Raw genomic sequence first — 55,881 nt, 5'->3', positions numbered from 1 at the left:
TGGGAGTCGGTCCCGGCGATCCCGAATTGCTGACGCTGAAGGCCCTGCGTCTCCTGAAATCCTGCCCGACCCTGGCCTATCTGGCCGGGATGAGCGGCGAGAGCATGGCGCGCGGCATCGTGGCGGAACATCTGACCGGCCAGCAGCGCGAGATCGTCCTGCCCATGAGCTTCGATCCCGCCCCCGGCGCCGCCGATGCCGCCTATGACCAGGGCGCCCAGGCCATCGCCGAGGAACTGGCGGCGGGCCGCGACGTCGCCGTTTTGTGCGAGGGCGACCCCTTCTTCTTCGGCTCCTTCCAGTATCTCTATAACCGCCTGTCCGGGCGCTTTCCGGTACAGGTGGTGCCGGGCGTGTCCTCGGTCATGGCGGCCTCGGCCGAACTCGGCCTGCCCCTGACCGCGCGCAACGACGCTTTGGCGGTGATCCCCGCCACACGGCCCGAGGAAGAAATTGCCGGGCTGCTGGACAGCGCAGATGCCGCCGCCATCATGAAGCTGGGACGCCATCTGCCCAGGATCCTCGACCTGCTCGACCGCCTGGGCCTGTCGGAAAAGGCCCGCTATATCGAGCGCGTCGGCCTGCCCGCCCAGCGCATCCTGTCCCTGGCCGAGGCCCGCGCCTCGGGCGCCCCCTATTTCTCCATCATCCTGATCTCCAAGAGGAGCGCGGTCCCGTGACCAGCCCCGCCATCATCGTCCTGAGCGACGCCGCCCTGCCCGTCGCCCGCCGCATCCAGGCCGCCCTGCCCGCCGCCGAAATCCATGGCCTGGAAGGCCGCGTCCGGGACGTGGACCAGGGATTCGGAAAGACCAAGCGCCATCTGCGCGAGCTGTTCCAGCAGGAGCGCCCGATCATCGGCGTCTGCGCCGCCGGTATCCTGATCCGCGCGCTTGCCAAGGTGCTGGACGACAAATGGTCCGAGCCGCCGGTCGTCGCCGTGGCCCTGGACGGCTCCTCTGCCGTGCCGCTGCTGGGCGGTCATCACGGCGCCAATGAACTGGCGCGCCTGATCGCCCAGGCCACGCAGGGCTTCGCCGCCGTGACGACGGCGGGTGATCTGGCTTTCGGCGCCGCGCTGGACGAACCGCCGCCGGGCTGGCGCATCTCGAACCCGCAGACGGCCAAGACCGTGGTGTCCGCCCTGCTGGCGGGACAAAAGGTGACCCTGGACGACGAAACCGGCGCGGCGGACTGGCTGCGCGCTTCGGCCATTCCTTTCGCCGAAAGCGGCGAATACGGCATCCGCGTCACCCTGCGCGACCTCGCCGGTTCGGCGGGCGAGCTGGTGATGCATCCGCCCCGCCTGGTGCTGGGCGTGGGTTGCGAGCGCGACACGCCTGCCGAAGAACTCCTGGCCCTGGTGCGTGAGACCCTGGCGGTGCGGGGCCTGTCGCCCCAGGCCGTGGCCTGCGTCGCCTCGCTGGACCTGAAGGCCGACGAGGCCGCCGTCCATGCTTTGGCCAAAGCCCTGGACGTGCCCGCCCGTTTCTTCACCGCCGAGGAATTGGAGGCGCAGGCCCCCAGGCTCGCGACGCCGTCCGACGTCGTGTTCCGCGAGACCGGCTGCCATGGCGTCTCCGAGGGCGCCGCCCTGGCCGCTGCCGGTCCCGGTGCGGAACTCATCGTCGCCAAGGTCAAGGCCCGCCGCGCCACTTGCGCCATCGCCAAAGCCGATCACGACATCCAGCCCGCCACGGTGGGACGCGCACGCGGCAAGCTGTTCGTCGTCGGCATCGGGCCCGGCAACGACGACTGGCGCACCCCCGAAGCCAGCCGCGCCGTCGCCGAGGCCGAGGATCTGGTCGGCTACGGCCTCTATCTCGACCTGCTGGGCGAAGCTGCCGCAGGCAAGCCGCGCCATGAAAGCGCCCTGGGCGAGGAAGAGGACCGCGCCCGCATCGCCCTTGAGCTTGCCGCCCAGGGCAAGACCGTCGCCCTGGTCTGTTCCGGCGATGCCGGAATTTATGCCCTGGCGACGCTGGTGATGGAATTGCTCGACCGCGCCGACCGTCCCGACTGGAACCGCGTCGAGGTGCAGGTCTGCCCCGGCATTTCCGCCATCCAGGCCGCCGCCGCGCGGGCCGGGGCACCGATCAACCACGATTTCTGCACCATCTCGCTGTCCAACCTGCTGACACCGTGGGAGGTCATCGAGAAGCGCCTGAAAGCCGCCGCCGAGGGGGATTTCGTCGTCGCTTTCTACAATCCCGTCTCGAAACGCCGCCGCGAGCAACTGACCATCGCCCGCGACATCCTGCTGACCGGCCGCCCCGGCACCACGCCGGTCATCCTGGCGCGCAACCTGGGCCGTCCCGGCGAAAGCGTCGAAACCGTGCCGCTGGCCGAGTTGACGCCCGACATGGCCGACATGCTGACCCTGGTCCTGGTCGGCAACAGCGAGACCCGCGCCGTCAAGCGCGGCGTGCAACGCCACGTCTATACGCCGCGCGGCTATGGCGGGAAGATGAAGGTGAAAGTGAAGGGCTAGCCGCCTTCTGGCAGCCAGACCGCCCGCTCAAGACGATAGACATAGCAATCGTCGCTGCCGAACAGACGGCGCTCGACGCACCGGAACCCCAGCCGTTCATAGAAGCGGTGCGCCCCGGTGTTGCGGACGAGCGGATCGACCAGGACGGCCTTCACCGCCGGATCAGAGAAGCAGCGTTGCAAGGCGAGGCGCATCATCCGCGTCCCATGGCCGCGCCCGAGATCGGCTTCCTCGCCGATCCACAGATCGATGGCGCGCAGGCCGTCCTCCGCCGTGCCCCAATATCCCGTCTCCTCGCGGGCGGGATCGATGATCTGCATCACGCCGATGGCCCGGCCATCCGCCTCGCCGATCAGCAATTCCCGCCATGGCGGATGACGCGGCAATTCGGTTTCCCATTCCATCGCGCCGTCATCGCCCGTGGCGGCACGGACATGCGGCTTGCCGTCCCAGGAACGCAGGAGCGGCAAATCGGCAAGAGTGGCGGGGCGCAGGATCATGCGAGCGTCACGGAAGGGTCTTTTCCTTCCTGGAAAACGAGAAGTCGAACAAGAATAAAACAATAAATTGCGCGTAAATACCATATCGGTCGTCGGGAGGCGGACCTCCTTGCGGCAGCAGGACAACATCCTGCCCGGCATCATCTGCCGCAGTCTTTAGCGCAGCGCTCCCGACACCACGGGCAGGATGGCTCGCTTGGCTTCGGCATCCTCGTCCGTTCCGGCACCGACGAAGGCTTCCGGAGGCACCATCACGACATGCTCGCTGACCCCGGCGGCCTCGGGATCGCTGCCCTGGTCGATGACCTGGGCCAGGCCCCGCAACTCGTCGGGCGGAATGTCGCCGGTCATGGCGAAGACCAGCGGGCCGTTGGTCCAGTACAGCAAGCCGCGCCCGCCGGATTCATGGAAGCGGAATTGCGGTTCGCTGCGTTCCCAGCGGGCCTGGAGGAAGAGTTCGACCTGCCGTCCCTGCTTGTCGGTATAGGTCAGCTGCACCGCCGGACGGGCGGGATTACCCACCAATCCCTGGCCGACCAGCTGGAAACCGACCGCATCCAGCCGGGGCGGATTCTCGGCGGGGCGCACCCTTTCGGCCAGCCATGCCACCGGTTCCATCGTGCCGTTGCCGTTATTCGCCACCGTCGTCAGATGGGCTTGGCTGACATTGTTGCTGTTCTGCGCCAGCATGGACGCCAGATCGGGCTGGCTCTGGTGCTGGCCGGCGGCGAAACCCAGCCCGCCGGCCAGCACCATAAGCCCGAGTCCCGCCGCCACGCGCGGCATGGGATGGAAGGCGCGCGGCTGACGGGGCTTGGGATCGAGAATGGCGGTCAGCCTTGCGGGCGGCTCTTCCTGGTAGCGCCTCTCGAAAAGCTGACGGATGCCATCCTTGATGGCCAAGTCCAGCGCGACCCGGCGCGCCGCTTCGGGATTGCGCTCCAGATAGGCCTCGACGCTGCGGCGCCGGGCCGGGTCCAGATGCCCATCCACATAGGCAAGAAGATCGAGTTCTGTGATCACCTCGTCGGCGGACGTCATTTCACCCTCCGAAGGCGTGGCACGGACGGAGTGCTGGCCACGACCGCATTGCGGTCCGCCACCCCGTCGGCCGAGGCTTCTTCCCGCAGTGCATTGGACACACTGTCACGCAGGGCGGCTCTCCCCCGCGACAGACGGGACCGCACGGTCCCCATGGAAATTCCCAAGATTTCGGCGGCTTCGTCGTAGCGCAGCCCTTCCATCGCCACCAGGGTGATCACCTCGCGCTGCTCGCGCGGCAGATCGCTCAAGGCACGCGACAATTCCTTCAGCTCCATATGCGCCACCTGCCCGCCCCGCTCGCTCAGGGAAGAAGCGGTTTCCACATCTTCCAGCGGCACCGTATAGGGCGAACGCTTGGCGCTGCGCAGCGTGCTCAGATGGACGTTGTAGAGAATGCGGAAGAGCCAGGCGCGGATGTTGCTGCCGCGCCGCCAAAGCTCGTGCTTGCGCAATGCCCGTTCCAGGCAGTCCTGCACCAAGTCGTCAGCTCCCGAATCGTTGCGCAACGCCCGTGCATAGCGTCGCAGACGGGGCAACTCGCGGGCAATAAGCCACTTGGTATCGTCCATGGGGTCTGGTCTCCCTGCCATGTTCTCTGGGGCCTGCTGCTCCTGCCTGGGATTCATTGGGGCGGGCCACCTTCCGCGGCTTCTTCTCCCCCGAGGCCCCCCATGCCGCCCAGTTCGGGCGCGGCGCCGGCGACCTGCTGGGCCGGAGCGCAGAGAGCGCTGACCGTATCCACGGCCACCGGGTTGACCCGGCAGACCATCACCTCGCCGGTCTGGCGGTTGATGCGCCAGGCGGTATCACGGTCGCCCGCGACGATGTCGAATGTTCCATTCTGCTGGCCGGTCTGTTGCTGCCCAGCCTGGGGCTGCGCGGCCTGCATCTCTCCTTCCTGGGCCTGCACGGCCAAAGGAGAGGCGGCCAGCATGAACAGGCTGACGGCGAAGGTGGCGAACGCTTTCATCGGGTGTCGCTCCTTTTAATCGCGGTTCTGCCAGGAACCGGCCACATGGCGGTTCCAGAAGAGAAATGCGCACGACACCCAGTTTGTTCCGCTGTTCATAAAGCTTGTTGCGGTGCGAAAGGAGTGTTGTCCCCTGGCCTGATGGGGAAGGAGACGCTATGCTGCCGCCCAATTTCCGCTGAGTTCCCGGATTTCAGCTTTTCCAGACGGGACGACATGACCGTTCATTTCATCGGCGCCGGTCCGGGCGCCCCCGACCTGATCACCCTGCGCGGCCTCAACCTGATCCGTTCCTGCCCGGTCTGCCTCTATGCGGGCTCGCTGGTTCCGGCCGAAATCGTCGCCGCCGCCCCGGACGGGGCGCGGGTGATCGACACCGCGCCGCTGAACCTGGACGAGATCGTCGAGGAAATCCGCCAAGCCCATGCCAAGGGCCAGGATGTCGCCCGCGTCCATTCCGGCGATCCTTCCATCTATGGCGCCATCGCCGAGCAGATGCGCCGTTTGGACCAGATGGGCATTCCCTATGACGTGACGCCGGGCGTGCCCGCCTTCGCCGCCGCCGCCGCCGCCATCAACAGCGAACTCACGCTTCCCGACATCAGCCAGACCATCATCCTGACCCGCACCGCCGTGCGCGCCTCGTCCATGCCCGAAGGCGAGGATCTGGCGACCCTCGGCCGCAGCGGCGCCACGCTGGCGATCCACCTGTCGGTCAACAACCTGGCCCATGTCGTGCGGGAATTGACGCCGCTCTACGGCGAGGACTGTCCGGTGGTGGTGGCCTATCGCGCCAGTTGGCCCGACCAGATGATCCTGCGCGGCACGCTTCGCGACATCCGCGACAAGGTCAAGGCGGCCAAGCTGACCCGCACCGCCCTGATCCTGGTGGGCCGCGTGCTGGCCTCGGAGGATTTCACCGATTCCCGGCTCTATGCCGCCGATCACGACCATGTGCTGAGGCCGCGCCGGGCGGAGGGATGAGGAACGGGCGCGCTGCGCCCCTCCCTCTCAAGGACCTACCCCTTTTAATCCCGATTCTTGAGACGGTATCCGCCCCGTTCGGTGACGATCAGGCCGGGATCGCCGCCCGCCGCTTCGATCTTCTGGCGCAGGCGGTAGATATGGGTTCCCAAAGTGTGGGTGGCGATGCCTTCGCCATAGCCCCAGATATCGGCCAGAAGACGCTCGCGGGGGACGCTGCCCTTGGCCCGGCACAGCATGTCGAGGATCGCCACTTCCTTTTCGGTCAGGCGCACCACCCGGCCCTCGGCATCGGTCATTTCCTTGGCGGCGGGACGGCAATGCCAGGGGCCGACGGCGAAATCGGCCAGGGGCGGACGATCGAGAAGGGCCTTCAGCCGCGCCAGGACCTGCCCGACCCGCAGGGGCTTGGGCAGGCAATCGTCCACCTCGGCCGGGCTGGCCATATCGGGCGCGGCCAGCAGCAGGATCGCCGCCCTGGGCAGCGCCTGGCGCATTGCCTGCGCCGCCTCGCTTGTACTCATATCGGGCAGAGTGGCGTCCAGCAGAACGGCATCGCAGCCTTCGGCCAGCGCCAGCCCCTCGGCGCCGGAAGCGGCATGCCGGATCGTGAAGGGGCCGAATGCACCCAATTGCTCTGCCAGGGAATGGCGCAACAGGGCATCGTCTTCGATGATGAGAATCACTTTCGATTGGTCCATGACCACTTGATAGCATGAGCGCAGCCCAGGCTCCACGGCTCAGCATGGCTTTTTGAAATGCTGGCCCTTTTGCCGCAGCGGGAAAGCCGTTATCTTCCCCCTTTGTTTTACTAGGACCTTCGCCAATGATCAGGCCGCTTTCCGTCATCCCCGAATCCCTGCCCCCGGCGCCCGCGCCCCTGGTGGCGGTGGACCGTGCCTGCGGTGAAATACGCCGGGGCGGCATCGTGGTCCTGCGCGAGAAGATCGGCGGAAGCTGGGCGCTGGTCCTGGCTACCGAAGCCGCGACGGAAGACTCCCTGGCGCGGCTTGCCAGCCTGGCCGGCAGCGAAGCGGCCCTGGTCGTCACCACCCGCCGGGTGCGGGCCTTGGGCCAGGAACCCCCCGCCGCCGAAGCCGCCTTGCTGGAAGACCCCCGAGGCCTGAGCGTGAGCGAATTGCTGGCGGTCGCCGATCCCTGCGCGGACCTGCCCGTTCCCGCCGGACTGCATTTCGTCGCCGCCGTGCCGGGCGGGGCCGCCGAGGCGGCCATGCGCCTGGCCAAGATCGCCCGGCTGTTGCCTTCGGCTTTCGTCGCCCCCTGCGAAGGCGATGCCGCCGCCTTCGCCCGGCGCCATCACCTGCTTTGCGTCACCGCCGACGAGATCGCCGTCCATACCGCCATGGCGGCGGAAAGCCTGCGCCTGGTGGGCGAGGCGCGCGTGCCGCTGGTGGAGTCCGAGAATACCCGCATCCTGGCCTTCCGCCCCAGCGATGGCGGCGTCGAGCATCTGGCCATCGTCATCGGCGAGCCCGATCTGGACCGTCCCGTCCTGACCCGGCTGCATTCGGAATGCTTCACCGGCGACCTGCTGGGCTCGCTGCGTTGCGATTGCGGTGATCAGCTGCGCGGCGCCATTGCCGAAATCTCGCAGGCGGGAAGCGGCATCCTTCTCTATCTCGCCCAGGAAGGACGCGGTATCGGCCTGGTCAACAAGCTGCGCGCCTATCGCCTGCAGGATGCCGGTTTCGACACGCTGGACGCCAACGGCCAGCTGGGCTTCGACGATGACGAGCGGGTCTATCTTCCCGCCGCCCGCATGCTGCGCCTGCTGGGAGTCGAACAGGTGCGCCTGCTGACCAACAATCCGCTGAAGGTCCAGGCCCTGGCCCGCCACGGCATCGCCGTCAGCGAACGGGTGCCCCATGTCTTCCCGGCCAACGGCCATAACGAGCATTACCTGCGCACCAAGGCCACCCGCAGCGGCCATCTTTTCTAGGACGACCCGGCATATCCTGCCGGGTCGGACTCTTTTGCCGCCTCGGCCGGGATGAAAATCCTGCAATATCAAAGAGTTGGTTTTGGCCCGCCTCTTGCTTCCCTGCCTGGGACGGAAAAGGATTGAGCAGATGGCCGTTTCACCCACCGCCCCCATGCCCAACGGGCAGATCGAGCGCACGCCGAATACGGATGTCGGCCAGGCCCGTAACGTCACGGCCTTTGCCAACGGCAATGACTCGCCCAGCTTCTGGGACTTCCTCGACGTCATCAATCCGCTGCAGCATATCCCCATCGTCAACGGCATCTATCGCCACATCACCGGCGACGAGATCGGCGCCGGGGCGAAGATTGCCGGCGGCGTGCTGTTCGGCGGCGTCATCGGCCTGGGTGCCGCCGTGGTCAATCTTCTGGTCGAAGAGAATTCGGGCAAGGATATCGGCGGCCATGTCATGACCGCCTTTGGTGGCGGCAAGGATGACGCCCAGGAGGCCCCGGCTACCCAGCTGGCCGAGACCGGCGCCCAACCCGCCGAAGACATGCTGATGGACCTGCCGCAAGCCGATGTCGCGGTGGGCCAGCCGATGATCATGACGCCATCCGCCGAAGAAAGCGTGCCGAATGAGCGGATGCCGCCCATTCCCGGCCCCATCGCCACGCCCGGCCTGTTCGCCATGATGCAGAATGCCGACGAACCGGCCCCCCGTGCCGCTCCGCAGCCCGAAGCCGGGCCCGCGAAGCTGGCCGTGGCCCAGGAACCGGCCCTCCTTCGGCCGGTCCACGAGGCACGGTTCATGCCGGTTCCGGAACGGATCGGCCGCGCCGAGCCTCGTCCGGTTCCCCCGGCCCCCACTTACGGCCAGCCTCACCTGAACCGTCAGCCTTTCGTTGATCCCGTCGCCATCGAACGGGCCATGGCCGCCCAGGGCCTGAGCGACGCGAATCATCCCTTGCTGAATGTTGCCGCCCCTGCCGTCCAGCCGGCCGCGGCCGCCGTGCAGGAGCAGGTGCAGGAACAAGGCGACTGGTTCACCAACAACATGATCCAGGCCCTGGAACGTTACGATTCCAGCCGCCGTGGCCGCAACGATGACAGCGCCAATCCCTGAAATCCTCGTCTCGGCGGATAACCAGCTCCGGGCCGGAGAACTGACGCTGTCCTGCGTCCTGGGCAAGGGCGGTATCCGGCAGGACAAGCGCGAAGGCGATGGGGCCACGCCGGTGGGCAGCTTCCCCCTGCGCCGCGTTCTTTACCGCCCCGACCGCATCGCGCCGCCGCGCACGGCCCTGCCCGTCTTCCCGATTTCCCCCCGGGACGGCTGGTGCGACGATCCCGGCCATCCCGACTACAACCGTCCCGTCACCTTGCCGCACCCCGCCCGGCACGAGACATTATGGCGCGAGGATCACGTCTACGACCTGATCGTCATCCTGGGCCATAACGATGATCCGCCGGTCCCCGGGGCCGGCAGCGCCATCTTCATGCATCTCGCCCGCCCGGGCCGCGAACCCACCGAAGGCTGCGTCGCCCTCGACCTGCCCGACCTGCTGCGCCTGCTGGAACTCTGCGGACCCGAAACACGGATCACCGTGAAGGGCTGATCTTCCAGGCTTGATCGGAGAGGGATTTCATTGGGTTTTTAAAAGACACAGATAAACACAGATAAACACAGATAAACACAGATAAACACAGATAAACACAGATAATATTAATATGTTGTAGAGATAATAAGTTTCAAAAAAATAAATTAAAACATATTATCTGTGTCCATCTGTGTTTATCCTATTTCATCTGTGTATTATAATAATAATTCTTCTCCCAAAAAACCTTGGTTCCTTTTTCCGGAAACCGTCATCCCCGCGAAAGCGGGGATCCATGGACTCCCGCTTTCGCGGGAGTGACGGGGAAAAAGGATCTGCCGGCGGCCTGATGGTTTCCACCTCAAAAGGCCAAGGCACCGGGAAGACGGTTTCCGCATCCCGCTTTACCGGTAATCCCGTCCGCCGAAGACCGCCGTTCCCACGCGGACATGGGTCGCGCCGCAGGCCACGGCCTGTTCATAATCACCGCTCATTCCCATGCTCAGTACCTCCAGCCCATGGCGGGCGGCGATGTCGCGCAGCAGGGTGAAATGAGGAACGGGATCTTCCTCGGCGGGCGGAATGCACATCAGCCCGATGACGGGCAGAGCCCAGGTTTCGCGGCAGGAGCGGATGAAGGCATCGGCCTCTTCGGGCAGGATTCCGGCCTTTTGCGGCTCGGCGCCGGTATTGACCTGGATCAGGCAGGCGGGACGGCGGCCGGTCGTCGCCATCTGCCGGGCCAGGGCCTCGGCCAGGCGCGGACGGTCGAGGGTTTCGATGACATCGAAGAGGGCCACCGCCTCCTTGACCTTGTTGGTCTGCAAGGGGCCGATCAGGTGCAATTCCACCCCGGGGAAGGCGTCGCACAAGGCGGGCCATTTGCCCTGGGCTTCCTGCACCCTGTTCTCACCGAAGACCCGCTGGCCTGCTTCCAGCGCCGGGCGGATATGTTCGGCCGGCCAAGTCTTGCTGACAGCCACGAGGCTGACCGAATCGGCCGGGCGCCCGGCATCCCTGGCCGCTTGGGCGAGGCGCGAGCGGACCTCGGCAAGATTGGCGGCGACGGGATTCTGCGGACTCTCTGCCATGGGGTTTGCCTATGCTAGGGTGCGGGTATGACGCAAAAACTAGCAGAGGCCGCGCTTCGCCTCAATTCACGCTACCGCCGCCGTCACAAGGACTGCGGGTCCTTGCCCGCGATCATCCTGATGACCGATGCGGAAAGGCTACCTTGCCCGGAACAGGCCGTCGCCCACCTGCCGCCCGGCTCCTGGGTGATCCTGCGTCATTACGATGCTCCGGAACGGCGGAGCCTGGGCCGGGCACTGGCGCGGCTATGCCGGGAGAAACGGTTGTTCCTTCTGGTTGCCGGCGATGTGCGGCTTGCCGCCGAGCTCCGTGCCGACGGATTGCACCTGCCGGAGAAGATGGCGCGAGGCGCGGCTGCAAAAGCCCTGGCATGGCGGCGGTCGCGCAAGGCCCTGCTCAGTATTGCGGCCCATTCCCTGCCCGCCTTGCGCCGTGCCGCCGCGCTTCATGCCGATGCCGCGACCTTGTCGCCCGTTTTTCCCACCGCCAGCCATCCCGGCGCCCTCGGCCTGGGCGTCCGCCGCTGTGCGAGCCTGTGCCGTTCCGGTGGGATCCCGGTCTATGCCCTTGGCGGTATTCGGCACAAGAATGTCAAGCATTTGACCCGCATCGACCTCGCCGGCCTGGCCACCGTCGGCGGGTTGTCTAATTAGACGTCATTTTTGGCCCAGAAGTTGCGTATCGAACCTTGCCAACCGTCCTATAGGGGTCTTCCCAGGTGGTTGCGCATAAGAAATAGGCAATTCTTCTTGGAAGGTTCAAAAACGATGCGCAACTTTTCAGCTATCATTGCGGCAGGAACTCTCGCCGTTTCGCTGTTGCCCCTGAGCGCCCAAGCGCAGGAGGGAACCGGACCCTTTGGCGGCACCCTGTCCGCCGAGATCGGCGTGACCACCGATTACGTGTTCCGCGGTATCAGCCAGACCGACGGCGACCCGGCCCTGCAGGGCGGCGTGGAATATGCCTTCCCCGTCGGGAACATGGAAATCTATGCCGGCGTCTGGGGCAGCTCGATCAATTTCGGCGGTGACGGAGACGGCAGCCTGGAATTCGATTACCTGGCCGGCCTGCGCGGCAGCCATGCCGGACTGGACTGGGATGCCGGCATCATCCACTACACCTATCCCGGCTCGTCCAGCAGCCTGGACTATGATTTCACCGAATTCGCCCTGTCCGGCGCCTATGACCTGGGCTTCGTCGTTCCCGGCGCGGGAATCGCCTACAGCCCCGATTTCTTCGGCGGTACCGGCGATGCCTGGTATTACTACGCCACCCTGGAAGTGCCGGTGCCGCTGCCCGCGCTGGAAGCCTATGAACTGGGTGTCTATGGCCGCTTCGGCCGCCAGACGATCAAGGATGGCGACGATTACAATGAATGGCTGATCGGCATCGGCGGCAGCCTCTACGGCCTGGGCCTTGCCCTGGAATACACCGATACCGACATCTCGGGCGACGACCTCGCCGACGACCGCTTCGTCTTCACCGTCTCGGCTGCCTTCTGATAAACGGCAAACAGCGAAGGGCCCCGCAGCCCTTCAAAAGCTGAAAAAGAACCGGCCTCTTTTCATCAAGAGGCCGGTATTCTTTTAAGCCTATGAGATAATCACCAAGACACAAAGACACCAAGGCTTGATCTTCTACATAAAAGCGAAACCAGGAGGCCGAATCCGGCTTCTTGGTGCCTCCATGTCTTGGTGGTCTCTCAATCTATCCACAAACGAAAAAGGGCGCAGCTTGCGCTGCGCCCTTTCCATTCCGAGTGGAAATCCGATTAGAAGCGGATGTCCAGACCGGTGACGATGGCCCAACCTTCGTTCTGAGCACCGCCAGCACCAGCTTCTTCCCAATCAGCATGGATGAAGGAGGTACGCGAGGTGATGCCCGGGCCCATGGCGTAGGAACCGGCCAGTTCCCAGACCTTGCCGCGGTCGTCACTACCACCACCCAGATCAACACGGGAGTCGAGGTAAGCAGCGCTCACGCCGAACGGACCCATGGCGTAGCCGACACCCAGATCCCAGGACGTGATGTCGATGTTGGTGCCAGCCGGGGCATCACGCTCGGCCACATCCACATAGGAACCACCGAAGGTGAAACCGGCATAGGTCAGCTGAGTACCAACCTGCCAGCCACGCAGACCGGGAGTCGTGACGCCAGCAGTAGTCCGGCCGCCGTCGAACTGACCATAGCCGGCATCAGCCTTGATGCCGAAGCCAGCGAATTCACCGGCATAGACGGCACCGACTTCCCAAGCGTTGTGACCGGTGGTCTTATCCTGAACGATATTCTGGCTTTCGTTGCCGCCACCGGGCAGACGGATAGCATTCGGAGTGAAACCAGCAAAAGCCTGGAAACCACCGAAGGAGGGGGTCATGTACTGGACCTTACCGCCCTTACCCGAATCCCAGGAGGTACGGCCAGCCAGAATGGCGGCGTCACCGGCGGGCAGAATGATTTCGTGGGCGTCGTTGAAGCCATAGCCGACGGTCGGGGCGCGGTTGTGGCCCTTATGGGCGAAGTTCTGCACCTGACCGATTTCGAGACGGCCCAGGCCCTGGCTGGCCACGAAGGCAAAGGCTTCATCACCATTACGGTTCGCGGTGCTACGGTCGGCTTCCATCTCGAAACGCACGCCAACCTGCAGACCGTTATCCAGAGTGGTCGCACCCGAGAAGAAGATCTCGGTGTCGGACTTCTGGAAAGTCTCGTTGATATTCTCGGCGTCCTGGTCGGCATAACCGAACCACTGCTTGGTGAAGCCACCAACGGAGAGCTTGATCGGCTCGGCGGCGGAAGCGGCGCCGGCGGCCATGGCGACGACCAGAGCGGTCGAAGCGAAGAGAACCTTCTTCATTTGGTTATCCTTTCGTTGGTGTGCCCCTCCTTTGGTGGGGAGCACTATCCCAAATCTTGCGAACGACCCAGAGATTGCCGTGACTCCTCCCCAGGGTCAACGGACTCGAAGGGATGATCGTTGTAAAAACCGCGCACTGTTGCATCGAAGACACAGCCGCCTCGCGCGCGAGCGCGATCATTGTCCTTAACAAGGCAGCCCGGATCGTTTAATCATGGCCGCCATATATCTTTAGGGCCTCCTGATTCTGGCGGGATGCCTGTGGCAGCGTGGAGTAGCGTATGAAAGGCTTCGAACGTGGCGTCCGCCTGGCCCTGGGGGCCGTCGCGGCGCTGACGGTGGCGGCTTGCGGCGTACAGACCCAGCCGGTGCAATGGCCGGGCGAGGAAAACTACGGCCCCGACCGAGAAACCGTCTGGGGCGATGGCGGCGCCTTCGGCGTGTTCGGCAATCAACAGCGGCGCGCGCAAGACCAGGCGGCGGCCGGCATCGGCGTCAACAGCTTCCTGTGGCGCGCCTCGCTCGATACCATGGGATTCATGCCGCTGGCTTCGGCCGATCCTTTCGGCGGGGTCATCCTGACCGACTGGTACGCCCCGGCCGAAAGCCCCGGCGAACGCTTCAAGGCCAGCGTCTTCATCCTGGGCCGCGACCTGCGCGCCGACGGCGTGCGCGTCTCGGTCTTCCGTCAGGTACGCGATCCTTCGGGCCAATGGATGGATGCCCCGGTCGATCCCGCCATGGCCACCGACCTGGAAAACGCCATCCTGACCCGCGCGCGCCAGCTACGCAGCGACGGGACCAATTAAGCAGAAGAAAAAGTTCGCAGGGCGCTGCCCTGCACCCGCAAAGGGCCTTGGGCTCTTTGATCCCTGAAATTCACGAGGTCCAGGAGGCAAGCCTCCTGGCGGGTCTGGGCAAAGCCCAGGAAAGTTACCTTTTTATTGACCTGGGAACCGCACGAAATGTCGCGCATCGAGGACCGTTACAACGTCAAGGAAACCGAGGCCAAGTGGCAGCAGGTATGGGAGCAGCAGGATTGCTTCCGCACCCGCGACGAGGATGCTCGGCCCAAATACTATGTCCTCGAGATGTTCCCCTATCCCTCGGGCCGCATCCATATGGGGCATGTGCGCAACTACACGCTGGGCGATGTGGTCGCGCGCTACAAGCGGGCGCGCGGATTCAACGTGCTTCATCCCATGGGCTGGGACGCCTTCGGCCTGCCCGCCGAGAACGCCGCCATCCAGAACAATGTCCATCCCGCCAAATGGACGCGCGAGAACATCGCCGCCATGCGCGAGCAGCTCAAGACCATGGGCCTGTCCTATGACTGGAGCCGCGAAATCGCCACCTGCGAGCCGGATTATTACCGGCACGAACAGAAGATGTTCCTCGACTTCCTCAAGGCCGGCCTAGTCTACCGCAAGGAAAGCTGGGTCAACTGGGACCCGGTCGAGAACACCGTTCTGGCCAACGAACAGGTCATCGACGGCCGGGGCTGGCGCTCGGGCGCCCTGGTCGAGAAGCGCCAGCTGTCGCAATGGTTCCTGAAGATCACCGACTTCGCCCAGGACCTGCTGGACGGCCTGTCCACCCTGGAGCGCTGGCCCGAACGCGTGCGCCTGATGCAGGAGAATTGGATCGGCCGCTCCGAGGGCCTGCGCCTGTTCTTCGAGATCAAGGGCCGCGACGACCGCCTGGAAGTCTACACCACCCGCCCCGACACCCTGTTCGGCGCGTCCTTCTGCGCCATTGCGCCCAATCACCCGCTGGCCGCCGAATTGGCCGGGACGAATGCCGCCCTGACCGAATTCATCGCCGAATGCAACCGCATCGGCACCTCGGAAGCGGCCATCGAGACGGCCGAGAAGAAAGGCTTCGATACCGGCCTGCGCATCCGTCATCCGCTGGCCGAGGATGCGGAACTGCCGCTTTATGTGGCCAACTTCGTGCTGATGGATTACGGCACCGGCGCCATCTTCGGCTGCCCCGCCCATGACCAGCGCGACCTGGATTTCGCCCGCAAATACGACCTGCCGGTCCGCCCCGTCGTCGCCCCCGACGCCGAGAACGTGCCGGAGATCGGCAACGAAGCCTTCACCGGCGACGGCATCCTGGTCAATTCCGGCTTCCTGAACGGCAAATCCGTGGCCGAGGCCAAGGCCGCCATGATCGACCATATCGAAGGCCTGGGTATCGGCAGCCGCGCTGTCAACTGGCGCCTGCGCGACTGGGGCGTGTCGCGCCAGCGCTATTGGGGCTGCCCCATCCCCATCATCCATTGCGACGACTGCGGTATCGTTCCGGTTCCGGAACAAGACCTGCCGGTGGTCCTGCCCGAGGATGTCAGCTTCGACAAGCCGGGCAACCCGCTGGACCATCACCCGACCTGGAAGCATGTCTCTTGCCCCAAATGCGGCAAGGCCGCCCGGCGCGAGACCGATACCTTCGACACCTTCTTCGAATCCTCCTGGTATTTCGCCCGCTTCACCTCGCCGGTCGAAGACAAGGGCTTCACCCAGGAGGCGGCCAACAAATGGCTGCCGGTGGACCAGTATATCGGCGGCATCGAACATGCCGTGCTGCATCTGCTCTATTCGCGTTTCTTCACCCGCGCCCTGAAGCGCTGCGGCTATCTGAACGTGGAGGAGCCCTTCGCCGGCCTGCTCACCCAGGGCATGATCTGCCACGAGACCTACAAGGACCAGGACGGGAAATGGCTCTTCCCCGATGAGGTCACCCGCGATGCGGAGGGCCACCCGGTCCATGCCGCCAGCGGCCAGCCGGTGACCATCGGCCGCTCGGAGAAGATGAGCAAGTCGAAGAAGAATGTGGTCGATCCGGCCCATATCATCGACACCTACGGCGCCGATACCGCGCGCCTGTTCATGCTCTCCGACAGCCCGCCGGAACGCGATCTGGACTGGACCGAGGCCGGCATCGACGGTGCCTGGCGCTATGTCAACCGCCTGTGGCGCATGGTCGCCCAACCGTCCCTGGAACTGCCGCCGGTCGGCAGCGTCCAGCCCGCCAGCTTGGGCAAGGCCGCGGATAAGGTCCATCGCCTGTCGCACAAGGCCACCGTCGCCGTCGCCGAAGACCTGGAGCGTTTCCACTTCAACAAGGCCGTGGCGCGCATCCGCGAACTGACCAACGCCCTGGGCGAACTGCCCCAGGACGAGGACGGTGCCGCCTGGGTGCTGCGCGAGGGCCTGGAAACGGTGGTGCGCCTGATCGGCCCGATGATGCCGCATCTCGCGGAAGAACTCTGGTCCATGCTCGGTCACCAGACCCTGCTGGCTCAGACTCCCTGGCCCGAAGCCGATCCCGCCCTGCTGGTCGAGGACAGCGTCACCATTGCCGTCCAGGTGAACGGCAAGCTGCGCGGCACCATCGACCTGCCCAAGGACGTGGATCAGAAAACCGCCCAGGACGCCGCTCTCGCCTTGCCGGCGGTGCAGTCGGTGATCGAAGGCAAAACCCTACGCAAGGTGGTCGTCGTGCCCAATCGGATCGTGAATGTGGTGGTTTAAAGCCATAGCGGCCGCATCCGGCCTGATGCTTCTTGCCGGCTGCGGCTTCCAGCCGCTCTATGCCGAACGCTCTCAGCCGGTCGAGGTCTCGGCTGAGATGGCGCGCATTGCCGTGGCGCCCATCGCCGATCGCGCAGGGCAGCAGTTGCAGAACCTGCTGGCCGAGCGCCTTAATTCCGCCGCCCGGACTGGACCGGCGGAATATGTGCTGCAAGTTTCGCTGACGGAAGAAGAGACGGAGCTTCTGACGGCCCGTGACGCCACGGCGACGCGCAGCCGCATTGCCGTCCGCGCCAGCTATATCCTGCTGCGCGACGGCCTGGAGCTGGACCGTCAGGTCATCGAGAATGCCGGCACCTATAACTGGGTGCAGTCGAACCAGTTCTCGACGGTGATCGCCGCCCGCGATGCCCGCTCCCGCGCCTTGCAGCAGATCGCCGAGGAAATCCGCATCCGCCTCGGCCTCTATTTCCTTCGTCAGGCCGAACAGCAGCAGCAACAGCCTTCCTCGTGACGTAAAGGCCGCAGGCCGTGAAAATCGCCGCCAACAAGGCCGAGTCCTTTCTCCGCAATCCCGATCCTTCGGCCCGTGCGATCCTCGTCTACGGGCCGGATACGGGCCTGGTGCGGGAAAGGATCGACCAGATGGCGAAGTCCGTCTGCCCCGACCTGTCCGATCCTTTCCGCGTCGCCGACCTGACCCCCGCCATCCTGCGTGACGATCCCGCCCGTCTGGCCGATGAAGCCGCCGCCCTGGCGCTTACCGGCGGACGCCGGGTGGTGCGGGTGCGGGAAGCCGCGGACAGCCTGACGGCCCTGTTCAAGGGCTTCCTGGCCGATCCGGCCGGCGATGCCCTGATCCTGGTGGAAGCCGGGGAATTGGGGCCGCGTTCCACCCTGCGCAAGCTGTTCGAGGAAGCGGCCAATGCCGCCGCCCTGCCCAGCTATGCCGACGAGGGCAGCAGCCTGGACGGCGTCATCCGTGAAACGCTGAAGCGCCACGGCTTGACCATCGACCCCGATGCCCAGTCCTTCCTGGCCGATCACCTGGGCGGCGACCGCCGCCTCACGCGCGCCGAGCTGGAGAAACTGGCGCTCTACATGGGTGGGCCCGGCACGGTCACGCTGGCCGATGCCGCCGCCTGTATCGGCGACACGGCCGCCTTCGGCATGGAAGATGTCGCCATGGCCGCCGCCGAAGGCGACCAGAAGACCCTCCAGCGCCTGCTCGACCGCCTCGCCCTGGAAGGCACCTCCCCCATCGCCATCCTGCGCACGGTGACCCGGCACTTCCTGCGCCTGCATCTCGCCGCCGGTCATATGGCCAAGGGCAAGACCAGCGACCAGGCGCTGGCCAGCCTGAAACCGCCGCCGATCTTCAAGGTCGCGCCGCGCATGAAGGGACAGCTTCAGCGCTGGCCCGCCGAACGCCTGTCCACGGCCCTCGGCCTTCTCCTCAATGCCGAAATGGAATGCAAGACCACCGGCCTGCCCGCGGAAGCCCTGTGCGGACGCGTGCTGATGCAGATCGCCCGCGTGGCGGCGGCAGCAGGACAGCGGCGGTAGAGGTTCTTGGGTTCCGCCCAAACCCGCCAGGAGGCTCGGCCTCCTGGACCTCGTTTACTGCAAAGAGAGTAAGAAATTAGCCTCACCCTGAGGAGCCGCCTTGGCGGCGTCTCGAAGGGCGAGACGGGCCAAAAAGCTCTCTATTCCATATCCAGGTCGGCAGCCAGATCCTCGTCCGACAGCTCCCCGTCCTCCAGCAGGTCCTCGCCGGATTCCTTGGCCGTCACATGGCCCTGGCTGAGGCGTTTCAGGATGCTGTCGAGTTGTTCCAGGCTGCCGTAATGGATGGTTAATTCGCCGCCCTTGCCCTGGAACTTGATATCGACCTTGGTGCCCAGAAGATTGGTCAAATCGCGTTCCAGCGCCGCCGTATCCGGGTCCTTCTCCGCCGATTTGCGGGGACGGGATTTGCCGGGGCCCTTCTGCACCAGCTTTTCGGTCTGGCGCACGTTCAGGCCCTTGGCAACCACGTGGCGGGCCAGGGTGACGGCATCCTGGCTGGTCAGAAGCGCACGGGCATGACCGGCGCTGAGCTGGCCGCTTTCCACCATTTCCTTGACCGGATCGGGCAAAGCCAGCAGGCGCATGGTATTGGCGACATGGGAGCGGCTCTTGCCGACGGCACGCGCCAAATCTTCCTGGCTATGTTCGAATTCGGTCTGCAGGCGGCGGTAGCCTTCCGCTTCCTCAATGGCCGACAGGTCCTGACGCTGCAGGTTCTCGACCAGGGCCACCTCGGCGGCTTCGCGGTCCGTCAGGTCCTTGATGAGGACCGGCACCTGATGAAGCTGCGCCCGCTGAGCGGCCCGCCAGCGGCGTTCACCGGCAATGATCTCGTATTTCGCGGGATCGGCGGGATCACGCCGCACCAGGATGGGCTGGATGATCCCCTTGTCGCGGATCGATTCCACCAGGTCGGCAATGCGATCCTCGTCGAAGCGCATGCGAGGCTGGAACTTGCCGGGGCGCAGCAGCTCGATCGGCAAGGTCTGGGTCGCTTTTTCGCCCTCTTCCGACGGCGCGGAGGCCATATCAGCGGCAACGGCTGTCGGCTCCGGATCACCGAACAGGGCCGACAGGCCCCGGCCCAGGCGGCGCTTTCCGTCTTCGCTGCTCATACCTGCATGACCCCTTCCCGCTTCAGCACCTCCGTCGCGAGGTGGATATAGGCTTCAGACCCCGCGCATTTCAGGTCGTATATCAGCACCGGCTTGCCATGGGACGGCGCTTCCGAGATGCGGACATTGCGCGGAATGACGGTCTTGTAGACCTTGTCGCCGAAAAATTCACGCACATCGGCGGCCACCATGGTGGACAGGCTGTTGCGCTTGTCGAACATGGTCAGGACGATGCCCTGCAATTCCAACGAAGGATTGTAGCGCTTCTTCACCAATTCGATGGTGCGCACCAATTGGCTAACCCCTTCCAGGGCGAAGAATTCGCATTGCAGCGGCACCATCACCGCCTGCGCCGCCACCAGGGCGTTGAGCGTCAGCAGGCCCAAGGCCGGCGGGCAATCGATCAGGATGAAATCGAAATGACCGCAATGCCCGGTCAAGGCATCACGCAGCCGGCTCTCGCGGTTCTTGATATCCACCAGTTCCAGCTCGGCCCCCAGCAGGTCGACCCCTGCCGGCACCAGCGAGAGGCGCGGGATATCGGTCTCCATCACCGCGCCTTCCAAGGTCGCTTCGCCGATCAGCAGATGATAGGAGCCGACGCGGCGTGCGTCGTTGGGAATGCCCATGCCGGTGCTGGCATTGCCCTGAGGATCCAGGTCGATAACCAGAACTTTCTTGCGAGCTGCCGCCAGCGCCGTGGCGAGGTTGATGGTGGTCGTGGTCTTGCCCACCCCACCCTTCTGGTTGGCAATCGCGAGAATGCGTGGCTTCGCCGGCGCGATTGCGATTGGCTCAGGCACGAGAAACCTCTTTCAAGCGGAGAATAAGACCGGAAGGATCCGTCACGCTGGGAATCCGTTGCACCGTCATCTTCCAATCTTTAGCCGCCTGGGTCAATTCTTCCTCGCTGTTTCTGCCTTTCAGGAACAAGCATTCCGTGTCGTCCTTGAAAAGCGACTGCGCGAGTTTCAGAAGATCGGCCACCGGCGCCAAGGCCCGGGCGGTGATGCAATCAGCTTGAAGGCCTTGGACCTGCTCGATCCGCTTGTTGTGGATGGTGACTTTGGTGTCCGTCAAACGTGCCACTTCGCGCAGGAAGGCGCATTTCCTGGCATCGCTTTCCAGCAGATGGACATCGGGCACCCCCATCACCGCCAGGACCAGTCCGGGGAATCCCGCCCCGCTGCCGAGATCGGCCAAAGTCTCTGTCCCTTCCGGCAGAAGCTGATAGAGCTGCGCGGAATCGAGGATATGACGACGCCAGAGATCGGGCAGAGTCGCCGGTCCCACAAGATTGATCTTGGGCTGCCATTTCTCCAGCGTCTCGGCATAGAGACGCAGCTTGTCCAGCGTTTCACGTGAAACGCCGATCTGCGCCTGAACCTCTTCGGGCGTCATTCCCCCTCCCCTGTTTCACGTGAAACGTCATCTCGGGCTGACTAGCCGAACCTTGTTCGTCACTCCCGCGGAAGCGGGAGCCCATGACACGCAAAGAAGAAGCATCGTCTTTATGGATTCCCGCATACGCGGGAATGACGAATAAAGCATAGATTTGGCGAATAAACCCTTACTCGGCCGCGTCCATATCGCGCCGCTTGATATGCCCCAACAGCGCTGTCAGCGCCGCCGGTGTCACCCCCGGTATCCGCGACGCGGCGCCCAAGGTGGCAGGGCGTGCTGCCGACAGCTTCGCGCGGACTTCGTTGGACAGTCCGCCCACGGCGGCATAATCCAGGTCGTCCGGCAAGGCCAGGGCTTCGTCGCGGCGGAAGGCACGGATATCGGCTTCCTGCCGTTCCAGGTAACCGGCATAGCGCCCTTCGATTTCCACCTGTTCCAGCACGTCGGCGCGCAGCCCGCCGATCTCAGGCCAGATGGATGTCAGTTGCTCGACACTCATATTGGGATAGGACAGCAGGTCGAAGGCGGACCGGACCACGCCGTCCAGGTTCACGGTCAGGCCGTGCTTGCGCAATTGATTGGGCGAAGCACGCAGGGAACGCATCAGCGCCCTCCCCTGCTCCAGCGCCTCGGCCTTGGCGGTGAAGGCCTGGACCCGCTCCGCCGAGGCACAGCCCAGGGCGATGGCCTTGGGCGTCAGGCGCAAATCGGCATTGTCCGAGCGCAGCAGCAGCCGGTATTCGGCGCGCGAGGTGAACATGCGGTAAGGCTCGCTGGTCCCCAGCGTCACCAGGTCGTCGATCATCACGCCGATATAGGCATCGGCCCGGTCCAGCACGAAGGGCGCCGAGCCCGAAACCTTCAGGGCGGCATTCAGACCCGCCACCAGCCCCTGTGCGCCCGCTTCCTCGTAACCGGTGGTGCCGTTGATCTGGCCGGCGAAGAAGAGATTCGGGACGCGGCGGGTTTCCAGCGTGGGGTGAAGCTCGCGCGGATCGACGAAATCATATTCGATGGCATAGCCGGGCCGCATCATCACGGCCTTTTCCAGCCCCGGAATAGTCTTCAGCATCTCGAGCTGGACCTCCTTGGGCAGCGAGGTGGAGATGCCGTTGGGATAGACGGTATGGTCGTCCAGGCCTTCGGGTTCGAGGAAGATCTGATGGCCGTTGCGCTCGCCGAACCGCACCACCTTGTCCTCGATGGAGGGGCAATAGCGCGGCCCGACGCTTTCGATCTGGCCCGAATACATCGGCGCACGGTGCAGATTGGCGCGGATGATTTCATGCGTGGCCGGGGTGGTGCCGGTGATCCCGCATTCCACCTGCGGCGTGGTGATGCTGCGCGTCAGATAGGAGAACGGAACCGGCGGCTCGTCGCCCGGCTGCATGTCCAGGCTGGCCCAGTCGATGGTCCGGCCATCCAGTCGCGCCGGCGTGCCGGTCTTCAGACGGCCCAGCGGAAATCCCATGCGAGCGAGCGCCGCCGACAATCCCACCGAGGGCTTGTCGCCCCAGCGCCCCGCGCTTTCCGTATGCTCGCCGATATGGATCAGCCCGCGCAGGAAGGTACCGGTGGTCAGGACCACGGCCCCGCAGGCGATCTCCTCGCCCGCCGCCGTCGTGACCGCCCTCACCCGCCCTTCGGCATCGGTCAGGATATCCTCGGCGGTGGCTTCCCGGATCTCCAGGTTTTCCTGCTCGGCCAGGATAGCCTGCATGGCCTGGCGATAGAGCTTGCGGTCCGCCTGGGCGCGCGGCCCCTGCACCGCCGGGCCCTTGCTGCGGTTGAGGATGCGGAACTGGATGCCGCCGCGGTCGATGGCCCGGCCCATCACGCCATCCAGGGCATCAATCTCACGCACCAACTGCCCCTTCGCCAAGCCGCCGATGGCCGGGTTGCAGGACATCTCGCCGATGGTTTCGATGCGCTGGGTCAGAAGCAGAGTCCGCGCCCCTTGCCGGGCCGAAGCCGAAGCGGCCTCGCAGCCGGCATGGCCGCCGCCGATCACGATCACGTCATACATGGTCTTTGTCATTTTCCATGGCTGTTTCACGTGAAACAGCGCCAGTCATTTGCCGATGCAGAATTCGCGGAAGATTACGTCAAGAAGCTCTTCCACATCCACCCTGCCGGTGATGCGCCCGATGGCCCGCGCCGCCAGACGTAAATCCTCGCCCGCCAATTCCGGCATGGGCGCCTGCCTTGCCCGCTCCAGCGCCGCCAGGCATTCCTCCAGCGCCGAACGGTGCCGCGCCCTGGTCAGGACCGGCGCCGCCGAGACATCGAGCAAACGCGCCACCGTCTCCGTCAGCACCAGCAGGAAAGGATCGAGCCCCTCCCCCGTCCGCGCCGAAAGCAGGAAGCTGCGTCCCTCGGGTAGATCGGCGGGCAGCCCGCCCGTCACCAGATCGGCCTTGTTGACCACCACCAGGGCCTTGTTGTCAACCAGTTCCAACGTATGGGGGTCAAGTCGCGGCAATTGCGATCCGTCGAAAACGGCGATGACCAGATCGGCCTTCTCCGCCCGCGCCCGCGCGCGGCGGATGCCTTCGCTCTCGATCTCTTCCTCCGTCTCGCGCAGCCCCGCCGTGTCGGCCAGGACGACGGGGAAGCCGCCCAGGTCGAGATGCACCTCGATCACATCCCGCGTGGTGCCCGCCGTGGCCGAAACGATCGCCGCCTCGCGCCGGGCCAGACGGTTCAGCAGGCTCGACTTGCCGGCATTGGGCGCCCCCAGGATGGCGACTTCCAGACCGTCGCGCAGCCTTTCGCCGCGATGACCGTCGGCCAGATGGGTGCTGATTTCCCCGGCCAGATCGCCCAAGACCTTGTCGACCTGCGCGTTCAGTTCCTCGGGCAGGCCTTCCTCGGGAAAGTCGATCACCGCCTCGAAATGCGCCAGGGCGCGGACCAGGCGGGTCCGCCAGTCCTCGACGAGACGCGACAAGGCGCCATCCATCTGACGCAAGGCCTGGCGCCGCTGCGCCGAGGTCTCGGCATCGACCAGATCGGCCACCGCCTCGGCCTCGGTCAGATCCATCTTGTTGTTGAGAAAGGCGCGGCGGGAGAATTCCCCCGGCTCGGCGGGGCGCAGGCCCTGGTCCAGCAATTCCTCGGACACCGCCGCCAGGACCGCCCTGCCCCCATGCAGGTGCAGTTCCACCACATCCTCGCCGGTGAAGCTGCGCGGCGCGGGGAACCACAGGGCCAAACCGTCATCCATCAGCTCGCCCGCACTCGATGTCAGGCGCACGCGCTGGGCATAGCGCGGCTTGGGCAAGGCTTGGCCGGACAGGCGCTGCAGGACCTCCCCCGACCGGTCGCCGGACAGGCGCAGCACGGCCACACCAGCGCGCCCCGGGGCGCTGGCCAGGGCGAAAATGGTGTCGCCAGCCATTTGACCTCAGCCCTTCTTCGGGCCGTCTTCGGGACGCAGCATCAGCCGCTCCACCCGCTTGCCCTCGATCAGATGGGTCTGCAGGATCTCGTCCACGTCTTCGTCGCTGTGATAGCTGTACCAGATGCCTTCGGGATAGATGACCATCACCGGCCCCAATTCGCAGCGGTCCAGGCAACCGGCGGCATTGATGCGCACATCCTCGCCCAGGCCCAGTTCCTTGCTGCGTGCCTTGAGATAGTTGCGCAGCCCTTCCGATCCCCGCGCCGCGCAGGATCCGCGCTTATGGCCATCGGGACGGCGGTTGGTGCAGGCAAAGACGTGGATGCGGAAGTAAGGCGCCGGGTCGGCCATGGTCGTCTCTATTCCTTCTTACCGGCCTTGCCGGTGTTGTTCATGAATTGGGCCCAGAACATCTTCTGCATCTGCTCGAAGCCCTGGACGGAAGCGGGCAGCCATGTCTTGAGCATGGCCTCGGGTTCCATCGCCGCCAGATTGGCCGCCATGCGTTCCTGGATCTGCGCCAGAAGCGCATCCTGCATGGGCTTGACATCCGGAAGACCGAGAAAGGCCCGGGCCTCCTCGGGGGTGCAATCGATATCGACGGAAATCTTCATGGTCACTCCCAGTCGCAGATGAGCTTCTTGCAGGAAAGGCCCTTCGTCCCAAACTAAGCCTTCAGTCTGGTCTGCGCAACGACGGGGGCAAATATGCCAAACGCCAATATGCTGAAGAACGAGACGTCGCCCTATCTGCTGCAGCATCAGGACAATCCGGTCCATTGGCAGGCCTGGAGCGAGGAAGCGCTGAACGAGGCACGCGCGCAGAACAAGCCGGTGCTGCTGTCGGTCGGCTATGCCGCCTGCCATTGGTGTCATGTCATGGCCCATGAATCCTTCGAGGACCCGGCCACCGCCGAAGTGATGAACAAGCACTTCGTCAATATCAAGGTGGACCGCGAGGAACGCCCTGACCTCGACACCATCTACCAGACCGCTTTGGCGATGATGGGACAGCAAGGCGGATGGCCGCTGACCATGTTCCTGACTCCGGACGGCAAGCCCTTCTGGGGCGGCACCTATTTCCCGCCGGACGAACGCTATGGCCGCCCCAGCTTCCGCGATGTGCTGGCCAGCGTGTCCGAGATCTATCACAAGGAACCGCACAAGGTTGACCAGAACGTCCAGGCCCTGACCGAGGCCTTTGAAAGCCAGTCCCGCCCAAGCGAGACCATGAGCTTCGACTTCCAGCTTCTCGACAATGCCTCGCGCGAGCTGGTGCGCTTCATCGATCCGGAATGGGGCGGATTGCAGGGCGCGCCGAAATTCCCGCAGCCGACCCTGTTCGAATTCATGTGGCGCGGCTACAAGCGCACGGGCGACGAGGCGGTACGCGAAGCCGTGCGTCTGACGCTGGACCGCATGAGCGAAGGCGGCATCTACGACCATCTCGGCGGCGGCTATTGCCGCTATTCCACCGACGAGCAATGGCTGGTGCCGCATTTCGAGAAGATGCTCTACGACAACGCCCAAATGGTCGAGCTGCTGACCCTGGTCTGGCGCACCGAACCCTCCGACCTTTATCGCCGCCGCGTCGCCGAGACCTGCGAATGGGTGCTGCGCGAGATGATGGCCGAACACGGCGCCTTCGCCGCCACCCTGGATGCCGACAGCGACGGCGAGGAAGGCAAGTTCTATGTCTGGACCGAGGACGAGGTGGATTCCCTGCTCGATCCCGACGACGCCCGGCTGTTCAAGGTCTGTTACGATTTCCGCCCCGGCGGCAATTGGGAAGGCAAGACCATCCTCAACCGCAATATCGGCCAGGAATACCAGGACCGGCAGGTCGAGGAACGCTTGGCCCGCTGCCGCGAGATCCTGTTCCGCGAGCGCGAATTGCGCACTCATCCGGGCCGCGACGACAAGATCCTGGCCGATTGGAACGGCATGATGATCGCCGCCCTCGCCAATGCCGGATTCGTCTTCCGGCATCCGGCCTGGATCGCCGCGGCCGAACAGGCCTTCGCCGCCATCCGCGACCATATGAGCCTGGAAGGCGGACGCCTGGGCCATTCCTACCGTCAGGGAAGGCTGCAACAGGCCGCCATGCTCGAGGATTACGCCCAGATGGCCCGCGCCGCCGTCACCCTCTACGAGGTCACCGGCCAGACTTCCTATCTCGATCAGGCCGAGGCCTGGGTGGAGACGGCCAACAGGCATTACTGGGACAAGGAAGGCAGCGGCTATTTCATGAGCGCCGACGATGCCCCCGACGTCATCATCCGCGCCAAACCCGCCATGGATGCCGCCGTACCGTCGGGAAATGGCGTGATGGCCGAAGTCCTGGCCAAGCTGTGGCTGATCACCGGCAAGAACGTCTATCGCGATTATGCCGAAGCCACCATCGCCACCTTCTCCGGCAGGCTGCGCGACAATTTCGCCAACATGACCAGCCTGCTCAACGCCTATGAATATCTGCACCGTGCCATCCAGGTAGTGCTGGTCGGCGAACCGGACAGCCAGGACCTGCACGAGATGGACCGCGCCGTCATCGAAAGCGGCCTGACCACCTATGTCCTGTCCCATGTGAAGCCCGGCACCGCCCTGCCCGAAGGCCATCCCGCCCACGGCAAGACCGTCGGCGGCCCCGTCGCCTATGTCTGCGAAGGCTTCACCTGCCAAGCCCCGGTCCATACCGGCGAGGAATTGCGCAACGTCCTGAGGCGGGATTACTGAGGCCCGTCTCGAAGGATGATTCAACGGCTATGACAATCGGAAAGTCCCCCGACTCGAGTCAGGTTCAGCCTTTTCCGTCTCGCTGATTTTACCTTAGACTGGGCCGCATCATGACCTGGCTCAGCATGCACAGCCCCATGGGGCAGATCACCATCGCCGAAGAAGACGGCTTCCTCGTCTCGCTCGACTGGGGCGCCGCGCCACCGGGGGGAGAGGAAACGCCCCTGCTGGCCCGGGCGCGCGAGCAGCTCGACGAATATTTCGACGGCAAGCGCCAAGACTTCGACCTGCCCCTGCGGCCCCACGGCACTGCCTTCCAGAAACGGGTCTGGGAAGCCCTGACGGCCATCCCCTACGGCAGGACGCGGAGCTATGGCGAGTTGGCGACCGAATTGGGTTCCTCGCCCCGCGCCATCGGCGGCGCCTGCGGCCGCAACCCTCTTCCCATCATCATTCCCTGTCACCGGGTGCTGGGCATGGGCGGCGCCCTGGGCGGCTATTCGGCCATGGACGGCGTCGAGGCCAAACGCTACCTGCTGGGTCTGGAAGGCTGCGAGCTTCCGCTTTCCCTCAAGAAAAAGACGGCATAATACCCAAACAACATCGGAGGATTCCGTGACCAAGGCGATCCGCGTTCATCGGCATGGCGGGCCGGAAGAGTTGCGCTGGGAAGAGGTCGAGCTCGGCCAGCCCGGCCCGGGCGAGGCATTGGTGCGCCATACCGCCATCGGCCTCAACTTCATCGACGTCTATCACCGCACCGGCCTTTATTCCGTCCCCTCCCTGCCCTTCATCCCCGGCCTGGAAGGCGCCGGCGTGGTGGAAGCCGTCGGCGAGGGCGTCACCGAGGTCAAGCCGGGCGACCGGGTGGCCTATGCCGCAGTGCCCATGGGCGCCTATGCCGAAGCCCGCCTGATGCCCGCCCATCGCCTGCTGGTCCTGCCCGAGACCGTCTCCGACCAGCAGGCCCCCGCCATGATGCTGCAGGGCATGACGGTGCAATATCTGCTGCGCCGGACCTTCCGCGTGCAGGCCGGCCAGACCATCCTGATCCATGCCGCCGCCGGCGGCGTCGGGCTGATCCTCTGCCAATGGGCCAAGCATCTGGGCGCCACCGTCATCGGCACCGTGGGCAGCGCGGAAAAGGCCGAACTGGCGAAGGCCCATGGCTGTGACCATCCCATTCTCTATCGCGAGGAAGACTTCGTCGCCCGCGTCAAGGACATCACCGGCGGCCAGGGTGTCCCGGTGGTCTACGACTCGGTGGGCAAGGATACCTTCATGAAGTCGCTGGATTGCCTCCAGCCTTTGGGCATGATGGTCAGCTTCGGCCAGTCCTCGGGCTCGGTCGGCGCCTTCGACCCTGGCATTCTCTCGGCCAAGGGCTCCCTCTTCCTCACCCGCCCGGTGTTGATGACCTACACCGCCAAGCGTGAAGACCTGGTGTCCACGGCCCAGGACCTGTTCGACGTGGTCGGCAAGGGCGCGGTGAAGATCGAGGTCAACCAGACCTATGCGCTGAAAGATGCCGAACAGGCCCACCGCGACCTGGAAGGCCGCAAGACCACCGGCTCGACGGTGCTGCTGCCGTAACTGAAAGAGGCAAGGCGGAGCCCGAAGAAAATTTCATGGGCTCCGCCCAAACCCGCTGGGGCCTTGGGCCCCAGATCCCGGACTTTGCCTTTGGCCCGCACCACCCTTCGAGACGCCGCTTCGCGGCTCCTCAGGGTGAGGCTACTTCATTGTTTCCTCTCAATAAGACAGACCTCATGCTGAGGAGCCGCGAAGCGGCGTCTCGAAGCATGCACACCCGCTCCAAAAGGAAAGGGGTCCAAGGGCCCGAAGCCCTTGGCCGGTCTGAAATATTTCCTGATGGACGCTCCTCCTACAGCATCCCGCCGCTGGGGGCTCCGCCAGGGCCTGCGGCACCGTCCTCGACGCGGTCTTCCGGGCATTCATAGCCCAGGTCCTGCAAGGACGAGATCAGGTATTCGGCCAGGAGCGGATGGTCGATGATGCGTTGCGGAGCGATCCCCTCCCCCACTTCGTCATTGGCGCGGCTTTGCGCGTCCTCGAATTCGGTGACGTCGAAATCACCGCGCCCGACCCAGAGCATGGCCAGCAGGTCGGCCTGTTCGTCGGGCGGCAATTCCTCGATCAGGTCCACTAGGATCTGATAGGTCGGATCGCCGCTATATTCCTGCATCGGACTGAGCGGGCTGTCGTCGCCGCTGCCGCCGACGGGTGAATCATCGTCGATCGGCTGCGCCTTGCCGCCCAGTTCCTGGGCGTGCTGGATGATTTCGCAGACCTTGTCCACGGTGATGTTGAGATCGGCCACGTCAATCCTCCCTCGCTGCTAAGGGGGACAACAGCCCCGGCGGCAAAGGAGTTCCCGCAAAAGCGAAGGCCGCCCTCCTAGAGCAGTATGCGTCGCGTGTGATGCATACTGCGACCTGCGGCCGTTGAGGCCGCGGCCAAGCGCGCGGAGGCGCGCGCCCGGCGAGGGCAAATATAGAAACTGAAAGCGTGATGCAGATTTACTGCATCACGCTGTAGCGAAGCGGCGGCCTTTTTCGAGGCTCGATTTCTAGCTGTTCATCGCGTCGAAGAAATCGGCGTTGTTCTTCGACTGCTTCAGCTTGTCGACCAGGAATTCCATGGCGTCGGTCACGCCCATGGGCATCAGCACGCGACGCAGCACCCACATCTTCGACAGAACACCCTTGTCCACCAGCAATTCCTCCTTGCGGGTGCCCGAGCGGGTGATGTCGATGGCGGGGAAGGTACGCTTGTCCGAAAGCTTGCGGTCGAGGATGATTTCCGAATTGCCGGTGCCCTTGAACTCTTCGAAGATCACTTCGTCCATGCGCGATCCGGTATCGATCAGCGCGGTCGCGATGATGGTCAGCGAGCCGCCTTCCTCGATATTGCGGGCGGCGCCGAAGAAGCGCTTGGGGCGCTGCAGGGCGTTGGCGTCCACGCCGCCGGTCAGCACCTTGCCCGAGCTGGGCACGACGGTGTTGTAGGCGCGGGCCAGGCGGGTGATGGAATCCAGCAGGATCACCACGTCGCGCTTGTGCTCGACCAGGCGCTTGGCCTTCTCGATGACCATTTCCGCGACCTGCACATGGCGGGCAGCCGGTTCGTCGAAGGTCGAGGAGATGACCTCGCCATGGACCGAGCGGGCCATGTCGGTGACTTCCTCGGGGCGTTCGTCGATCAGCAGGACGATCAGATAGACTTCAGGCTGGTTCTGCGCGATGGCATGGGCGATGTTCTGCAGCATCACCGTCTTGCCGGTGCGCGGCGGCGCCACGATCAGGCCGCGCTGTCCCTTGCCCAGCGGCGCGACCAGGTCGATCACGCGGGTGGTCATGCCCTTGCTGGTCGGATCTTCCAGTTCCAGCTTCAGGCGTTCGTCGGGATAGAGCGGCGTCAGGTTGTCGAAATTGATGCGGTGGCGCACATTTTCCGGCGGCTCGAAATTGATCGTATTGACCTTGAGCAGCGCGAAATAGCGTTCCCCGTCCTTGGGGGCGCGGATCTGCCCCTCGACGGTATCGCCGGTGCGCAGGCCGAAGCGGCGGACCTGGCTGGGCGAGACATAGATGTCGTCGGGGCCGGGCAGGTAATTCGCCTCGGGCGAACGCAGAAAACCGAAGCCGTCCTGAAGGATTTCCAGCACGCCGTCGCCGTAGATCGGCGTGTCGTTCTCCGCCAATTGCTTCAGGATCGCGAACATCATGTCCTGCTTGCGCAGGGTGCTGGCGTTCTCGATCTGCAACTCTTCCGCGAAGGCCAGCAAGTCGGCCGGGGTTTTCCGTTTGAGCTCCTGAAGGTGCATGGAGTTTTCCGATGGATGTAAGACTGGCGGAGGGGAAAATCAGGAACTGGTTCTTCTAGGATACAGAAGAACCCGGCGACGGTGCTCAAGCGGAGACCTCTCCCCTTATACGGGAAAAGTCATCGGCTGATCCGCTGTTCCGGAACGGGTGTGGAAACCCTGGAATGATTGGTTTCCAGCTTTAGCCAAAGAGAATCGGGCTGTCAAACGAGAAATAGGGGTTATGCCGCCCCTTTCGGCCAAAAATTCGACTCAGAAGGGACGGACGATGACCATGATAACGATCAGGATCATCAAGACAGTCGGTACTTCGTTCGCAAAGCGGTAGAATTTCTGGGAATTCTTGTTCCTGTCTTCGGCGAAAGCGGCACGCCAGCGCCCCATCATTACATGGGTTGCGGTCAGGATCAGGACAAAGAAGATTTTCGCATGCAGCCAACCCTGCCCCTGCAACAGGCCGGGATTGAGGAAGACCATCGTCAGGCCGAAGATCCAGGCCGCCATCATCGCCGGGTTCATGATGGCGCGGTGCAGCCTTCGTTCCATGACCTTCAGCTTTTCCGACATCTCGGAACCGGGTTTGGCCTCGCAGTGATAGACGAACAGGCGCGGCAGATAGAGCAGAGCCGCCATCCAGGCGATGATGCTGATGACGTGCAGCGCCTTGATCCACAGATAGGTCACCTGGATTCTCCGCTTGCCGGCTGCGCATTGGGACAGCCGCCGAATTGAGACGGACACAGCCGTCCGCCTGCCTGTGAACAGGGATCGCAGGAAGAACCGTCGGCTTTCCCGACCAGATCTGCCAAGGCCCGGATGAAGGCCGGATGGCTGCCCAGCGCCGGAACCCGCAGATAGGCCGGAATGCCCACCTCATGGGCCAGTTCGCCGTATTCGATGTCCAGTTCCACCAGCGTCTCCGAATGCTCGGAAACGAAGGCGATGGGCACCACCACCACCGGCACCTTGTCCTGCCCCGCCCTCTTCAGCTCGGCCTCGGTCGAAGGCCCGATCCATTCCAGCGGCCCCACCCGGCTCTGATAGCAGACGGCCCAGTCCAGATCCGGACGGTTCAGGGCCGATACCACGGCCGCGGAGGATTGCTCAACCTGCCATTGATAAGGATCGCCCGCGGCAATCACCTTCTTGGGCAGGCCATGGGCGGAAAAAAGCAGGCGTGGACGGCCATGGGCCGCTGCTTCGTCCAATTTGGGGGCTATGAGGGCCGCGAAGGCCTCGATCATGCCCGGGGCGGTGGGGTAGCAGCAGATGGTGCGAGTCGGCACCTCCAGCCCCGCCGCAGCGGCTTTTTGCCGCCATAGGCCGATGGAGGACTTGCTGGTCGTGGTGGAATATTGCGGATAAAGCGGCAACAGCACCACTTGGTCCGGCTTCCAGGCCTTGACCGCCGCCACCGTCTCCTCGGTCATCGGATGCCAATAGCGCATGGCGATGAAGACTTTCGTCTCCCCGTCCATCGCCTCTTCAAGGGCTTTTGCCTGTTCTTGCGTCAGTTCCAGAAGAGGCGATTTTCCGCCGATGCGGCCATAGATCTCGCGGGCCACGGGGGCTCGCCGTGCCGATATCAGCTTGGCGAGCAAATACCGGACGGGCGTGGGCACCCCGATGATGCAAGGGTCGTTGAACAGGTTGAACAGGAACGGTTTCACCGCTTCGGGCGAATCGGGGCCGCCGAGATTGAAGAAAACGATCGCTGTCCGGCTCATGCTGTTCAAGCCTTGAAGTTTCTGACCCGTTCGACCAGGCGTGCCACGTTTTCAGGTGGCGTGGACGGCAGGATTCCATGGCCGAGATTGAAGATGAACGGCCCATTGCCAAGAATTTCGAGAATCCGGTCGATGGCTTGGTCCATGGCTTCGCCGCCGGTGATCAGCATGATCGGATCGAGATTGCCCTGCACGGTGCATTTCGGCTGCAGAACCTTGGCGGCCCAGGCCAAAGGCATGGTCGTATCCAGGCTGACACCATCCACGCCGGTTTCATCGACGAAACGCTCGTAGAGCAATCCGGCTCCCCTGGGGAAGCCGATCACGGGGATTCCGGGTCGTTCCCGATGGATACGTTCGGTCAGTTGCGCCGCAGGCTTTATGCACCAGCGGGCGAACTGGTCTTCGGGAAGGATTCCGGCCCAGGAATCGAAGATCTGCACGGCTTCGGCACCGGCATCGATCTGGGAGATCAGGTAATCGCCGGTATTCTGGACCAGCAGGTCGATGATGGCTTCGAACAGCTTGGGCTGGCCGTAGGCCATTTTTTTTGTCTCGGCGTAATCCTTCGATCCGCTGCCTTCGACCATATAGGTGGCGACGGTCCAGGGGGCACCGGCGAAGCCGATCAGCGCCGTCTTTTCGGGAATCGAAGCTTTCAAGCCACGCACGGTTTCGTAGACCGGGGCGAGATGGTCGTGGAGTTTCGCCGAGGAAAGAGCCTTCAGACCGGATTCGTCGCGGATCGGCGGCAGACGTGGGCCTTCACCGGCGGTGAAACTGACCTTCTGCCCCAGGGCGTCGGGTACGACTAGGATGTCCGAAAACAGGATCGCGGCGTCGAAATTGTAGCGCCGCAAGGGCTGCAAGGTCACTTCGACAGCCATTTCCGGATTATAGCAGAGGTCGAGAAATCCGCCGGCTTCACCGCGTGTGGCGCGATATTCGGGAAGATAGCGACCGGCCTGGCGCATCAGCCAAACGGGTGGTGGCATGACTTTCTCGCCCTTCAGGGCGCGCAGAAAGGGCTTGTCGGACACGGAGAACCTCTGGGTGTTGGTTGGTCCCTCAATACAGGTTTTAGAAAAGTATGAAAAGGGTGGTGGTGGATAGTGGGTCCCTGTGGATAAAGGGGATCAGGCCTTGTCCACAGGTTTTTCAGACTCCGGGCCATTCTTTCCGGCGCTTTCCCCGCCTCGGTGGATAAGTTGGGGAAAATAGGGATAAGTTATTGACAGGAAAGGGCTCCTCCTGTGGTTAAGTGGTGCGGGAATCTCCGGTATATCCACAAATGGCCCCCGATTCCCCCGATTCCATTCCCGAAGTGCCGAATCTTTTCAACAGACTCGTGACTCTGTCCACGACTCGCTGGTTTGCCGGGAGCGAAAAATGCAGAATGGCGCCAAAGGGCGGGTTGTCCCCGATTCCACCCGCTTTCCACAGGCCGCAAGCGCCATTCCAATGGCCGAGGGAATCCGAGGTAATGAAGAGCTTTCACCTGCATCTCGTCTCCGACGCGACCGGCGAAACCCTGTCTTCCGTCGCCCGCGCCTGCTTGGTGCTGTTCGAAGGCCATCATGCCGTGCAGCATCTGTGGTGGCTGGTGCGCACTCCCGGTCAAGCCAGCCGCGTGATCGAAGGCATCGAGGCCAATCCCGGCATCGTGCTGTTCACCATCGTCGATCCCGCCGTGCGCAATCTGCTGGAAGACGCTTGCCGGCGGCTGATGGTGCCCTGCATTCCGGTGCTCGACCCGGTGCTGTTCGCCCTGTCGAACTATCTGAACGCGCCTTTCCATGCCCTGCCCGGCCGCCAGCACGAGATGGATGCGGAATATTTCCGCCGTATCGACGCCATGCATTTCACCCTGGCCCATGACGACGGCCAGTTGATCGAGGATTTCGACGAGGCCGATGTGATCCTGGTGGGCGTGTCGCGCACCTCGAAGACGCCGACGGCGATGTATCTGGCCAATCGCGGCCTGAAGGCGGCCAATTATCCGCTGGTGCCCGGCGTGCCCCTGCCCCAGGAAATCCTCGACGCCAAGAAGCCGCTGATCGTCGGCCTGACCAAGGATCCGCGCAGCCTGACCGACATCCGCCGCAACCGCCTGGCCTTCCTCAATCAGGATACGGAAAGCGACTATGCCGATTACGAAAAGGTGCGCGAGGAAGTGAACCAGGCGCGCAAGCTCTATACCCGCTACAACTGGCCGGTCATCGACGTCACAAGGCGTTCGATCGAGGAAGCCTCGGCGGCCATCCTGCAACTCTATATCCGCCGCAATGGCAGCGGCGGCAGGGATTGACCATGATCGTTCTCGCCTCCAGCAGCCGTACAAGGCTGGACATGCTCAAAGCTGCCGGCATCGATGCCGAACCCTTGGCGCCGAATGTGGACGAGGCCATGGTCAAGGATGCCCTGCGCGGCGAGGGCGCCAGCGCCGCCGAGGCGGCGGAGGCCCTGGCCGATCTCAAGGCCCAGCGCATCGCCATGCGCCTCGGCCCGGATCCGCTGGTGCTGGCCGCCGACCAGATTCTCGACCTCAACGGCGTATGGTTCGACAAGCCCGCCGATATCGACCATGCCCGCGCCCATCTGCGCGCCCTGCGCGGCAAGTCCCATGAACTGGTCAGCGTCGCCGTCGCCTGGCGCGGCGGCCAGCGCATCTGGCATCATGTCGGACGCGCCAAGCTGACCATGCGCCCCATGACGGACGAGTTCATCGACTGGTATCTCGATCGGGTCGGCGAGGCCGCCTTGTGGTCGGTGGGCGCCTATCAGGTCGAAGGGCTGGGCGCGCAGCTTTTCTCGCGCATCGACGGCGATCACTTCACCATCCTCGGCCTGCCTCTGTTGCAGGTCCTGGACATGCTCAGGCTTCAGGGAATTCTGCGGACATGATCATCACCGCCAAGGCCAGGCTGGCCGGTGTCATGGGCTGGCCGATCGGCCATTCCCGGTCCCCCCGGCTGCATAATTACTGGCTGCAGCATTTCGGCATCGACGGCGCCTATGTGCCGCTGGCCGTCGCGCCCGAGGATTTCGAGACGGTGCTGCGCGCCCTGCCGCGCATGGGATTCGCCGGGACCAATGTGACCGTGCCGCATAAGGAGGCGGCGATGGCGGCGGTCGATGTACTGCACCCGCTGGCGAAGCGGATCGGCGCGGTCAACACCATCGTCACCCTGCCCGACGGACGCCTGGAAGGCCGCAACACCGACGGCTTCGGCTTTCTGGAAAATCTGCGGCAGGCCGGAACCGTCTGGCGGCCCGCATCGGGCCCGGCGGTGGTGCTCGGCGCGGGCGGCGCCGCCCGCGCCGTTTGCGTCGCCTTGCAGGATGCGGGCTGTCCCGAGATCCGCCTGACCAACCGTTCGCGCGCCCGTGCCGAAACCTTGGCGGCCGAACTCGGCGGCGGCGTGACGGTGGTGGATTGGGACAGGCGCGCGGACGCGCTGGACGGCGCGGCCCTGCTGGTCAACACCACCAGCCTGGGGATGAGCGGCCAGCCGCCGCTGGAGATCGACCTCTCCGCCCTGCCCGGTTCGGCCCTGGTCAACGATATCGTCTATGTGCCGCTGGAAACCGATCTGCTGGCCCGCGCCCGGGCGCGGGGCAATCCGGTGGTGGACGGCCTGGGCATGCTGCTGCATCAAGCCCGGCCCGGCTTCGAGGCCTGGTTCGGTGTCTTGCCGGAGGTCACCCCGGAAGTGCGGGATTTCGTTTTGGAGACGGTTTCGGGCTGATTCGCAGGGCTCCGCCCTGCACCCGCCAAGGGCCTTGGCCCTTGGAACCCGTTCCTGGACTTCAGGGAAAAGATGAACAAAATGAATGGGATCAAAGGGGCTGAGCCCCTTTGCGGGTCTGGGCGGAGCCCAGAAAATCCGCCGTTCTGGGTCTCAAGCCGATGATCATCCTCGGCCTTACCGGCTCGATCGGTATGGGCAAGTCCACGGCGGCCCGGCAATTGCGGTCGCTGGGCCTGCCCGTCCATGACGCCGACGCCACGGTCCATCGCCTACTGGGCAAGGGCGGCGCGGCGGTGCCCGCCATCGATACCGCCTTCCCCGGCGTGGTGCGCGAGGGCGCGGTGGACCGGCAGGAATTGGGCAGGCGCGTCTTCGGCGACCCGCCCGCCTTGCGCCGCTTGGAGAAAATCCTTCATCCCATGGTGCGCGAGGCTGAACGACGCTTTCTTGCCCGCTGCGCCCGCCGGGGCGTGCCGATGGTGGTGCTGGACGTGCCGCTGCTGTTCGAGACCGGCGGCGAGAAACGCTGCGATGCCGTCATCGTCGTCACCGCGCCGCGCTTCCTGCAAACCCAGCGGGTGATGCGCCGCCCGGGCATGACGCTGGAAAAGCTGGACAGCATCCGTGCCAAGCAGATGCCGGATGGCGAAAAGCGCCGCCGCGCCGATTTCGTGGTGAATACCGGCCTGGGCTATGCCCAGAGCTTGCGCCAGCTGCGCCGCATCGTCCAGATTATGTCAAAGACCAAGGGGCGCGCCTGGCCGCCCCGCTTCCTCCAGAAACGGTAGTGCATGCGCGAGATCGTCCTCGATACGGAAACCACCGGCTTCGACCCCAAGGCGGGTCATCGCATCGTCGAAATCGGCTGCGTGGAGCTGATCAACCATCTGCCCACCGGCAGGGTCTTCCATAAATACTGCAATCCCGAACGCGACATGCCGGAAGAGGCCTTCAAGGTCCACGGCCTGTCCATCGAGTTTCTGTCCAAGCATCCGGTCTTCGCCGAGGTGGTGGACGAGTTCCTGGACTTCCTCGGCGATGCCAAGCTGGTCATCCATAATGCCGAGTTCGACATGCGCTTCATCAATGCCGAACTGGGCTGGCTGAACCGTCCGCCGATCCCGATGGACCGCGCCATCGATACCGTGACCATGGCACGGCGTAAATATCCCGGCGCCCAGGCCAGCCTGGACGCCCTGTGCCGCCGCTTCGAGATCGACAATTCCCAGCGCACCTATCACGGCGCCCTGCTCGATTCCGAGCTTCTGGCCGAAGTCTATCTGGAGCTGATCGGCGGCCGCCAGCCGGGGCTGGAATTGGCCACCAGCCGCAGCCGGACCGCCGCTTCCGTCACCGTCAAGCGCGAAGCCCGCCCGCCGCGTCCCCATGCCGCGACGGCCGAGGAACTGGAAGCCCATGCGGCCTTCATCGCCAAGCTGAAGAATCCGCTCTGGCTGGCCGAGGAATAAGTTGGTGGATCGTCACCCCCGCGCAAGCGGGGGTCCATGTGTGGGCTTCTGAAGATGCGAACCGCTCAATACTGATGCTGCGGCAGCATGGATTCCCACTTTCGCGGGAATGACGGTGAAAACAGGAGCGCTTTTAAAAAGAGGTTGAACGCTCGTTCATGCTTCGAGACGCCGCTTCGCGGCTCCTCAGCATGAGGTTTGTCTTATTGAGAGGAAATAAGAAATTAGCCTCGTCCTGAGGAGCCGCGAAGCGGCGTCTCGAAGGGCGGGCGGGCCTCAAGCTACCGCGCGGCCTGCTGGTTCAGCAGGGTCCGCAGGCATTGGCCCAGGGGCGGCGGGGTATGGGTCGGGTGGCGGACGGCGGCATGGGCGACCTGGATTTCGCCGTCATCTTCATAGAAGAACAGGTCGAGGATGCAGGTCTCGCCGTGATACTGCCAGATCTGGGCGGGCGCATCGCGGCGGAGCAATTGCGGCTCGCCGAGCACGCTCACGATCTCGGCCGCGGACAGGCCTTGCAGGCGGCCGGGCTGTTCCGCCAGCAGGCGGTGCAGGGCGCCGGCCGGCTGGGCGGGGACGGCGGATTGCTGGGGCTGCGTGCCTTCCCGCGCCGGGGCGGAGGGGAGGCTTGTCACCGGCGCGGCGTCTTCTCCCTCTTCCCCCGTCTGGATTTCGGGAGCGGCGCAGGCGGCAAGCCCCAGGGCCAGGCACAGGGCCCATGGGGCGATCCATCGGGCGTGCATGGCCTGCGCCTTGTCCCGGTTCAGGATTGGTCGCTGCCGCCGCCGAGCGTGCGGGCGCCCTTGGCCTGCTGGGCCAAGGTCTCGACGGTGCCGTTGATCTCGCCACCGGCTTCGACGATCAGGCGGGCATAGCGGATCGTGCCCTGGAGGCGGCCGGTCGGACGCACGGTCAGCACCTTGTGGACGGTGAGATTGCCCTCGAAGACGCCGGCGATGTCGGCTTCTTCCACATCGACCGTGCCGCGATAGGTGCCGGTTTCCGAAACCTCGATGGCGACGGCATCGCTCAGATCGGCTTCGACCGAACCTTCGACCACCAGCTTTTCACAGGCCGAGATATTGCCGTTGAGCGAGATGTCTCGTCCGACGATCAGCTTCTTGCCTTCGCTCGCGCTGCTGGGTTCGCTACGGCGCGGGCCGGCTCCCGGGATCATGTCGGTGCCGCGGCGCGGAATGTCCGGACGCAGGGGCGGAACGGAAGGCTTGGTGGGCATGGGAGGTACTGTCCTTGCTACGGATTTCGGCTGGCTGGTGCTCAATTCGTTGACTTCGGCTTCCAGATCGGGCTGGGGAGCGTCTGGATTAGCCTGATCCTGTCCGGGTTTCTTGCGCCGAAACATATGGTGACGATCCCTTGTTCTATGCCAGCGCTCCGATCGAAACGCGGGAATGGGTAAAGATGAAGGAGGGGATTATACAAGCCTCTCCCGTCGCCGCAACGCCTCGAAAATATGGAGCATGAAGGCAGTTGCAACGACCGGCGCCACCAGGTTGACCAATGGCAGGGTCAGTAGAAACGTAATGATGGCCCCGCATATCCAAAGATATCCCCGATGAGCCAGCCGCAGGCTGCGGGCCTGGCCGGGATCGAGGCGCCGCAGGGCCACGACCTCGAAATATTCCCGTCCCAGAAGATAGCCGTTCAGTCCGTACAGGACCATGACATTGACGACGGGAATGAAGTAAAGCGGCAGGACCAGCAGGTTCAAGGCGATGCCCAGGGCGGCCAGCCGCAGGCCTGCGCCGATCCCTTCGGCCAGGGATTGGTCGCGGACCGGGGGCAGGTCCGGGTAATGGCGGTTCTCGGCGGCGCGCGCCACATCGTCGAGCAGCAGCCCGGCCACCGCCGTGACGACGGAGGGAAACAGGAACAGGCTGAGGACGAAGACCGCCAGCACGCCCAGGATGTCGGTCGTCAGGTCGAGCCAGCCGATCTGGAAAAAGGCCGTCGAGGAAAGCAGCCAGTAAAGGCCCGCCGTCAACAAGACCTGGACCAGAAGCGCGACGGCGATGCCGATCCAGATGATGCGGCGGCAGCGCGGGTCGGAAAGCTGGGCGAACCCACGGAAAAGCGCGGTGAACATGATCCTCCTGCGGCACGCCGAAAGGCGATTTTCAAGGGACGGGCGGACGCGAAAGGTTCAGGAAGTAGAAGAACCGCCTGATTTGCGTTGTTTGTGAGAACTCCACCGTTATACTGCGCCGCGAAAGCGCGCAAGGCCTCATCCCCGGGAGAATATGCAATGACCGAGACGCGGTTCCACGTCACAGGCATTGGTAATGCCATCGTCGACGTGTTGTCTCATGCCGATGATGCGCTGCTGGCCGAGCTTGGCCTGGACAAGGGCATCATGACGCTGGTCGACAGCGAACAGGCACAGAAGATCTACTCCCGCATGGGGCCCGCGATCGAATGTTCGGGCGGCTCCGCCGCCAACACCATCGCCGGTATCGCCTCGCTGGGCGGCAAGGCCGCCTATATCGGCAAGGTCGCCGACGACCAGTTGGGCGAGGTCTTCCGCCACGACATCCGCGCCGCCGGCGTGACCTTCGAGACTTCTCCCGGCGGGGACGGCGCGCCGACCGCCCGTTGCCTCATCCTCGTCACCCCCGACGCCCAGCGCACCATGCAGACTTTCCTGGGTGCCTGTGTGGAATTGGGGCCGGAAGATATCGACGAGGAACTGGTGGCGGCCTCGAGCGTTACCTATCTGGAAGGCTATCTGTGGGACCCGCCGCAGGCCAAGGAGGCGTTCCTCAAGGCCGCCCGGGTGTCGCATGACGCCGGACGCATGGTGTCGCTGTCGCTGTCCGACCCCTTTTGCGTGGACCGCCACCGCGACTCTTTCCTTGAGTTGGTGAACGAGCATGTGGACATTCTCTTTGCCAACGAGGCCGAGCTGAAGGCCCTGTATCGTACCGACGATTTCGACGCGGCTTTGCGCCTGGTGCGCGGCCATGCCCAGGTCACCGCCGTGACGCGCGGGGAAAAGGGCAGCGTGATCATCGCCGGGGACGACGTGCATGTGGTGAGCGCCGAGCATGTGCCGGCGATCATCGATACGACCGGAGCCGGCGACCTTTATGCCGCCGGTTTCCTCTACGGCTACACCCATGGCCGGGCTTTGCCCGAATGTGGACGCCTGGGCGGCATCGCCGCCGCCGAGATCATCAGCCATTTCGGGGCCCGTCCCGAGACGGACCTGATCGAGTTGATCTCGGCCAAAGTGTAAGCCGACGGACGTTCCAATCCTCCCTTTCGAATTCATACAGAGACACCATGGACCTTCGTAACATCGCAATCATCGCGCACGTCGACCACGGCAAGACCACCCTTGTCGACGCCATGCTGCGCCAGAGCGGCACCTTCCGCGAAAACCAGCAGGTCGCCGAGCGCGTCATGGACTCCAATGACCTGGAGCGCGAGCGCGGCATCACCATCCTGGCCAAGTGCACCTCGGTGGACTGGAAGGGAACCCGCATCAACATCGTCGACACCCCCGGCCACGCCGATTTCGGCGGCGAAGTGGAACGCATCCTGTCGATGGTCGATGGCGTGGTGGTGCTGGTGGACGCGGCCGAAGGGCCGATGCCGCAGACCAAGTTCGTCACCGGCAAGGCGCTGGCGCTGGGCCTGCGCCCCATCGTCGTGATCAACAAGGTGGACCGTGGCGACGCCCGTCCCCATGAGGTTCATGACGAGGTCTTCGATCTGTTCGCCGCCTTGGACGCCAATGACGAGCAGCTCGACTTCCCCACCATGTTCGCCGTCGGCCGCGACGGCTGGGCCGATGACAGCCTGGAAGGCCCGCGCAAGGACCTGACGGCGCTGTTCGAGCTGATCATGCGCCATGTGCCGCCGCCGAAGCGCGACGTCGAGGCCCCCTTCTCGATGCTGGCCACCACGCTGGAAGCCGACCCCTATCTGGGCCGCATCCTGACCGGCCGCATCCATACCGGCAAGATCAAGGTCAACCAGGCGATCAAGGCCCTGTCGCGCGAAGGCGAGCTGATCGAGCAGTTCCGCGCCCAGAAGATCCTGGCCTTCCGCGGCGTCGAGCGCGTGGCCCTGGAAGAGGCCGAGGCCGGGGACATCGTCGCCATCTCGGGCATGACCAAGCCGACCGTGGCCGATACCCTCTGCGCCCTGGAAGTGACCGAGCCGCTGAAGGCCCAGCCGATCGACCCGCCGACGCTGGCCATGACCTTCTCGGTCAACGACAGCCCGCTGGCCGGCACCGAGGGCGACAAGGTCACCTCGCGCGTGATCCAGGCCCGCCTGATGCGCGAAACCGAAAGCAATGTCGCCATCCGCGTCCGCATGACCGAGGGCAATGACGCCTTCGAAGTGTCGGGCCGTGGCGAATTGCAGCTGGGCGTGCTGATCGAGACGATGCGCCGCGAGGGCTTCGAGCTGTCGATCTCGCGTCCGCGCGTGCTGTTCAAGACCGACGAGAACGGCCAACGCCTGGAGCCGATCGAGGAAGTCTTCGTCGACGTGGACGAGGAATATTCCGGCGTGGTGGTCGAGAAGATGACCCTGCGCAAGGCTGAACTGACCGGCATGCGTCCCTCGGGCGGCGGCAAGGTGCGCCTGACCTTCCTGGCCCCCTCGCGTGGCCTGATCGGCTATCACGGCGAGTTCCTGACCGACACCCGCGGCACCGGCCTGATGAACCGCATGTTCCACGACTACGCCCCCTACAAGGGCCCGATCGAGGGCCGCCGCAACGGCGTGCTGATCTCGAACGGCACCGGCGAGGCCGTGGCCTACGCCCTGTGGAACCTGGAAGATCGCGGCCCGATGTTCATCCACCCGCAGACCAAGGTCTATGAGGGCATGATCATCGGCGAGCATTCGCGCGGCAACGACCTGGAAGTCAACGTGCTGAAGGGCAAGCAGCTGACCAACGTCCGCGCCTCGGGCAAGGACGAGGCGGTCAAGCTGACCCCGCCGCGCCGCATGAGCCTGGAACAGGCCATCGCCTATATCGAGGATGACGAGCTGGTGGAAGTGACGCCCAAGTCCATCCGCCTGCGCAAGCAGATCCTCGACCCGAACGAGCGCAAGAAGGCTTCCCGCGCCGCCAAGGCGAGCTGAGGAGGCTCCTGTCTCTTCGTCATTCCCGCGAAAGCGGGAATCCATCAAGCCGCAAGATGGACCCCCGCTTTCGCGGGGGTGACGGGTGGGAAGAATCCGCCTTAACGGGATATTGACGGAGAGGGGGTCAGTATGGCCCCCTCTTTTTATTATGAGCCCTGCCATGCAGTCCTGGCGCGATACCCTGGCCGTCTATCTGGACCGGCGCATCCTGGCGGTGCTGGTCCTCGGCTTCTCCAGCGGGCTGCCGGCGCCGCTGATCTTCGGTAATCTGTCGATCTGGCTGCGCGATGTCGGCGTCAGCCGCACCGATATCGGCCTGTTCGCCCTGGTGGCGACGCCCTATGCCATCAACTTCCTGTGGGCGCCGCTGATCGACCGCATGAAGCTGCCCTGGCTGACCAAGCGCTTCGGGCGGCGGCGGGGCTGGATCCTGCTGACCCAGGCGGTGCTGCTGGGGGCGGTGCTGGTGATGAGCCGGACCGATCCGGCAACCGACCTCTTCGTCGTCGCCATGGCCGCTTTGTTCGTCTCCACCGCCTCGGCGACCCAGGATATCGTCATTGACGCCTACCGCATCGACGTGCTGGACCCGCAAAGCTATGGCGCGGGTTCGGCGGCGGCGATCTGGGGCTGGCATCTGGGCGGCACGCTGGTCGGCGGTGCGGGCGGGCTGTATCTCGCCCAAGCCTATGGCTGGAATGTCGCCTATCTGATCCTGGCCTTCGCCGTGCTGATCGGCATGGTCGCCGTGCTGATGAGCCGCGAGCCGCAGGCCCGGCCCTCCGCCGAGACCGTGGCCGCAGAGCGCGAGGCGGTCCAGGCCATCCGCCGCCTGCCCTTCCTGAAAGGCGGCCTGGCCGAGGCCGCCGCCTGGGTCTACGGCGCCGCCGTGGCGCCCTTCCTCGACTTCATGAAGCGGCGCGGCTGGGTGCTGATCCTGCTGTTCATCTTCATCTTCAAGCTGGGCGACGCCCTGCTGGGTCGCATGTCCGGCGTGTTCTACCGCGAGATGGGCTTCGGCCTGACCGAGATCGCCGATGTCTCCAAGGTCTACGGCATGGCGGCCAATGCCGCCGGGGTCGTGCTGGGCGGGCTGCTGGTGGCGCGGCTGGGGTTGATGCGGTCCCTCTTCGCCGCCGGTTTCGCCGCCGCCGTGACCAACCTGACCTATTCCTGGCTGGCGGTGGCCGGCAAGGACATGACGGTCTTCACCCTGGCGGTGGTCTCGGACAACTTCACCGGCGGCTTGGTGACCGTGGCCTTCGTGGCCTATCTGTCCAGCCTGTGCAACGTCGCCTATACCGCCACCCAATACGCCCTGCTGGCCTCGCTGGGCAATCTGGCGCGCATCTGGTTCTCGGCCTCGGCGGGCTACATGGTGGACAGCCTGGACGGCAATTGGTCGCTGTTCTTCATGATGACCGCAATCATCGCCCTGGCCGGGCTGCCGCTGCTGTGGATCATCATGAAGCTGTTCCCCGACAAGCCCTCCCAGGCGCGCCCGGCACCGGCGGAGTAGCCGGGGGAAGGAAGCAAGTCCGCCCTACTCCACCCGGCAGGCTTCGTCGAAGTCCAGGCGCGGATTGCGCGGATGGGAGGTGGGGCCGGCGGGATAGCCGAGAGTGCAGATGAAATTCGACACGATGCGGCCTTCGGGAAAGAAAGTCGCATCGACCTTGTCGTTGTCGAAGCCGCTCATGGGACCGCAGGCCAGGCCGAGGGCGCGGGCGGCGAGCATGAAATAGGCGGCTTGCAGGGTGGAATTGCGAAAGGCGGTGGCGCGGATCACCGCCTCGTTGCCGACGAACCAGGACCGGGCATCGGCCTGCGGGAACAGGCGCGGCAGGTTCTCGTAGAATTCCAGGTCCTGGGCGAAGATGGCGGTGACCGGCGCGGCCATGGTCTTGTCGACATTGCCCGCCGACAGCGCCGGGCGCAGCTTCTCCTTGGCTTCCGGCGAGCGGACGAAGACGATGCGCAAGGGTTGGCAATTGGCGCTGGTCGGCCCCAGCCGGGCCAGGTCCCAGACCGCCTTCAGCACCGCGTCGGTGACAGGCGTGTCGGCGAAGGGGACATGGCTACGCGCCTCGCGGAAGAGGATGTTCCGGCCGGCTTCGTCCAGCTGGGGCATGATGATTACATTCCGGCGACCATGTCGCCCGCGACCAGGGTGGAGCCAAGCGAGGCCATCTCGTAGGCGCGCAGGTCGTTGCTGCGCATGATGGACCTCAGATTGGTTATATAGTCCTCGCCGCGCTCGGAATAAGCCAGCAGCGTGCCCGCCAGGGCATATCCGTCGAGCGGCTGGTCCTTGCTGCGCATGGCGGCGCGCATGCGGCGGAAGTCGTTATAGGCGCGATGGGTGTTCAGGTTGTGGGCATAGCCGCGCACGGCGGTCATCAGATCGTCGAAGGCGCGGATGCGGACGCCGCCGCCCAAGGGCTCCAGCCCGTTTTCCTCTTTCCAGGTGACCTGGCCGAACAGCGCGTTGCCCTCGCGGGCGAAGCGCGAGGTGCCCCAGCCGCTTTCCTCGACCGCCTGGGCCAGGGCCAGCGACGGCGGAATCTCATCGACGCGGCGCAGCAGGACCGGGATCGAGGCGTTCTGCACGCCATAGCGTTCGGCGATGGAGGCCAGCCATGCGCGCTCGCTGGCAGTCAGGGGCAGGCCTTCGTTGCGCCGGGCCTGGAGGTCGAGAAGCCGTTCCCGGTCGGCGGCGATCTCTTCGTTCACCGCCAGGACGAGGGGCAGCAGGATGCGCAGGAAGACTTCCTTGCGCATCTGGATATCGTTCAATCCGTTGAGGTCGTGCGGGACCGCGGACAGGAAGACGCGCGGCACCTCGGCACTGCCCTCGCTCACGGCGTCAAGGCGGTAGCCCATGGTCTCGAAGGCTTCGTGCAGGCGCTCGGCATGGCGCCGGTCGGCCTCGGGCAGATACAGCACATGGGCTTCGGCCTGCGCCGAAAGGGATGCGGCTTCGGGCATGTCGGCCTCGACCATGACCGGCGCGTCCGCCCTTTGGGGGAGCGTGATCTTCGGCGAGATGCCGGACACTCCCAGACTCATCGAGCCCACGACACAGAGGCCGAGGACACCGAGCGAGAGCCGCTCGAACCACCCCTGAGGGGAAGTTCCTTCGTTCATCGTTACGGTTCCTTCAGTTGCCCTATCCACTGGTGTAAAGCACCTAGCAGGCAGCTCAATCAAAACGCCAGACCATAACGAGATGACACATCCCCGACAAGCGAAACAGATGATCGAAAGTGTTAGTCACTCATTCAAATAGATAGTTTGTCACGGAAAAATGTGAAGAATCTTGGCGATTCCGTATATGTGACTTTTTGGTGGCGCGGCTGGATTTGTGCAGGATTCCTGCGGATTTAGAAGCTTTGCGGACAAAAAGAAAACGGGGGCCGATGGCCCCCGTCATAGCACCTAAAGCAAGGTGGTCCCGAACGGCGGATTTAGTCCACCGCCTGCACCGCCACCACTTCCGGAACGTAGTATTTCAGCATGTTCTCGATGCCGTGCTTCAGCGTCGCGGTCGAGCTGGGGCAGCCCGAGCAGGCACCCTGCATATGCAGGTAGACCACGCCGTCCTCGAAGCCGCGGAACAGGATGTCGCCGCCATCCTGGGCAACGGCGGGACGCACGCGGGTATCGAGCAATTCCTTGATTTGGACGACGAGTTCGCTGTCGTCGCCGGCGGAATGGCCGCTGGTGGATTCGCCTTCGATGACGGGCTGGCCGGAGCTGTAATGGTCCATGATGGCCGACAGGATCTGCGGCTTCAGGATCTGCCAGTCCTGCGCGTCGTTCTTGGCGATAGTGATGAAGTCGCCGCCCAGGAACACGCCTTCGACGCCATCCACCTGGAACAGGCGCTTGGCCAGAGGCGAGCGCACGGCCGCTTCGGCATCAGCGAAATCGGCGGTGCCTTGCGTCATCACTTCGCGACCAGGAAGGAACTTCAAGGTGCTCGGATTGGGCGTGGCTTCGGTCTGGATGAACATTGGTCGACTCCCTCGGGTCTGCGGACCTTCCGCAGTGCAATTCCAAGGGTTTAAATGGGGCAACCAAGCGCATTAGTCAAGTATTTTTGCCCGCACCGGCTGTCTTGGTCATCCCAGTTCGCCAATGTCGTCGTCGCTTAACGTACCGGGAACGATGGTGATGGGAATACGCAACTTATTGACATATTTGCCGGTCAGGGCCGAAACCAGGGGACCGGGCCCATCCGGTCCGGTGCCCGCACCCAGCACCAGGATCGAGATGCTGGGCTCCTCCTCGATCAGGGTGAGCAATTCGTCGCGGGTCAGGCCCTCGCGCACATAGAGGATGGGCAATTGCCCCGAGACATCGTTGACCTCGGCGGCCAGGCGCTGGAGCAATTGCTCGGCCTCTTCGCGGGCTTCCTCGCTCATCAATTCGCCGATCATGGCGAAATGCTGGAACTCGGCCGGTTCGATCACCCGCAGCAGGGCCACGCGGCCGCCCGTATTGCGGGCGCGCAGGCAGGCATAGCGCAGGGCGGCCTGCATTTCCTCGGTCTCGTCCACCACCACCAGGAAGGTGCGCCCGCTCGGAGGTCTGGGCTCGGTCATGATGTCTTAGCCTTTCTTGAAAGCCACCGCCGCCAGCCAGCCGGAGGCCACGGCCAGCAGGATGGCGATCAGGCCGTAAGCCGCCGATTGCTGATGTGCGAAGTCGTACACATCGGCGCCCAGGCCGATCTTGCTGATGATCAGCGGCGTGGTCTGGGCGCTGACCACCTGGCCGTCGCGCAGCAGATAGACCTCGACGCTATAGGTTCCCACCGGCACGTTGGCCGGGAAATAGACGGTGCTGCGGAACAGCCGGTTGCCCAGCACATCGATCGGCTGCACCTCGGCGTTGAACAATCCTTCCTTCTGTTTCAGGCGGATCAGCGCGTCGTGATATTCCTGCGGTTCCGCGCCGCTGTCGGTGCGCTCGATGGTGAAATCGAGATTGGCCAGCCCGATCTGGTGGCGCTGCAGCACCGAGGGCGAAGCCACCGTCTCCAGCGGCGCGGTCGAGGCGACGCGGTAGAAGGACGGCACGTTGCCCACCCTGATCTGGCTGCGGGTCACCCAGATGCCGCTGATTCGCGCCAGGCGGCGGACCACCGGTTCGTGGGTGGGGCCGCGCACCACCATGACGATGTCGCCCGGCTCGTCCACCGCGCCGAAAAGCAGGACCTCGGTGCCCGCGAAGCCGGTGGTGATGGGCACCAGATGGCGCGACAGGTCGGCCACCAGGGGTTCCTGCGTCTGCGCCGGTCCCGACATCACCAGACCGAGCCCAACCAGGAGAAGGATGCGGGACAGAAGCCTGTGCAGCGCGTCGAACATTCCCTGTCTCCTCATCATCCCATTCCCAAGGAGAAGAGGTCGTCGGGCGTCAGGATCAACTCGAAGAACAGATTGATGCAAACGCCAAGGACGATCAAGGCCAGCAGGATGCGCAACTGCTCGCCGCGCAGCCGCATTCCGGCGCGGGCGCCGAACTGGGCGCCGACCACCCCGCCGATCAGCAGAAGCAGCGCCAGCACCACGTCGACGGTCTGGTTGACGGTGGCCTGCAGGAAGGTGGTGTTGGCGGTGACGAAGATGATCTGGAACAGCGAGGTCCCGACCACTACCGAAGTCGGCATGCCCAGCAGATAGATCATTGCCGGCACCATCACGAAGCCGCCGCCGACCCCCATGATGGCGGTCAGGATGCCCACCAGCAGGCCGATGCAGAAAGGCAGGATGGCGCTGATATAGAGCTTCGAGCGGCGGAAGCGCATCTTCAGCGGCAGGCCGTGGATCCAGGTATGCTGGTGCAGTTTCCGCCGGGCCCCCCCGGCACCGAGCTTGCGGTCCTTGCGCAGGCGCTGGACGCTTTCGATCAGCATCAGCCCGCCGATGATGCCGAGGAAGATCACATAGGACAGCCGGATCGCCAGGTCGATCTGGCCCAGACCGGCCAGCAGCCGGAACAGGAAGACCCCCAGCGTCGAGCCGACAAGGCCGCCGACCACCAGCAGCAGGCCCATCTTGAGGTCGACATTGCCGCGCCGCCAATGCGCCATCACGCCCGAGACAGAGGAGGCGACGATCTGGTTGGCGCCCGTCCCCACCGCCACGGCGGGCGGAATGCCGATGAAGATCAGCAGGGGCGTCATCAGGAAGCCGCCGCCGACCCCGAACAGCCCCGACATGAATCCGATGGCGCCCCCCATGCCGAGGATGAGGAAGACATTCACCGACATTTCGGCGATGGGAAGATATATCTGCACCGGCCCCTCTTCACGAATGCGGATCAGCAGAGCTGGGGCAGTAGTTGTGGCCCGCCTGTCCGTCTGAGGCAAGAGGGCTTTCGCCGGAGGAGGAAAGGCGGCTTAGGGCGGCGCAGAGCCCCGGCAGACCCTTTCCTTCTCGTCATCCCCGCGAAAGCGGGAATCTCTGGAGGCACAATGCCCTGTATCTAGTGGTCCGGATCTTTCCAAGCCCCAAGATGTCCACCCCGCTTTCGCGGGGGTGACGATCTGGTGCGGAGGGGACCGGCCTCGTCAGCGGCCGGGAGGGCTCAGGGCCGCAGGAAGCCGACGATCTCCTTGATCTCCTGCATGATGGGCGCGGCGATTTCATCGGCGCGTCGGCCGCCCTCGCGCAGGATCGCGTCCACATGGGCCGGGTCGGCCAGCAGGCGCTTCATTTCCTGATTGATCGGCCCCATCACGGAGACGGCAAGATCGGTCAGGGCCTGCTTGAATTCCGAGAAGGTCCTGCCGCCGAACTCGGCCAGCACGTCGGCCTTGCCCTTGTCGGACAGGGCGGCGTAGATGCCGACCAGATTGGCCGCCTCGGGACGGCCCTCCAGGCCTTCGACGGATTCGGGCAGCGGCTCGGGATCGGTCTTGGCCTTGCGGAATTTCAGCGCGATGGCGTCGGCGTCATCGGTCATGTTGATGCGCGAATATTCCGACTCGTCGGACTTGCTCATCTTCTTGGTGCCGTCGCGCAGGGACATGACGCGGGTGGCCGCGCCGAAGATCATCGGCTCGGGCTGGGGGAAGAAGTCGACGCCATAGTCGTTGTTGAACTTCTGGGCGATGTCGCGGGCCAGTTCCAGATGCTGCTTCTGGTCCTCGCCCACCGGCACATGGGTCGCCTTGTAGGCCAGGATGTCAGCGGCCATCAGGTTGGGATAGGCATAGAGGCCGACCGAGGCGTTCTCGCGGTTCTTACCGGCCTTTTCCTTGAACTGGGTCATGCGGTTCAGCCAGCCGATGCGGGCGACGCAATTGAACACCCAGGCCAGTTCGGCATGGGCGCTGACCTGGCTTTGGTTGAAGAGGATGTTCTTCACCGGGTCCACCCCGGCGGCCAGCATGCCCGCGGCGACTTCGCGGGTCTTCTGGCGCAGTTCGGCCGGGTCCTGCCAGACGGTGATGGCGTGCATGTCCACCATGCAGAAGATGCATTGATAGTCGCCCTGCAACCGCACCCAGTTGCGAATCGCCCCCAGATAGTTGCCCAGATGCAGGTTTCCGGAGGGCTGGACGCCTGAGAAGATGCGGTTCATGAAAGCCTCTTTACATGGCATGAATCTAGAAAGGGACGTATCCCACCGTTCTCGGATGCGGTCAAGATTTCGCCCGTCGGCGCAGCATCGCCTTGACCTCGGACAGGCGGGCGGCGCCGGTCAGGATGACGGCCAAGGCATAGACGGCGATGCCCAGGCCGATCAGCAGGGCGACGGCAGGAATCAGCTGGGCCTGTCCTTCCAGGTTGGGCGCCAGGACATGCCAAGCCACCGCCAGGACCCCGCCCATCACCAGCGTGGCGAGCAGGATGCGCGGGATGCGCCCCTTCAGCCGGGAATCCAGGCGGAAGAAATCCTGTCGCCGCAGCAGCCAGGCCAGCACCGCCACGTTGACCCAGGCGGCGATGGCGGTGGACAGCGCCATGCCGACATGCGCCAGCGGCCCCATCAGGATCAGGTTCAGCACCACGTTCACCACCATCGCTAGCCCGGCCACCTTGACGGGCGTCTTGGTGTCCTCGCGGGCGAAGAAGGCCGGTGCCAGCACCTTGACCAGGACATAGGCGGGCAGGCCCAGGGCGAAGGCCTGCAGCGCCGCCGCTGTGGCTATCGTGTCCTCGGGGCCGAAGGCGCCGCGCTCGAACAGCACGCGGATCACCGGCTCGGCGATGGCGACCAGGGCGGCGGCGGAAGGCAGCGTCAGCAGCAGGGCGAATTCCATGCAGCGGTTCTGGCTTTCCCGCGCCGCCGTCAGGTCGCCCGCCCGGATCTGGCGCGACAGCAGCGGCAGCAGCACGGTGCCGATGGCGATGCCGACCACGCCCAGCGGCAGTTGGTTCACCCGGTCGGCGTAATTGAGATAGGAGACCGCCCCGTTGGCGACCAGCGAGGCGATGACGGTATTGATCAGGAGATTGACCTGATAGACCCCCGCCCCCACCGCGCCGGGCACGATGCGTTTCAGCAGCGTCTTGACCTCGGGCGACAGGCGCGGCCAGCGCAGCTTCAAGGGGAATCCCGCGCGGCGCACCGAATGGACCAGCCACAGGAACTGCACCACCCCGGCGGCGAAGGTGCCCCAGGCCATGGCATGGCCTGCGGTCGGTGTATAGGGCACCAGCAGCCACAGCCCGGCCATGGAGGTCAGGTTCAGCAGCACCGGGGTCGCCGCCGGGGCGGCGAAATGGCCCAGCGAATTCAGCACTCCGCTTTGCAGCGACACCAGCGAGATGAACAGCAGATAGGGAAAGGTGATGCGCGACAGCTCGGTCGCCAGCTCCATCTTGCCCGGCACCTGGTCGAAGCCTGGGGCCAGCACATACATGGCCCAGGGCATGATGATCATCATCACGGCGACGAAGAAGGACAGCGCCAGGGCCAGCACGGCGAAGCAATCCTCGGCGAAGCGCTTGGCCGAGGCCTCGCCCTCGGCCTCGTGCTTGCCCGCGAAAAGCGGCACGAAGGCGGCATTGAAGGCGCCTTCGGCGAACAGGCTGCGGAACAGGTTGGGAAAGCGGAAGGCGACGAAGAAGGCATCGGCGACCGCCCCGGCTCCCAGGAAGGCCGCGATCATCATCTCGCGCGCCAGGCCGGTGATGCGGCTCAGGATCGTGAAGCCGCCGACGGTGGCGATAGAACGGAAAAGAGCCATGGGTCAGATATGCTCGGCCTTGGAAGGAAGAAGCGGGAATGCCTGGGCGCGGGTCATCCTTCGAGACGGCCCTTCGGGCCTCCTCAGGATGAGGGCGAAATCTTTGGAAGATTAGCCTCATCTTGAGGAGCCGCGAAGCGGCGTCTCGAAAGGTGGGCGGGCCAAAAGCCCCGCAAGCCCTCATTGCGCTGCTGCCGCCGCTCCGCTGCCGCGCTGGCGTTTGTCGGCGGGATCGGCCAGCGCCGCGAGCAGACCCTCGCGGACCTGGCGCAGCTTGTTCTCGTGCTCGATCTTCATGCCGAAGATGTCCTTCACATAGAAGACGTCGACCACGCGCTCGCCATAGGTCGAGATATGGGCCGAGCCGATCTGCAGGCCCAGCCGGGTCATGGCGGCGGTGACGTCGTGCAGCAGGCCGGGCCGGTCGCGGCCGTTGAGCTCGATGACCGTATGGGTGGTGCTGGCCTTGTTGTCGATCAGCACGCGGGGGCTGACCTTGAAGACATGGGCGCGGGCGGGCAGGCTGGACTTGCGCCCCTCCAGTTCCTTGGCCGGACGCAGCCGCCCGGACAGGGCCCGTTCGATGGTGGTGGACAGCTTGGCCAGGCGCGACGGGCTGTCGAAGGCACCGCCCTCGGCATCCTGGATCAGGAAGGTGTCGAGCGCCATGCCATTGGTCATGGTCACGACCTTGGCATCGACGATGGTGGCGCCGCTGATGGCCATGGCACCGGCGATCTGCGAGAACAGGCCGGGATGGTCGCCGGTATAGATCGTCAGCTCGGTGACGCAGAGGCCCGAATCGACCCGGGTGTCGATGGTCAGCGGCGCGCGATGGCGCTCCGCCTCGTTGATCATCCGGGCATGGCGTTCCAGCGAGTCCGGGTCGAAGCTCATCCAATAGCTGGGATAGCCCCGGGACAGATGTTCCTCGATCTCCTTCGCGTCCCATTTCAGCGCCTCCAGGCGCTGGCGCAGCAGGTTCTGGGCCTTCTCGACCCGGGCCTCGCGCCGGTCGGTGGCCATGCCGCCCGACATCATGTCCTCGGCGCGGTAGTAGAGCTCGCGCAGCAGGCCCGCCTTCCATCCGTTCCACACATTGGGGCCGACGGCGCGGATATCGGCTACCGTCAGGACCAGCAGCAGGCGCAGGCGTTCGGGCGACTGCACCACCTTGACGAAATCGGCGATGGTCTTGGGATCGTCGATGTCGCGCTTGAAGGCGGTGTTGGACATCAGCAGGTGATGGAGCACCAGCCAGGAGACGGTTTCCGTCTCCTCGTCGGTCAGGCCCAGGCGCGGCCCCAGCTTCAGCGCCACCTCGGCGCCCAGTTCGGAATGGTCGCCGCCCCGCCCCTTGGCGATGTCGTGCAGCAGCACCGACAGATAGAGCACCCGGCGCGACAGCACCTTGCCCACCACGTCCGACGCCGCCGGGGCCTCGGAGCGCAACAGCCCTTCCTCGATCTTGTGCAGGATGCCGATGGCGCGGATGGTGTGCTCGTCCACCGTATAGACATGGTACATGTCGTATTGCATCTGCGCCACGACACGGCCGAAATCGGGGATGAAGCGGCCCAGCACGCCCGCCTCGTTCATGTGGCGCAAGGCCACTTCCGGATCCTTGCGCGAGGTCAGCATCTCCATGAACAGGCGGTTGGCTTCCTCGTTCTGGCGCAGGCGGTTGTTGATCTGCTTCAGGGTCTGGGTGACCAGCGACAAAGCGTGGGGGTGAATGTCCAGGTCGTGTTCCAGGGCGGTATGGAACAGCCGGATCAGGGCCACCGGGTCCTTCTTGAACTGGGTATCCTCGGTCACGTTCAGGCGGTTGCCGTCGATGCGGAAACCGTCGATCTGGCTGCGGCGCAGGAATTTCAGGGCCGCGAGGCTGAGCTTGGGCTTGCGCTTCTGCTGTTCCTCCAGCACCGCGCAGAAGATGCGGGTCAGGTCGCCCACATCCTTGGCGATCAGGAAGTAATGCTTCATGAAGCGTTCGACGCCGCGCGTGCCGGCATGGTCGGTATAGTTCATGCGCCGCCCGATCTCGGGCTGGACGTCGAAGGTCAGGCGGTCTTCCGCGCGGCCCGCCAGGTAATGCAGGTGGCACCGCACCGTCCACAGCCAGTCCTGGGCCTTGGCGAAGCGCTGGGCGGCGTCCTGGCTGATGATCCCCTGCTCTACCAGGTCGCCCACCTTGTCGACCTGGTAGAGATATTTCGCCATCCAGTACAAGGTGTGCAGGTCGCGCAGGCCGCCCTTGCCTTCCTTGATGTTGGGTTCCAGCACATAGCGGGAATCGGTCAGCTTCTCATGCCGGGCGTCGCGCTCGGCCAGCTTGGCCTCGACGAAATCGACGCCGCTGCCGGCGATCACCTCGTCCCGGAAGCGGCGGCGCAATTCGGTATAGAGTGCCTTGTCGCCCCATAGATAGCGGGATTCCAGCAAGGCGGTGCGGATGGTCAGGTCGCTGCGGGCTTGCCGGATGCATTCGTCCACCGAGCGCGTCGAATGCCCCACCTTCAGCCCCATGTCCCACATCATGTAGAGCATGTATTCGACGATCTGTTCCGAATAGGGCGTGCGCTTGTAGGGCAGCAGGAACAGAAGGTCGATGTCGGAGAACGGCGCCATCTCGGCGCGTCCGTAGCCGCCGACGGCGACGATCGACAGGAACTCGCCTGTGGTCTTGACCCCCTGGTGGAATTCGTGTTCGACCGCGAAGTCGTGGATGATGCGCACCAGTTGGTCGATCAGGAAGCAATGCTCGCGCACGCTTTGCGAGCCGGTGCCGTGCTGGTCTTCGAAGCGGCGGCGGATCTCGGCGAAACCGCCGGTATGGGCTTCTTTCAGGATGTCGAGGATGCTGCCGCGCCGCTTGTGCTTGGGCACATCCTGGGCCGCCACCTCGTTCAGCTTCCGGATGACCGCCAGGCGATCGATGATGGCGCGCTGCTTGCGGATATGGCCCATGAATGCTCCCCAGACTAAAGTCTGGGCATTATATGAAACTGCCTCCGTTTTGTCGCCAGCGGTTTGGGATGAGACCGGGGAAGATTCGCAGGAAGCCCTTCCCCCTTCCCCGGCCCCTGTTGCGTCACGCCGCGCGGATCTGGGTCAGGAAACGCTCGACTTCCTGGCCGAGCCGCTTCGATTGATGGGAGAGGCCGCTGGCGGCGCCGAGAAGGCGGGTGCTGGCCTCGCCGGTTTCCTCGGCGGCGGTGCGGACGCCGCCGATGTTGCGAGTCACCTCATGGGTGCCCTGGGCAGCCTGTTCGGCGCTGCTGGCGATTTCGCGGGTCGAGGCATTTTGCTGCTCGACGGCTGCTGCGATATTGGCCGAGACGCTGGCGACCTGCTGGATCACGTTGGAAATCTGACCGATGGCGCCGACGGCTTCTTGCGTCGCCTGCTGGACGGCGGCGATCTGGGTCGAGATATCGCCCGTGGCCCGCGCCGTGGCATTGGCCAGCGATTTTACTTCGTTGGCGACGACGGCGAAGCCCTTGCCCGCCTCGCC

At 64.5% G+C, this 55,881-nt stretch carries 55 protein-coding genes (2 of these 55 only partly in view); 23 read left to right on the top strand and 32 right to left on the bottom strand.

Annotated features, from left to right (window positions below):
• Together cobI and cobJ are read left to right on the top strand one after the other, a co-directional pair.
• Positions 1-680, top strand: partial view of a precorrin-2 C(20)-methyltransferase gene (cobI, locus tag EPD66_RS14410; protein WP_142849210.1) — the 3' portion only. It extends 22 nt beyond the left edge of the window; 680 of the gene's 702 nt are visible here — the last part of the coding sequence; its start codon lies off the left edge, out of view; its stop codon occupies positions 678-680.
• Complete coding sequence (gene cobJ / locus EPD66_RS14405) at positions 677-2,491, top strand: precorrin-3B C(17)-methyltransferase (protein ID WP_142849209.1); 1,815 nt, start codon at positions 677-679, stop codon at positions 2,489-2,491. Before cobI ends, cobJ begins: the two co-directional genes overlap by 4 nt.
• Here cobJ and EPD66_RS14400 read toward each other — a convergent pair.
• From EPD66_RS14400 to EPD66_RS14385, 4 genes are all read right to left on the bottom strand, one after another.
• On the bottom strand, positions 2,488-2,991 hold the full coding sequence (locus tag EPD66_RS14400) for a GNAT family N-acetyltransferase (RefSeq protein WP_142849208.1): 504 nt from the start codon (positions 2,989-2,991) through the stop codon (positions 2,488-2,490). The two genes, cobJ and EPD66_RS14400, sit on opposite strands and share 4 nt — an antisense overlap.
• Positions 2,992-3,147: 156 nt before the next feature.
• The gene (locus EPD66_RS14395; protein ID WP_142849207.1) at positions 3,148-4,032 is read right to left on the bottom strand and encodes an anti-sigma factor; all 885 of its coding nucleotides are present in this window, start codon (positions 4,030-4,032) and stop codon (positions 3,148-3,150) included.
• Entirely contained in the window at positions 4,029-4,604 is a 576-nt protein-coding gene (locus EPD66_RS14390) for an RNA polymerase sigma factor (RefSeq protein ID WP_142849206.1), read from the bottom strand. The genes EPD66_RS14395 and EPD66_RS14390 overlap by 4 nt, the downstream gene beginning before the upstream one ends.
• A gap of 53 nt (positions 4,605-4,657) precedes the next feature.
• Complete coding sequence (locus EPD66_RS14385) at positions 4,658-5,005, bottom strand: hypothetical protein (RefSeq protein WP_142849205.1); 348 nt, start codon at positions 5,003-5,005, stop codon at positions 4,658-4,660.
• A gap of 216 nt (positions 5,006-5,221) precedes the next feature.
• Between EPD66_RS14385 and cobM the strand changes: the two genes are divergently transcribed.
• Entirely contained in the window at positions 5,222-5,989 is a 768-nt protein-coding gene (gene cobM, locus EPD66_RS14380; protein ID WP_142849204.1) for a precorrin-4 C(11)-methyltransferase, read from the top strand.
• 44 nt (positions 5,990-6,033) lie between these two features.
• On the opposite strand, the gene EPD66_RS14375 is transcribed toward cobM, so the two are convergent.
• Complete coding sequence (locus EPD66_RS14375) at positions 6,034-6,690, bottom strand: response regulator transcription factor (protein ID WP_142849203.1); 657 nt, start codon at positions 6,688-6,690, stop codon at positions 6,034-6,036.
• A 125-nt stretch (positions 6,691-6,815) separates the two neighbouring features.
• Between EPD66_RS14375 and ribA the strand changes: the two genes are divergently transcribed.
• The 3 genes from ribA (at position 6,816) to EPD66_RS14360 (ending at position 9,550) form a co-directional block, all read left to right on the top strand.
• Positions 6,816-7,949, top strand: coding sequence for a GTP cyclohydrolase II (gene ribA, locus EPD66_RS14370; protein ID WP_142849202.1), 1,134 nt, complete (start codon positions 6,816-6,818; stop codon positions 7,947-7,949).
• Between the two features lie 130 nt (positions 7,950-8,079).
• On the top strand, positions 8,080-9,057 hold the full coding sequence (locus EPD66_RS14365; protein WP_142849201.1) for a hypothetical protein: 978 nt from the start codon (positions 8,080-8,082) through the stop codon (positions 9,055-9,057).
• A complete protein-coding gene (locus EPD66_RS14360) occupies positions 9,038-9,550 on the top strand; it encodes a L,D-transpeptidase (protein WP_142849200.1) in 513 nt (170 codons plus the stop codon). Before EPD66_RS14365 ends, EPD66_RS14360 begins: the two co-directional genes overlap by 20 nt.
• Before the next feature lie 383 nt (positions 9,551-9,933).
• Here EPD66_RS14360 and EPD66_RS14355 read toward each other — a convergent pair whose 3' ends face one another.
• Positions 9,934-10,620: a YggS family pyridoxal phosphate-dependent enzyme gene (locus EPD66_RS14355; RefSeq protein WP_142849199.1), complete on the bottom strand. Its 687-nt coding sequence runs from the start codon at positions 10,618-10,620 to the stop codon at positions 9,934-9,936.
• Between the two features lie 27 nt (positions 10,621-10,647).
• Here EPD66_RS14355 and EPD66_RS14350 point away from each other — a divergent pair, with 27 nt between their 5' ends.
• Both EPD66_RS14350 and EPD66_RS14345 read left to right on the top strand, forming a co-directional pair.
• Complete coding sequence (locus EPD66_RS14350; RefSeq protein ID WP_142849198.1) at positions 10,648-11,274, top strand: thiamine phosphate synthase; 627 nt, start codon at positions 10,648-10,650, stop codon at positions 11,272-11,274.
• Between the two features lie 114 nt (positions 11,275-11,388).
• Positions 11,389-12,123 carry a TorF family putative porin gene (locus tag EPD66_RS14345; RefSeq protein ID WP_142849197.1) on the top strand — a complete coding sequence of 245 codons (735 nt, stop codon included), beginning with the start codon at positions 11,389-11,391 and terminating at the stop codon, positions 12,121-12,123.
• Between the two features lie 269 nt (positions 12,124-12,392).
• Here EPD66_RS14345 and EPD66_RS14340 read toward each other — a convergent pair whose 3' ends face one another.
• The gene (locus EPD66_RS14340; protein ID WP_142849196.1) at positions 12,393-13,475 is read right to left on the bottom strand and encodes a porin; all 1,083 of its coding nucleotides are present in this window, start codon (positions 13,473-13,475) and stop codon (positions 12,393-12,395) included.
• A 281-nt stretch (positions 13,476-13,756) separates the two neighbouring features.
• Here EPD66_RS14340 and EPD66_RS14335 point away from each other — a divergent pair, with 281 nt between their 5' ends.
• From EPD66_RS14335 to holA, 4 genes are all read left to right on the top strand, one after another.
• Entirely contained in the window at positions 13,757-14,284 is a 528-nt protein-coding gene (locus EPD66_RS14335; protein WP_142849195.1) for a DUF3576 domain-containing protein, read from the top strand.
• Positions 14,285-14,440: 156 nt separating this feature from the next.
• Positions 14,441-17,011 (top strand): leucine--tRNA ligase, encoded by a 2,571-nt coding sequence (leuS, locus tag EPD66_RS14330; RefSeq protein ID WP_142849194.1) that lies wholly within the window; start codon positions 14,441-14,443, stop codon positions 17,009-17,011.
• On the top strand, positions 16,998-17,525 hold the full coding sequence (lptE, locus tag EPD66_RS14325) for an LPS assembly lipoprotein LptE (protein WP_142849193.1): 528 nt from the start codon (positions 16,998-17,000) through the stop codon (positions 17,523-17,525). Before leuS ends, lptE begins: the two co-directional genes overlap by 14 nt.
• A gap of 17 nt (positions 17,526-17,542) precedes the next feature.
• The gene (holA, locus tag EPD66_RS14320) at positions 17,543-18,577 is read left to right on the top strand and encodes a DNA polymerase III subunit delta (protein ID WP_142849192.1); all 1,035 of its coding nucleotides are present in this window, start codon (positions 17,543-17,545) and stop codon (positions 18,575-18,577) included.
• Between the two features lie 140 nt (positions 18,578-18,717).
• On the opposite strand, the gene EPD66_RS14315 is transcribed toward holA, so the two are convergent.
• From EPD66_RS14315 to EPD66_RS14285, 7 genes are all read right to left on the bottom strand, one after another.
• Positions 18,718-19,695, bottom strand: coding sequence for a ParB/RepB/Spo0J family partition protein (locus EPD66_RS14315; protein ID WP_142849191.1), 978 nt, complete (start codon positions 19,693-19,695; stop codon positions 18,718-18,720).
• Positions 19,692-20,498 carry a ParA family protein gene (locus tag EPD66_RS14310; RefSeq protein WP_255448502.1) on the bottom strand — a complete coding sequence of 269 codons (807 nt, stop codon included), beginning with the start codon at positions 20,496-20,498 and terminating at the stop codon, positions 19,692-19,694. The genes EPD66_RS14315 and EPD66_RS14310 overlap by 4 nt, the downstream gene beginning before the upstream one ends.
• On the bottom strand, positions 20,491-21,096 hold the full coding sequence (gene rsmG / locus EPD66_RS14305; RefSeq protein WP_142849190.1) for a 16S rRNA (guanine(527)-N(7))-methyltransferase RsmG: 606 nt from the start codon (positions 21,094-21,096) through the stop codon (positions 20,491-20,493). The genes EPD66_RS14310 and rsmG overlap by 8 nt, the downstream gene beginning before the upstream one ends.
• 169 nt (positions 21,097-21,265) lie before the next feature.
• On the bottom strand, positions 21,266-23,137 hold the full coding sequence (mnmG, locus tag EPD66_RS14300; protein ID WP_142849189.1) for a tRNA uridine-5-carboxymethylaminomethyl(34) synthesis enzyme MnmG: 1,872 nt from the start codon (positions 23,135-23,137) through the stop codon (positions 21,266-21,268).
• 33 nt (positions 23,138-23,170) lie between these two features.
• Positions 23,171-24,499 carry a tRNA uridine-5-carboxymethylaminomethyl(34) synthesis GTPase MnmE gene (gene mnmE / locus EPD66_RS14295; RefSeq protein ID WP_142849188.1) on the bottom strand — a complete coding sequence of 443 codons (1,329 nt, stop codon included), beginning with the start codon at positions 24,497-24,499 and terminating at the stop codon, positions 23,171-23,173.
• A 6-nt stretch (positions 24,500-24,505) separates the two neighbouring features.
• Positions 24,506-24,853: a ferredoxin gene (locus tag EPD66_RS14290; protein WP_142849187.1), complete on the bottom strand. Its 348-nt coding sequence runs from the start codon at positions 24,851-24,853 to the stop codon at positions 24,506-24,508.
• Between the two features lie 8 nt (positions 24,854-24,861).
• The gene (locus tag EPD66_RS14285) at positions 24,862-25,116 is read right to left on the bottom strand and encodes a DUF6489 family protein (protein ID WP_142849186.1); all 255 of its coding nucleotides are present in this window, start codon (positions 25,114-25,116) and stop codon (positions 24,862-24,864) included.
• 93 nt (positions 25,117-25,209) lie between these two features.
• On the opposite strand from EPD66_RS14285, the gene EPD66_RS14280 reads away from it, so the two are divergent.
• The 3 genes from EPD66_RS14280 to EPD66_RS14270 all read left to right on the top strand — a co-directional run bounded on the left by EPD66_RS14280 (position 25,210) and on the right by EPD66_RS14270 (position 28,827).
• Entirely contained in the window at positions 25,210-27,234 is a 2,025-nt protein-coding gene (locus EPD66_RS14280; protein ID WP_142849185.1) for a thioredoxin domain-containing protein, read from the top strand.
• 110 nt (positions 27,235-27,344) lie between these two features.
• Entirely contained in the window at positions 27,345-27,824 is a 480-nt protein-coding gene (locus EPD66_RS14275; protein ID WP_142849184.1) for a methylated-DNA--[protein]-cysteine S-methyltransferase, read from the top strand.
• A gap of 25 nt (positions 27,825-27,849) precedes the next feature.
• Positions 27,850-28,827, top strand: coding sequence for a quinone oxidoreductase (locus EPD66_RS14270; protein ID WP_142849183.1), 978 nt, complete (start codon positions 27,850-27,852; stop codon positions 28,825-28,827).
• Between the two features lie 292 nt (positions 28,828-29,119).
• Here the strand turns inward: EPD66_RS14270 and EPD66_RS14265 are convergent, their stop codons facing one another.
• The 5 genes from EPD66_RS14265 to hemE form a co-directional block, all read right to left on the bottom strand.
• Positions 29,120-29,575 carry a DUF3775 domain-containing protein gene (locus tag EPD66_RS14265; protein ID WP_142849182.1) on the bottom strand — a complete coding sequence of 152 codons (456 nt, stop codon included), beginning with the start codon at positions 29,573-29,575 and terminating at the stop codon, positions 29,120-29,122.
• Positions 29,576-29,824: 249 nt separating this feature from the next.
• Positions 29,825-31,081, bottom strand: a complete 1,257-nt coding sequence (gene rho / locus EPD66_RS14260) for a transcription termination factor Rho (RefSeq protein WP_142849181.1) — start codon at positions 31,079-31,081, stop codon at positions 29,825-29,827.
• Between the two features lie 252 nt (positions 31,082-31,333).
• The gene (gene hemJ / locus EPD66_RS14255) at positions 31,334-31,765 is read right to left on the bottom strand and encodes a protoporphyrinogen oxidase HemJ (protein ID WP_142849180.1); all 432 of its coding nucleotides are present in this window, start codon (positions 31,763-31,765) and stop codon (positions 31,334-31,336) included.
• The gene (gene hemH / locus EPD66_RS14250) at positions 31,762-32,808 is read right to left on the bottom strand and encodes a ferrochelatase (RefSeq protein ID WP_142849179.1); all 1,047 of its coding nucleotides are present in this window, start codon (positions 32,806-32,808) and stop codon (positions 31,762-31,764) included. Before hemH ends, hemJ begins: the two co-directional genes overlap by 4 nt.
• A 5-nt stretch (positions 32,809-32,813) precedes the next feature.
• Complete coding sequence (hemE, locus tag EPD66_RS14245) at positions 32,814-33,881, bottom strand: uroporphyrinogen decarboxylase (RefSeq protein WP_370511886.1); 1,068 nt, start codon at positions 33,879-33,881, stop codon at positions 32,814-32,816.
• Positions 33,882-34,291: 410 nt separating this feature from the next.
• Here hemE and EPD66_RS14240 point away from each other — a divergent pair, with 410 nt between their 5' ends.
• The 5 genes from EPD66_RS14240 to dnaQ all read left to right on the top strand — a co-directional run bounded on the left by EPD66_RS14240 (position 34,292) and on the right by dnaQ (position 38,029).
• Positions 34,292-35,116 carry a pyruvate, water dikinase regulatory protein gene (locus tag EPD66_RS14240; protein WP_142849178.1) on the top strand — a complete coding sequence of 275 codons (825 nt, stop codon included), beginning with the start codon at positions 34,292-34,294 and terminating at the stop codon, positions 35,114-35,116.
• A 2-nt stretch (positions 35,117-35,118) separates the two neighbouring features.
• On the top strand, positions 35,119-35,712 hold the full coding sequence (locus EPD66_RS14235) for a nucleoside triphosphate pyrophosphatase (protein WP_142849177.1): 594 nt from the start codon (positions 35,119-35,121) through the stop codon (positions 35,710-35,712).
• Positions 35,709-36,557 (top strand): shikimate dehydrogenase, encoded by an 849-nt coding sequence (locus EPD66_RS14230; protein ID WP_142849176.1) that lies wholly within the window; start codon positions 35,709-35,711, stop codon positions 36,555-36,557. Before EPD66_RS14235 ends, EPD66_RS14230 begins: the two co-directional genes overlap by 4 nt.
• Before the next feature lie 161 nt (positions 36,558-36,718).
• Entirely contained in the window at positions 36,719-37,348 is a 630-nt protein-coding gene (gene coaE / locus EPD66_RS14225) for a dephospho-CoA kinase (protein WP_142849175.1), read from the top strand.
• 3 nt (positions 37,349-37,351) lie between these two features.
• Positions 37,352-38,029 carry a DNA polymerase III subunit epsilon gene (gene dnaQ, locus EPD66_RS14220; protein WP_142849174.1) on the top strand — a complete coding sequence of 226 codons (678 nt, stop codon included), beginning with the start codon at positions 37,352-37,354 and terminating at the stop codon, positions 38,027-38,029.
• 281 nt (positions 38,030-38,310) lie between these two features.
• On the opposite strand, the gene EPD66_RS14215 is transcribed toward dnaQ, so the two are convergent.
• From EPD66_RS14215 to EPD66_RS14205, 3 genes are all read right to left on the bottom strand, one after another.
• Positions 38,311-38,772: a hypothetical protein gene (locus EPD66_RS14215; protein WP_142849173.1), complete on the bottom strand. Its 462-nt coding sequence runs from the start codon at positions 38,770-38,772 to the stop codon at positions 38,311-38,313.
• A gap of 20 nt (positions 38,773-38,792) precedes the next feature.
• Positions 38,793-39,266: a polymer-forming cytoskeletal protein gene (locus tag EPD66_RS14210; RefSeq protein WP_185961418.1), complete on the bottom strand. Its 474-nt coding sequence runs from the start codon at positions 39,264-39,266 to the stop codon at positions 38,793-38,795.
• 198 nt (positions 39,267-39,464) lie between these two features.
• Positions 39,465-40,136 carry an EI24 domain-containing protein gene (locus EPD66_RS14205; protein WP_142849171.1) on the bottom strand — a complete coding sequence of 224 codons (672 nt, stop codon included), beginning with the start codon at positions 40,134-40,136 and terminating at the stop codon, positions 39,465-39,467.
• Between the two features lie 159 nt (positions 40,137-40,295).
• Here EPD66_RS14205 and EPD66_RS14200 point away from each other — a divergent pair, with 159 nt between their 5' ends.
• The 3 genes from EPD66_RS14200 (at position 40,296) to EPD66_RS14190 (ending at position 44,675) form a co-directional block, all read left to right on the top strand.
• Positions 40,296-41,285, top strand: a complete 990-nt coding sequence (locus EPD66_RS14200; protein ID WP_142849170.1) for an adenosine kinase — start codon at positions 40,296-40,298, stop codon at positions 41,283-41,285.
• A 47-nt stretch (positions 41,286-41,332) separates the two neighbouring features.
• On the top strand, positions 41,333-43,153 hold the full coding sequence (gene typA / locus EPD66_RS14195) for a translational GTPase TypA (protein WP_142849169.1): 1,821 nt from the start codon (positions 41,333-41,335) through the stop codon (positions 43,151-43,153).
• Positions 43,154-43,316: 163 nt separating this feature from the next.
• The gene (locus EPD66_RS14190; protein WP_142849168.1) at positions 43,317-44,675 is read left to right on the top strand and encodes an MFS transporter; all 1,359 of its coding nucleotides are present in this window, start codon (positions 43,317-43,319) and stop codon (positions 44,673-44,675) included.
• 24 nt (positions 44,676-44,699) lie between these two features.
• On the opposite strand, the gene EPD66_RS14185 is transcribed toward EPD66_RS14190, so the two are convergent.
• From EPD66_RS14185 to EPD66_RS14140, 10 genes are all read right to left on the bottom strand, one after another.
• Positions 44,700-45,287, bottom strand: a complete 588-nt coding sequence (locus EPD66_RS14185) for a malonic semialdehyde reductase (protein ID WP_142849167.1) — start codon at positions 45,285-45,287, stop codon at positions 44,700-44,702.
• A 5-nt stretch (positions 45,288-45,292) separates the two neighbouring features.
• Complete coding sequence (locus EPD66_RS14180; RefSeq protein ID WP_142849166.1) at positions 45,293-46,303, bottom strand: glucosaminidase domain-containing protein; 1,011 nt, start codon at positions 46,301-46,303, stop codon at positions 45,293-45,295.
• Between the two features lie 320 nt (positions 46,304-46,623).
• On the bottom strand, positions 46,624-47,172 hold the full coding sequence (locus tag EPD66_RS14175) for a NifU family protein (RefSeq protein ID WP_142849165.1): 549 nt from the start codon (positions 47,170-47,172) through the stop codon (positions 46,624-46,626).
• A gap of 108 nt (positions 47,173-47,280) precedes the next feature.
• A complete protein-coding gene (locus tag EPD66_RS14170) occupies positions 47,281-47,763 on the bottom strand; it encodes a universal stress protein (protein WP_142849164.1) in 483 nt (160 codons plus the stop codon).
• A 6-nt stretch (positions 47,764-47,769) separates the two neighbouring features.
• Positions 47,770-48,531 carry a TIGR02186 family protein gene (locus tag EPD66_RS14165; protein WP_255448499.1) on the bottom strand — a complete coding sequence of 254 codons (762 nt, stop codon included), beginning with the start codon at positions 48,529-48,531 and terminating at the stop codon, positions 47,770-47,772.
• Between the two features lie 14 nt (positions 48,532-48,545).
• Positions 48,546-49,463 (bottom strand): sulfite exporter TauE/SafE family protein, encoded by a 918-nt coding sequence (locus EPD66_RS14160; RefSeq protein WP_142849163.1) that lies wholly within the window; start codon positions 49,461-49,463, stop codon positions 48,546-48,548.
• 290 nt (positions 49,464-49,753) lie between these two features.
• A complete protein-coding gene (gene trpS, locus EPD66_RS14155) occupies positions 49,754-50,752 on the bottom strand; it encodes a tryptophan--tRNA ligase (RefSeq protein WP_142849162.1) in 999 nt (332 codons plus the stop codon).
• 61 nt (positions 50,753-50,813) lie between these two features.
• A complete protein-coding gene (murJ, locus tag EPD66_RS14150; protein ID WP_142849161.1) occupies positions 50,814-52,364 on the bottom strand; it encodes a murein biosynthesis integral membrane protein MurJ in 1,551 nt (516 codons plus the stop codon).
• 180 nt (positions 52,365-52,544) lie between these two features.
• Positions 52,545-55,334 (bottom strand): [protein-PII] uridylyltransferase, encoded by a 2,790-nt coding sequence (locus tag EPD66_RS14145; RefSeq protein ID WP_142849160.1) that lies wholly within the window; start codon positions 55,332-55,334, stop codon positions 52,545-52,547.
• A gap of 124 nt (positions 55,335-55,458) precedes the next feature.
• Positions 55,459-55,881: the final stretch of a methyl-accepting chemotaxis protein gene (locus EPD66_RS14140; protein WP_142849159.1), read on the bottom strand. Its footprint extends 1,260 nt past the window's final position; the window shows 423 of its 1,683 coding nt (coding positions 1,261-1,683); the start codon falls outside the window, past its right edge — the gene reads right to left on this strand; its stop codon occupies positions 55,459-55,461.

The sequence above is a fragment of the Telmatospirillum sp. J64-1 genome, from assembly GCF_006980715.1.
GTDB lineage: Bacteria > Pseudomonadota > Alphaproteobacteria > Rhodospirillales > Magnetospirillaceae > Oleiliquidispirillum > Oleiliquidispirillum nitrogeniifigens.
This window is presented reverse-complemented; position numbering and strand designations above follow the sequence as displayed.

Bases quoted from the DNA above. Each gene is read 5' to 3' on its own strand.
- EPD66_RS14400 (WP_142849208.1), bottom strand. From the start codon at position 2,991: ATGATCCTGCGCCCCGCCACTCTTGCCGATTTGCCGCTCCTGCGTTCC.
- EPD66_RS14395 (WP_142849207.1), bottom strand. From the start codon at position 4,032: ATGACGTCCGCCGACGAGGTGATCACAGAACTCGATCTTCTTGCCTAT.
- EPD66_RS14390 (WP_142849206.1), bottom strand. From the start codon at position 4,604: ATGGACGATACCAAGTGGCTTATTGCCCGCGAGTTGCCCCGTCTGCGA.
- EPD66_RS14385 (WP_142849205.1), bottom strand. From the start codon at position 5,005: ATGAAAGCGTTCGCCACCTTCGCCGTCAGCCTGTTCATGCTGGCCGCC.
- cobM (WP_142849204.1), top strand. From the start codon at position 5,222: ATGACCGTTCATTTCATCGGCGCCGGTCCGGGCGCCCCCGACCTGATC.
- EPD66_RS14375 (WP_142849203.1), bottom strand. From the start codon at position 6,690: ATGGACCAATCGAAAGTGATTCTCATCATCGAAGACGATGCCCTGTTG.
- ribA (WP_142849202.1), top strand. From the start codon at position 6,816: ATGATCAGGCCGCTTTCCGTCATCCCCGAATCCCTGCCCCCGGCGCCC.
- EPD66_RS14365 (WP_142849201.1), top strand. From the start codon at position 8,080: ATGGCCGTTTCACCCACCGCCCCCATGCCCAACGGGCAGATCGAGCGC.
- EPD66_RS14360 (WP_142849200.1), top strand. From the start codon at position 9,038: ATGACAGCGCCAATCCCTGAAATCCTCGTCTCGGCGGATAACCAGCTC.
- EPD66_RS14355 (WP_142849199.1), bottom strand. From the start codon at position 10,620: ATGGCAGAGAGTCCGCAGAATCCCGTCGCCGCCAATCTTGCCGAGGTC.
- EPD66_RS14350 (WP_142849198.1), top strand. From the start codon at position 10,648: ATGACGCAAAAACTAGCAGAGGCCGCGCTTCGCCTCAATTCACGCTAC.
- EPD66_RS14345 (WP_142849197.1), top strand. From the start codon at position 11,389: ATGCGCAACTTTTCAGCTATCATTGCGGCAGGAACTCTCGCCGTTTCG.
- EPD66_RS14340 (WP_142849196.1), bottom strand. From the start codon at position 13,475: ATGAAGAAGGTTCTCTTCGCTTCGACCGCTCTGGTCGTCGCCATGGCC.
- EPD66_RS14335 (WP_142849195.1), top strand. From the start codon at position 13,757: ATGAAAGGCTTCGAACGTGGCGTCCGCCTGGCCCTGGGGGCCGTCGCG.
- leuS (WP_142849194.1), top strand. From the start codon at position 14,441: ATGTCGCGCATCGAGGACCGTTACAACGTCAAGGAAACCGAGGCCAAG.
- lptE (WP_142849193.1), top strand. From the start codon at position 16,998: ATGTGGTGGTTTAAAGCCATAGCGGCCGCATCCGGCCTGATGCTTCTT.
- EPD66_RS14315 (WP_142849191.1), bottom strand. From the start codon at position 19,695: ATGAGCAGCGAAGACGGAAAGCGCCGCCTGGGCCGGGGCCTGTCGGCC.
- rsmG (WP_142849190.1), bottom strand. From the start codon at position 21,096: ATGACGCCCGAAGAGGTTCAGGCGCAGATCGGCGTTTCACGTGAAACG.
- mnmG (WP_142849189.1), bottom strand. From the start codon at position 23,137: ATGACAAAGACCATGTATGACGTGATCGTGATCGGCGGCGGCCATGCC.
- mnmE (WP_142849188.1), bottom strand. From the start codon at position 24,499: ATGGCTGGCGACACCATTTTCGCCCTGGCCAGCGCCCCGGGGCGCGCT.
- EPD66_RS14290 (WP_142849187.1), bottom strand. From the start codon at position 24,853: ATGGCCGACCCGGCGCCTTACTTCCGCATCCACGTCTTTGCCTGCACC.
- EPD66_RS14285 (WP_142849186.1), bottom strand. From the start codon at position 25,116: ATGAAGATTTCCGTCGATATCGATTGCACCCCCGAGGAGGCCCGGGCC.
- EPD66_RS14280 (WP_142849185.1), top strand. From the start codon at position 25,210: ATGCCAAACGCCAATATGCTGAAGAACGAGACGTCGCCCTATCTGCTG.
- EPD66_RS14275 (WP_142849184.1), top strand. From the start codon at position 27,345: ATGACCTGGCTCAGCATGCACAGCCCCATGGGGCAGATCACCATCGCC.
- rho (WP_142849181.1), bottom strand. From the start codon at position 31,081: ATGCACCTTCAGGAGCTCAAACGGAAAACCCCGGCCGACTTGCTGGCC.
- hemH (WP_142849179.1), bottom strand. From the start codon at position 32,808: ATGAGCCGGACAGCGATCGTTTTCTTCAATCTCGGCGGCCCCGATTCG.
- EPD66_RS14240 (WP_142849178.1), top strand. From the start codon at position 34,292: ATGAAGAGCTTTCACCTGCATCTCGTCTCCGACGCGACCGGCGAAACC.
- EPD66_RS14235 (WP_142849177.1), top strand. From the start codon at position 35,119: ATGATCGTTCTCGCCTCCAGCAGCCGTACAAGGCTGGACATGCTCAAA.
- EPD66_RS14230 (WP_142849176.1), top strand. From the start codon at position 35,709: ATGATCATCACCGCCAAGGCCAGGCTGGCCGGTGTCATGGGCTGGCCG.
- coaE (WP_142849175.1), top strand. From the start codon at position 36,719: ATGATCATCCTCGGCCTTACCGGCTCGATCGGTATGGGCAAGTCCACG.
- dnaQ (WP_142849174.1), top strand. From the start codon at position 37,352: ATGCGCGAGATCGTCCTCGATACGGAAACCACCGGCTTCGACCCCAAG.
- EPD66_RS14215 (WP_142849173.1), bottom strand. From the start codon at position 38,772: ATGCACGCCCGATGGATCGCCCCATGGGCCCTGTGCCTGGCCCTGGGG.
- EPD66_RS14210 (WP_185961418.1), bottom strand. From the start codon at position 39,266: ATGCCCACCAAGCCTTCCGTTCCGCCCCTGCGTCCGGACATTCCGCGC.
- EPD66_RS14205 (WP_142849171.1), bottom strand. From the start codon at position 40,136: ATGTTCACCGCGCTTTTCCGTGGGTTCGCCCAGCTTTCCGACCCGCGC.
- EPD66_RS14200 (WP_142849170.1), top strand. From the start codon at position 40,296: ATGACCGAGACGCGGTTCCACGTCACAGGCATTGGTAATGCCATCGTC.
- typA (WP_142849169.1), top strand. From the start codon at position 41,333: ATGGACCTTCGTAACATCGCAATCATCGCGCACGTCGACCACGGCAAG.
- EPD66_RS14190 (WP_142849168.1), top strand. From the start codon at position 43,317: ATGCAGTCCTGGCGCGATACCCTGGCCGTCTATCTGGACCGGCGCATC.
- EPD66_RS14185 (WP_142849167.1), bottom strand. From the start codon at position 45,287: ATGCCCCAGCTGGACGAAGCCGGCCGGAACATCCTCTTCCGCGAGGCG.
- EPD66_RS14180 (WP_142849166.1), bottom strand. From the start codon at position 46,303: ATGAACGAAGGAACTTCCCCTCAGGGGTGGTTCGAGCGGCTCTCGCTC.
- EPD66_RS14175 (WP_142849165.1), bottom strand. From the start codon at position 47,172: ATGTTCATCCAGACCGAAGCCACGCCCAATCCGAGCACCTTGAAGTTC.
- EPD66_RS14170 (WP_142849164.1), bottom strand. From the start codon at position 47,763: ATGACCGAGCCCAGACCTCCGAGCGGGCGCACCTTCCTGGTGGTGGTG.
- EPD66_RS14165 (WP_255448499.1), bottom strand. From the start codon at position 48,531: ATGTTCGACGCGCTGCACAGGCTTCTGTCCCGCATCCTTCTCCTGGTT.
- trpS (WP_142849162.1), bottom strand. From the start codon at position 50,752: ATGAACCGCATCTTCTCAGGCGTCCAGCCCTCCGGAAACCTGCATCTG.
- murJ (WP_142849161.1), bottom strand. From the start codon at position 52,364: ATGGCTCTTTTCCGTTCTATCGCCACCGTCGGCGGCTTCACGATCCTG.
- EPD66_RS14145 (WP_142849160.1), bottom strand. From the start codon at position 55,334: ATGGGCCATATCCGCAAGCAGCGCGCCATCATCGATCGCCTGGCGGTC.